67 protein-coding genes, 2 pseudogenes and 1 riboswitch (1 of these 70 running past the window's edge) are annotated in these 53,263 nt (G+C 70.6%); of the genes and pseudogenes, 48 read left to right on the top strand and 21 right to left on the bottom strand.

From position 1 onward, the window contains the following. Positions 1-175: 175 nt before the first annotated feature. From QNO09_RS12710 to QNO09_RS12780, 15 genes and pseudogenes are all read left to right on the top strand, one after another. Positions 176-778: a hypothetical protein gene (locus QNO09_RS12710; RefSeq protein ID WP_283970237.1), complete on the top strand. Its 603-nt coding sequence runs from the start codon at positions 176-178 to the stop codon at positions 776-778. 293 nt (positions 779-1,071) lie between these two features. Beyond that, positions 1,072-1,491 (top strand): 30S ribosomal protein S16, encoded by a 420-nt coding sequence (gene rpsP / locus QNO09_RS12715; RefSeq protein ID WP_010044494.1) that lies wholly within the window; start codon positions 1,072-1,074, stop codon positions 1,489-1,491. A 2-nt stretch (positions 1,492-1,493) separates the two neighbouring features. After that, positions 1,494-1,733 carry an RNA-binding protein gene (locus QNO09_RS12720; protein ID WP_003973401.1) on the top strand — a complete coding sequence of 80 codons (240 nt, stop codon included), beginning with the start codon at positions 1,494-1,496 and terminating at the stop codon, positions 1,731-1,733. Positions 1,734-1,814: 81 nt separating this feature from the next. Next, positions 1,815-2,357, top strand: a complete 543-nt coding sequence (rimM, locus tag QNO09_RS12725) for a ribosome maturation factor RimM (RefSeq protein WP_283970238.1) — start codon at positions 1,815-1,817, stop codon at positions 2,355-2,357. Beyond that, a complete protein-coding gene (gene trmD, locus QNO09_RS12730) occupies positions 2,358-3,191 on the top strand; it encodes a tRNA (guanosine(37)-N1)-methyltransferase TrmD (protein ID WP_283970239.1) in 834 nt (277 codons plus the stop codon). Positions 3,192-3,327: 136 nt separating this feature from the next. Beyond that, a complete protein-coding gene (rplS, locus tag QNO09_RS12735; RefSeq protein ID WP_003993262.1) occupies positions 3,328-3,678 on the top strand; it encodes a 50S ribosomal protein L19 in 351 nt (116 codons plus the stop codon). A 45-nt stretch (positions 3,679-3,723) separates the two neighbouring features. Beyond that, the gene (gene lepB / locus QNO09_RS12740) at positions 3,724-4,449 is read left to right on the top strand and encodes a signal peptidase I (RefSeq protein WP_283970240.1); all 726 of its coding nucleotides are present in this window, start codon (positions 3,724-3,726) and stop codon (positions 4,447-4,449) included. After that, positions 4,442-5,533: a signal peptidase I gene (lepB, locus tag QNO09_RS12745; RefSeq protein ID WP_283970241.1), complete on the top strand. Its 1,092-nt coding sequence runs from the start codon at positions 4,442-4,444 to the stop codon at positions 5,531-5,533. The genes lepB (QNO09_RS12740) and lepB (QNO09_RS12745) overlap by 8 nt, the downstream gene beginning before the upstream one ends. Beyond that, entirely contained in the window at positions 5,421-6,383 is a 963-nt protein-coding gene (gene lepB / locus QNO09_RS12750; RefSeq protein ID WP_283970242.1) for a signal peptidase I, read from the top strand. Before lepB (QNO09_RS12745) ends, lepB (QNO09_RS12750) begins: the two co-directional genes overlap by 113 nt. 51 nt (positions 6,384-6,434) lie before the next feature. Further along, positions 6,435-7,214, top strand: coding sequence for a signal peptidase I (gene lepB, locus QNO09_RS12755; protein WP_283970243.1), 780 nt, complete (start codon positions 6,435-6,437; stop codon positions 7,212-7,214). Further along, positions 7,204-7,728, top strand: a complete 525-nt coding sequence (locus QNO09_RS12760) for an NUDIX hydrolase (protein ID WP_283970244.1) — start codon at positions 7,204-7,206, stop codon at positions 7,726-7,728. Before lepB (QNO09_RS12755) ends, QNO09_RS12760 begins: the two co-directional genes overlap by 11 nt. A 57-nt stretch (positions 7,729-7,785) precedes the next feature. Continuing rightward, on the top strand, positions 7,786-8,094 hold the full coding sequence (locus tag QNO09_RS12765; protein ID WP_003993268.1) for a DUF2469 domain-containing protein: 309 nt from the start codon (positions 7,786-7,788) through the stop codon (positions 8,092-8,094). Positions 8,095-8,193: 99 nt separating this feature from the next. Next, complete coding sequence (locus tag QNO09_RS12770) at positions 8,194-8,595, top strand: YraN family protein (protein WP_283970245.1); 402 nt, start codon at positions 8,194-8,196, stop codon at positions 8,593-8,595. Next, positions 8,596-8,856, top strand: a pseudogene (locus QNO09_RS12775) (magnesium chelatase domain-containing protein); the annotation flags it as partial. Positions 8,857-8,887: 31 nt separating this feature from the next. After that, positions 8,888-10,384 carry a recombinase family protein gene (locus QNO09_RS12780; protein ID WP_283970246.1) on the top strand — a complete coding sequence of 499 codons (1,497 nt, stop codon included), beginning with the start codon at positions 8,888-8,890 and terminating at the stop codon, positions 10,382-10,384. 61 nt (positions 10,385-10,445) lie between these two features. Here QNO09_RS12780 and QNO09_RS12785 read toward each other — a convergent pair whose 3' ends face one another. After that, entirely contained in the window at positions 10,446-11,624 is a 1,179-nt protein-coding gene (locus QNO09_RS12785; RefSeq protein WP_283970247.1) for a site-specific integrase, read from the bottom strand. Positions 11,625-11,736: 112 nt separating this feature from the next. Between QNO09_RS12785 and QNO09_RS12790 the strand changes: the two genes are divergently transcribed. Further along, positions 11,737-12,024: a helix-turn-helix transcriptional regulator gene (locus QNO09_RS12790; RefSeq protein ID WP_283970248.1), complete on the top strand. Its 288-nt coding sequence runs from the start codon at positions 11,737-11,739 to the stop codon at positions 12,022-12,024. A 43-nt stretch (positions 12,025-12,067) separates the two neighbouring features. On the opposite strand, the gene QNO09_RS12795 is transcribed toward QNO09_RS12790, so the two are convergent. Continuing rightward, entirely contained in the window at positions 12,068-12,724 is a 657-nt protein-coding gene (locus QNO09_RS12795; RefSeq protein WP_283970249.1) for a hypothetical protein, read from the bottom strand. A 108-nt stretch (positions 12,725-12,832) separates the two neighbouring features. Between QNO09_RS12795 and QNO09_RS12800 the strand changes: the two genes are divergently transcribed. The 13 genes from QNO09_RS12800 to QNO09_RS12855 all read left to right on the top strand — a co-directional run bounded on the left by QNO09_RS12800 (position 12,833) and on the right by QNO09_RS12855 (position 23,516). After that, the gene (locus tag QNO09_RS12800; protein WP_283970250.1) at positions 12,833-13,060 is read left to right on the top strand and encodes a helix-turn-helix domain-containing protein; all 228 of its coding nucleotides are present in this window, start codon (positions 12,833-12,835) and stop codon (positions 13,058-13,060) included. Further along, the gene (locus QNO09_RS12805; protein WP_283970251.1) at positions 13,060-13,236 is read left to right on the top strand and encodes a hypothetical protein; all 177 of its coding nucleotides are present in this window, start codon (positions 13,060-13,062) and stop codon (positions 13,234-13,236) included. Before QNO09_RS12800 ends, QNO09_RS12805 begins: the two co-directional genes overlap by 1 nt. Positions 13,237-13,360: 124 nt before the next feature. After that, on the top strand, positions 13,361-13,882 hold the full coding sequence (locus QNO09_RS12810) for a hypothetical protein (protein WP_283970252.1): 522 nt from the start codon (positions 13,361-13,363) through the stop codon (positions 13,880-13,882). A gap of 266 nt (positions 13,883-14,148) precedes the next feature. Beyond that, entirely contained in the window at positions 14,149-14,499 is a 351-nt protein-coding gene (locus tag QNO09_RS12815) for a hypothetical protein (protein ID WP_283970253.1), read from the top strand. Next, positions 14,496-17,177: a hypothetical protein gene (locus QNO09_RS12820; RefSeq protein ID WP_283970254.1), complete on the top strand. Its 2,682-nt coding sequence runs from the start codon at positions 14,496-14,498 to the stop codon at positions 17,175-17,177. Before QNO09_RS12815 ends, QNO09_RS12820 begins: the two co-directional genes overlap by 4 nt. A gap of 230 nt (positions 17,178-17,407) precedes the next feature. Further along, positions 17,408-17,653, top strand: coding sequence for a hypothetical protein (locus tag QNO09_RS12825; RefSeq protein WP_283970255.1), 246 nt, complete (start codon positions 17,408-17,410; stop codon positions 17,651-17,653). Further along, entirely contained in the window at positions 17,646-17,927 is a 282-nt protein-coding gene (locus tag QNO09_RS12830; protein ID WP_283970256.1) for a hypothetical protein, read from the top strand. The genes QNO09_RS12825 and QNO09_RS12830 overlap by 8 nt, the downstream gene beginning before the upstream one ends. A gap of 376 nt (positions 17,928-18,303) precedes the next feature. After that, complete coding sequence (locus QNO09_RS12835) at positions 18,304-18,486, top strand: hypothetical protein (RefSeq protein WP_283970257.1); 183 nt, start codon at positions 18,304-18,306, stop codon at positions 18,484-18,486. A 62-nt stretch (positions 18,487-18,548) separates the two neighbouring features. Beyond that, a complete protein-coding gene (locus tag QNO09_RS39925; protein ID WP_502962290.1) occupies positions 18,549-18,785 on the top strand; it encodes a WhiB family transcriptional regulator in 237 nt (78 codons plus the stop codon). 120 nt (positions 18,786-18,905) lie between these two features. Next, complete coding sequence (locus QNO09_RS12840; RefSeq protein ID WP_283970258.1) at positions 18,906-19,625, top strand: coiled-coil domain-containing protein; 720 nt, start codon at positions 18,906-18,908, stop codon at positions 19,623-19,625. A 143-nt stretch (positions 19,626-19,768) separates the two neighbouring features. Beyond that, positions 19,769-19,990 (top strand): helix-turn-helix domain-containing protein, encoded by a 222-nt coding sequence (locus QNO09_RS12845; RefSeq protein ID WP_283970259.1) that lies wholly within the window; start codon positions 19,769-19,771, stop codon positions 19,988-19,990. Continuing rightward, positions 19,987-20,340 (top strand): hypothetical protein, encoded by a 354-nt coding sequence (locus tag QNO09_RS12850; protein WP_283970260.1) that lies wholly within the window; start codon positions 19,987-19,989, stop codon positions 20,338-20,340. The genes QNO09_RS12845 and QNO09_RS12850 overlap by 4 nt, the downstream gene beginning before the upstream one ends. After that, the gene (locus QNO09_RS12855) at positions 20,337-23,516 is read left to right on the top strand and encodes a hypothetical protein (RefSeq protein ID WP_283970261.1); all 3,180 of its coding nucleotides are present in this window, start codon (positions 20,337-20,339) and stop codon (positions 23,514-23,516) included. Before QNO09_RS12850 ends, QNO09_RS12855 begins: the two co-directional genes overlap by 4 nt. A 54-nt stretch (positions 23,517-23,570) precedes the next feature. On the opposite strand, the gene QNO09_RS12860 is transcribed toward QNO09_RS12855, so the two are convergent. The 3 genes from QNO09_RS12860 to QNO09_RS12870 all read right to left on the bottom strand — a co-directional run bounded on the left by QNO09_RS12860 (position 23,571) and on the right by QNO09_RS12870 (position 24,993). Continuing rightward, positions 23,571-23,876, bottom strand: coding sequence for a hypothetical protein (locus tag QNO09_RS12860; RefSeq protein ID WP_283970262.1), 306 nt, complete (start codon positions 23,874-23,876; stop codon positions 23,571-23,573). A gap of 182 nt (positions 23,877-24,058) precedes the next feature. Next, on the bottom strand, positions 24,059-24,475 hold the full coding sequence (locus QNO09_RS12865; RefSeq protein ID WP_283970263.1) for a hypothetical protein: 417 nt from the start codon (positions 24,473-24,475) through the stop codon (positions 24,059-24,061). Then, positions 24,472-24,993 carry a DUF6415 family natural product biosynthesis protein gene (locus tag QNO09_RS12870; protein WP_283970264.1) on the bottom strand — a complete coding sequence of 174 codons (522 nt, stop codon included), beginning with the start codon at positions 24,991-24,993 and terminating at the stop codon, positions 24,472-24,474. The genes QNO09_RS12865 and QNO09_RS12870 overlap by 4 nt, the downstream gene beginning before the upstream one ends. Before the next feature lie 298 nt (positions 24,994-25,291). On the opposite strand from QNO09_RS12870, the gene QNO09_RS12875 reads away from it, so the two are divergent. Then, positions 25,292-26,563 (top strand): NsdA family TPR-like regulatory protein, encoded by a 1,272-nt coding sequence (locus QNO09_RS12875; protein ID WP_283970265.1) that lies wholly within the window; start codon positions 25,292-25,294, stop codon positions 26,561-26,563. Between the two features lies 1 nt (position 26,564). Here the strand turns inward: QNO09_RS12875 and cutA are convergent, their stop codons facing one another. Next, a complete protein-coding gene (cutA, locus tag QNO09_RS12880; protein ID WP_283970266.1) occupies positions 26,565-26,891 on the bottom strand; it encodes a divalent-cation tolerance protein CutA in 327 nt (108 codons plus the stop codon). 58 nt (positions 26,892-26,949) lie between these two features. Further along, on the bottom strand, positions 26,950-27,516 hold the full coding sequence (locus tag QNO09_RS12885) for a DUF4352 domain-containing protein (protein WP_283970267.1): 567 nt from the start codon (positions 27,514-27,516) through the stop codon (positions 26,950-26,952). 309 nt (positions 27,517-27,825) lie between these two features. Here QNO09_RS12885 and QNO09_RS12890 point away from each other — a divergent pair, with 309 nt between their 5' ends. Next, the gene (locus tag QNO09_RS12890) at positions 27,826-28,230 is read left to right on the top strand and encodes an excalibur calcium-binding domain-containing protein (protein WP_283970268.1); all 405 of its coding nucleotides are present in this window, start codon (positions 27,826-27,828) and stop codon (positions 28,228-28,230) included. Between the two features lie 130 nt (positions 28,231-28,360). On the opposite strand, the gene QNO09_RS12895 is transcribed toward QNO09_RS12890, so the two are convergent. The 11 genes from QNO09_RS12895 to QNO09_RS12945 form a co-directional block, all read right to left on the bottom strand. Continuing rightward, positions 28,361-28,768: a hypothetical protein gene (locus QNO09_RS12895; RefSeq protein ID WP_283970269.1), complete on the bottom strand. Its 408-nt coding sequence runs from the start codon at positions 28,766-28,768 to the stop codon at positions 28,361-28,363. Positions 28,769-29,199: 431 nt separating this feature from the next. After that, a complete protein-coding gene (locus QNO09_RS12900; RefSeq protein WP_283970270.1) occupies positions 29,200-31,323 on the bottom strand; it encodes a zonular occludens toxin domain-containing protein in 2,124 nt (707 codons plus the stop codon). A gap of 86 nt (positions 31,324-31,409) precedes the next feature. Next, positions 31,410-31,589 (bottom strand): DUF6257 family protein, encoded by a 180-nt coding sequence (locus QNO09_RS12905; protein WP_283970271.1) that lies wholly within the window; start codon positions 31,587-31,589, stop codon positions 31,410-31,412. Continuing rightward, positions 31,586-31,771 carry a hypothetical protein gene (locus QNO09_RS12910; protein WP_283970272.1) on the bottom strand — a complete coding sequence of 62 codons (186 nt, stop codon included), beginning with the start codon at positions 31,769-31,771 and terminating at the stop codon, positions 31,586-31,588. The genes QNO09_RS12905 and QNO09_RS12910 overlap by 4 nt, the downstream gene beginning before the upstream one ends. An 88-nt stretch (positions 31,772-31,859) precedes the next feature. Further along, positions 31,860-32,180 (bottom strand): hypothetical protein, encoded by a 321-nt coding sequence (locus QNO09_RS12915; RefSeq protein ID WP_283970273.1) that lies wholly within the window; start codon positions 32,178-32,180, stop codon positions 31,860-31,862. Continuing rightward, positions 32,177-32,350 (bottom strand): hypothetical protein, encoded by a 174-nt coding sequence (locus QNO09_RS12920; protein WP_283970274.1) that lies wholly within the window; start codon positions 32,348-32,350, stop codon positions 32,177-32,179. Before QNO09_RS12920 ends, QNO09_RS12915 begins: the two co-directional genes overlap by 4 nt. Further along, positions 32,347-33,639, bottom strand: coding sequence for a hypothetical protein (locus QNO09_RS12925; RefSeq protein WP_283970275.1), 1,293 nt, complete (start codon positions 33,637-33,639; stop codon positions 32,347-32,349). Before QNO09_RS12925 ends, QNO09_RS12920 begins: the two co-directional genes overlap by 4 nt. Further along, positions 33,636-33,833, bottom strand: coding sequence for a hypothetical protein (locus tag QNO09_RS12930; RefSeq protein WP_283970276.1), 198 nt, complete (start codon positions 33,831-33,833; stop codon positions 33,636-33,638). Before QNO09_RS12930 ends, QNO09_RS12925 begins: the two co-directional genes overlap by 4 nt. Then, complete coding sequence (locus QNO09_RS12935) at positions 33,830-34,201, bottom strand: DUF6907 domain-containing protein (RefSeq protein WP_283970277.1); 372 nt, start codon at positions 34,199-34,201, stop codon at positions 33,830-33,832. The genes QNO09_RS12930 and QNO09_RS12935 overlap by 4 nt, the downstream gene beginning before the upstream one ends. After that, positions 34,198-34,749 carry a hypothetical protein gene (locus QNO09_RS12940; protein ID WP_283970278.1) on the bottom strand — a complete coding sequence of 184 codons (552 nt, stop codon included), beginning with the start codon at positions 34,747-34,749 and terminating at the stop codon, positions 34,198-34,200. Before QNO09_RS12940 ends, QNO09_RS12935 begins: the two co-directional genes overlap by 4 nt. Continuing rightward, entirely contained in the window at positions 34,746-35,141 is a 396-nt protein-coding gene (locus QNO09_RS12945; RefSeq protein ID WP_283970279.1) for a hypothetical protein, read from the bottom strand. The genes QNO09_RS12940 and QNO09_RS12945 overlap by 4 nt, the downstream gene beginning before the upstream one ends. Positions 35,142-35,236: 95 nt before the next feature. On the opposite strand from QNO09_RS12945, the pseudogene QNO09_RS12950 reads away from it, so the two are divergent. The 4 genes and pseudogenes from QNO09_RS12950 to QNO09_RS12965 form a co-directional block, all read left to right on the top strand. Further along, positions 35,237-36,628, top strand: a pseudogene (locus QNO09_RS12950) (YifB family Mg chelatase-like AAA ATPase); the annotation flags it as partial. Then, positions 36,625-37,785, top strand: a complete 1,161-nt coding sequence (dprA, locus tag QNO09_RS12955; RefSeq protein WP_283970280.1) for a DNA-processing protein DprA — start codon at positions 36,625-36,627, stop codon at positions 37,783-37,785. The pseudogene QNO09_RS12950 and the gene dprA, both read left to right, overlap by 4 nt. A 271-nt stretch (positions 37,786-38,056) precedes the next feature. Next, on the top strand, positions 38,057-38,899 hold the full coding sequence (whiG, locus tag QNO09_RS12960) for an RNA polymerase sigma factor WhiG (protein WP_283970281.1): 843 nt from the start codon (positions 38,057-38,059) through the stop codon (positions 38,897-38,899). A gap of 92 nt (positions 38,900-38,991) precedes the next feature. Then, positions 38,992-39,549 carry a TetR/AcrR family transcriptional regulator gene (locus QNO09_RS12965; RefSeq protein WP_283970362.1) on the top strand — a complete coding sequence of 186 codons (558 nt, stop codon included), beginning with the start codon at positions 38,992-38,994 and terminating at the stop codon, positions 39,547-39,549. Positions 39,550-39,826: 277 nt separating this feature from the next. Here the strand turns inward: QNO09_RS12965 and QNO09_RS12970 are convergent, their stop codons facing one another. Continuing rightward, positions 39,827-40,396: a murein hydrolase activator EnvC family protein gene (locus QNO09_RS12970; protein WP_283970282.1), complete on the bottom strand. Its 570-nt coding sequence runs from the start codon at positions 40,394-40,396 to the stop codon at positions 39,827-39,829. A 273-nt stretch (positions 40,397-40,669) separates the two neighbouring features. Here QNO09_RS12970 and rpsB point away from each other — a divergent pair, with 273 nt between their 5' ends. The 13 genes from rpsB (at position 40,670) to QNO09_RS39705 (ending at position 52,114) form a co-directional block, all read left to right on the top strand. Then, positions 40,670-41,650, top strand: coding sequence for a 30S ribosomal protein S2 (rpsB, locus tag QNO09_RS12975; protein WP_283970283.1), 981 nt, complete (start codon positions 40,670-40,672; stop codon positions 41,648-41,650). A 180-nt stretch (positions 41,651-41,830) separates the two neighbouring features. Further along, positions 41,831-42,667, top strand: coding sequence for a translation elongation factor Ts (gene tsf / locus QNO09_RS12980; protein WP_283970284.1), 837 nt, complete (start codon positions 41,831-41,833; stop codon positions 42,665-42,667). A gap of 184 nt (positions 42,668-42,851) precedes the next feature. Continuing rightward, a complete protein-coding gene (pyrH, locus tag QNO09_RS12985) occupies positions 42,852-43,610 on the top strand; it encodes a UMP kinase (RefSeq protein ID WP_062929311.1) in 759 nt (252 codons plus the stop codon). A gap of 167 nt (positions 43,611-43,777) precedes the next feature. Continuing rightward, positions 43,778-44,335 (top strand): ribosome recycling factor, encoded by a 558-nt coding sequence (gene frr / locus QNO09_RS12990; protein ID WP_031120910.1) that lies wholly within the window; start codon positions 43,778-43,780, stop codon positions 44,333-44,335. After that, positions 44,335-45,462, top strand: a complete 1,128-nt coding sequence (locus tag QNO09_RS12995; RefSeq protein WP_283970285.1) for a phosphatidate cytidylyltransferase — start codon at positions 44,335-44,337, stop codon at positions 45,460-45,462. Before frr ends, QNO09_RS12995 begins: the two co-directional genes overlap by 1 nt. A gap of 115 nt (positions 45,463-45,577) precedes the next feature. After that, a complete protein-coding gene (locus tag QNO09_RS13000) occupies positions 45,578-46,027 on the top strand; it encodes an SRPBCC family protein (RefSeq protein ID WP_283970286.1) in 450 nt (149 codons plus the stop codon). A gap of 180 nt (positions 46,028-46,207) precedes the next feature. After that, the gene (gene rlmN / locus QNO09_RS13005; RefSeq protein ID WP_283970287.1) at positions 46,208-47,314 is read left to right on the top strand and encodes a dual-specificity RNA methyltransferase RlmN; all 1,107 of its coding nucleotides are present in this window, start codon (positions 46,208-46,210) and stop codon (positions 47,312-47,314) included. Positions 47,315-47,353: 39 nt separating this feature from the next. After that, positions 47,354-47,460, top strand: a riboswitch (TPP riboswitch). A 76-nt stretch (positions 47,461-47,536) separates the two neighbouring features. Continuing rightward, a complete protein-coding gene (locus QNO09_RS13010) occupies positions 47,537-48,622 on the top strand; it encodes a thiamine ABC transporter substrate-binding protein (protein ID WP_283970288.1) in 1,086 nt (361 codons plus the stop codon). After that, entirely contained in the window at positions 48,598-50,262 is a 1,665-nt protein-coding gene (locus QNO09_RS13015; RefSeq protein WP_283970289.1) for an ABC transporter permease, read from the top strand. The genes QNO09_RS13010 and QNO09_RS13015 overlap by 25 nt, the downstream gene beginning before the upstream one ends. Next, the gene (locus tag QNO09_RS13020) at positions 50,262-51,278 is read left to right on the top strand and encodes an ABC transporter ATP-binding protein (RefSeq protein ID WP_283970290.1); all 1,017 of its coding nucleotides are present in this window, start codon (positions 50,262-50,264) and stop codon (positions 51,276-51,278) included. Before QNO09_RS13015 ends, QNO09_RS13020 begins: the two co-directional genes overlap by 1 nt. Positions 51,279-51,303: 25 nt before the next feature. Then, positions 51,304-51,441 carry a hypothetical protein gene (locus QNO09_RS39695; protein ID WP_349636966.1) on the top strand — a complete coding sequence of 46 codons (138 nt, stop codon included), beginning with the start codon at positions 51,304-51,306 and terminating at the stop codon, positions 51,439-51,441. A gap of 139 nt (positions 51,442-51,580) precedes the next feature. Continuing rightward, on the top strand, positions 51,581-51,808 hold the full coding sequence (locus QNO09_RS39700; protein WP_349636967.1) for a hypothetical protein: 228 nt from the start codon (positions 51,581-51,583) through the stop codon (positions 51,806-51,808). Between the two features lie 138 nt (positions 51,809-51,946). After that, positions 51,947-52,114, top strand: a complete 168-nt coding sequence (locus tag QNO09_RS39705; protein WP_349636968.1) for a hypothetical protein — start codon at positions 51,947-51,949, stop codon at positions 52,112-52,114. A gap of 62 nt (positions 52,115-52,176) precedes the next feature. Here QNO09_RS39705 and QNO09_RS13030 read toward each other — a convergent pair whose 3' ends face one another. Together QNO09_RS13030 and QNO09_RS13035 are read right to left on the bottom strand one after the other, a co-directional pair. Further along, positions 52,177-52,878, bottom strand: coding sequence for an LAETG motif-containing sortase-dependent surface protein (locus QNO09_RS13030; RefSeq protein ID WP_283970363.1), 702 nt, complete (start codon positions 52,876-52,878; stop codon positions 52,177-52,179). A gap of 155 nt (positions 52,879-53,033) precedes the next feature. Beyond that, positions 53,034-53,263, bottom strand: partial view of an LOG family protein gene (locus QNO09_RS13035; protein WP_283970291.1) — the final stretch only. Its footprint extends 892 nt past the window's final position; the window shows 230 of its 1,122 coding nt (coding positions 893-1,122); the start codon falls outside the window, past its right edge; its stop codon occupies positions 53,034-53,036.

The following is a 53,263-nucleotide window of genomic DNA, read 5'->3' on the forward strand; positions in this document are numbered from 1 at the left end:
CGCGCCGGCGCGTACGCGGAACTACGCACCACCTTGTGGTGAGCTGTGAGGCTTATCCACAGATCAGCGCACCCGCCCTCGTCGGGACGCATCAGAGGCAACTGACGGGTACGTGCAAATTATTTGGGATGGCCCGGAATCGGAACACTGGGGCACCCCGGCTCGTTGTCATTACGTGAGCACGACACAGACACCACCTGTACTCGCCGCAGAGCTGGCACAGGCGTGGGCCGACATTCAGCGGTACCACCCCGAGCTGCCCGACCTTGCCGCGCCAGAGTCCCTGATCGGGGAGTCGTCGTCCGCGTGCGGTCACGAGCTCTCCTTCGAGCGACTGCTCCATGAGGCAGTCCATGGCATCGCCGCCGCGCGCGGCGTCCGCGACACCTCCCGTGCCGGCCGCTACCACAACCGCAGATTCCTCGCGATCGCCGAGGAGCTGGGCCTGGACCACCCCGAGGAACCGCATCCCAGCAGCGGTTTCTCCCTGGTCACGCTCACCCCCGAGGCGAAGCGCCGCTACCGCCCGACCATGGAACGCCTCCAGCGCGCCCTGAAGGCCCACACCGCCGCGACCTCCTCCGACACCTCCCGCACCTTCCGGGGCCCGGCCGCCCGCCACGGCTCCTCCGGCGGCGGCGTCCGGGTCAAGGCGGTCTGCGACTGCGGCCGCAACGTCCGGGTCGTACCGTCCGTCCTCGCCCAGGCCCCCATCGTCTGTGGCGGCTGCGGCAAGCCGTTCCGGATCCCGGACGTCGTGGGAGCGGTAGCGAGCTGACGCCCTCCGCCGGCATCTCGTGGGTGCCGGTCAGTGGCGCAGGGCTCGGGCCGTGACGCGCACCCGACGGGCTTCACCTCCACGCCGGGTGCGCTTTCGGCATGCCCGCGCAGCGGGTGATGCCCCCGGCCCGGAGGGGCCCCAGGGTGTGGCACAATGGCTAGCTGTACTCGACAGCCGCACAGGAACCCTCTCGCCTCCGGCTGACGCGTCCATCGGGCACTCGGGTACCGCAACCCCACGCGGCTTTCTCGCCGTGCCCAACCACGTCAAAACCAGGAGAACCCACTCCCGTGGCAGTCAAGATCAAGCTGAAGCGTCTGGGCAAGATCCGTTCGCCTCACTACCGCATCGTCGTCGCCGACTCCCGTACCCGCCGTGACGGCCGGGCCATCGAGGAGATCGGCAAGTACCACCCGACGTACAACCCGTCGGTGATCGAGGTCGACGCCGAGCGCGTGGCGTACTGGCTCGGTGTCGGCGCTCAGCCGACCGAGCCCGTGATGGCCATCCTCAAGAAGACCGGCGACTGGCAGAAGTTCAAGGGCGAGCCCGCCCCGGCTCCGCTGCTGACGCAGCCCGAGAAGGCCGCGCGTCCGTCGTTCGAGGCCATCGGTGGCGACGACGAGGGCAAGGGTGAGGCGATCACCCAGAAGAAGAAGGCTGAGAAGAAGGACGAGGCCGCCGCTGAGTCCGCTTCGACCGAGGCCTGAGCATGCTCGAGGAGGCTCTCGAGCACCTCGTGAAGGGCATCGTCGACAACCCTGACGATGTGCAGGTCGCCTCGCGCAACCTGCGCCGCGGTCGCGTGCTCGAGGTCCGGGTCCACCCGGACGACCTCGGCAAGGTGATCGGCCGCAACGGCCGCACCGCACGCGCCCTGCGCACCGTCGTGGGCGCCATCGGCGGTCGCGGAGTCCGCGTCGACCTCGTCGACGTGGACCACGTCCGCTGACGCTTATCGCAACCGGCTCGGGCCGGGGAGGGCCTGAGGGCCGTCCCCGGCCCGTCGCTGTATGACAGGAGACTTGGACACGTGCAGCTGGTAGTCGCACGGATCGGCCGTGCCCATGGCATCAAGGGTGAGGTCACCGTCGAGGTACGGACCGACGAGCCTGAGCTGAGGCTCGCCCCCGGTGCCGTGCTCGCCACCGATCCCGCCACCACGGGACCGCTCACCATCGAGACGGGCCGCGTCCACAGCGGCCGCCTCCTGCTGCGCTTCGAAGGCGTCAGCGACCGCAGCGGCGCGGAGGCCCTGCGCAACACCCTCCTGATCGCCGAGGTCGATCCGGAGGAACGTCCCGAGGACGAGGACGAGTACTACGACCACCAGCTCATCGACCTCGACGTGGTCACCGCGGACGGCACCGAGGTCGGCCGGATCACGGAGATCTCCCACCTGCCCTCGCAGGACCTGTTCATCGTGGAGCGCCCCGACGGCAGCGAGGTGCTGATCCCCTTCGTCGAGGAGATCGTCACCGAGATCGACCTGGAGGAGCAGAGGGCCGTCATCACCCCGCCGCCCGGTCTGATCGACGACCGCGCCGAGATCGCCTCCAGCCGGGAAGAGCCGTAAATGCGCCTCGACGTCGTCACGATCTTCCCCGAGTACCTGGAACCGCTGAACGTCTCCCTCGTCGGCAAGGCGCGTGCGCGGGGACAGCTCGGCGTGCACGTCCACGACCTGCGCTCCTGGACCTACGACCGCCACAACACCGTCGACGACACCCCGTACGGCGGCGGTCCCGGCATGGTCATGAAGACCGAGCCGTGGGGGGACGCGCTGGACTCCGTCCTGGCCGACGGCTACGAGACGGGCTCCCGGGCGCCCGCCCTCATCGTGCCCACACCCAGCGGCAGCCCCTTCACCCAGGAACTCGCCGTCCAGCTCTCCGAGCGCCCGTGGCTGATCTTCACGCCGGGCCGCTACGAGGGCATCGACCGCCGCGTCATCGACGAGTACGCGACCCGGATGCCGGTCTACGAGGTGTCCATCGGCGATTACGTCCTGGCCGGTGGCGAGGCGGCCGTCCTCGTCGTCACCGAGGCCGTGGCGCGGCTGCTGCCCGGCGTCCTGGGCAACGCCGAGTCCCACCGGGACGACTCCTTCGCGCCCGGCGCGATGGCCAACCTCCTGGAGGGGCCCGTCTACACCAAGCCCCCCGAGTGGCGCGGCCGGGACATCCCCGACGTGCTGCTCAGCGGCCACCACGGCAGGATCGCCCGCTGGCGCCGCGACGAGGCGCTCAAGCGCACCACGGCCCACCGGCCCGACCTCATCGAGCGCTGCGACCCCAAGGCCTTCGACAAGAAGGACCGCGAGATGCTCTCCATCCTGGGGTGGGCGCCGGACCCTGCGGGGGAGCCGTACGGCCGATTTTGGCGCAGGACCGAGGGCGTGGAAGAATAGCCAGCTGTTGTGCGTCCGTCCGGCGTGCGCCCCTGCCACAGGGGGAGACGACGTCCGCCCCGACCCGCGCGACCCACCTTCCGCAAGACCTAGTTTCCGTTGATGACCTGTGGCATCAGCGAGGAAAGCAGACGAAATGTCTCACCTGCTCGACACCGTCGACTCCGCGTCGCTGCGCAGCGACGTCCCCGCCTTCCGCCCGGGCGACACGGTCAACGTGCACGTCCGGGTCATCGAGGGCAACCGCTCCCGTGTGCAGCAGTTCAAGGGCGTCGTGATCCGCCGCCAGGGCTCCGGCGTGCGCGAGACCTTCACGGTCCGCAAGGTCTCCTTCTCCGTCGGCGTCGAGCGCACCTTCCCGGTGCACACCCCGATCGTGGAGAAGATCGAGCTCGTCACCAAGGGTGACGTCCGCCGCGCCAAGCTGTACTACCTGCGCGAGCTGCGCGGCAAGGCCGCGAAGATCAAGGAGAAGCGCGAGAGCTGAGCGCTCTCCGGGGTTCGCGTCGGGGCCGGATAGCATCTGGCTCCGATGGACACCGAAGCACAGCCGACGGAGCGCGACCGCTCCTCCCGCCCTTCCGGTTCCGAGGCGACGACCTCGCAAGCCGCAGGGCCGGAGGACCGGTCGCGTTTCACGTTGGTGGCGCGGGTCAGCTCCTGGGTCCCGGGCGGCCGGCTCACTCTCACCCTGCTGCTCTGCCTGCTGTTCTCGCTGCTGCTCAGCACGTTCGTGGTGCGCCCGTTCCAGATCCCCAGCGGATCCATGGAGCAGGGTTTGAGGATCGGGGACCGGGTTCTCGTAAATAGGTTGGCGTACCGTTTCGAAGCTGCGCCGCAGCGGGGAGACATCGTCGTGTTCGACGGGACCGGGTACTTCGGGCACGCGGACTACATCAAACGCGTTGTCGGCGTGGGGGGAGACCACGTGGTCTGCTGCGACAGCGAGGGGAGGATCCAGGTGAACGGCCGGCCGGTCGACGAGTCGGGCTTCCTGTATCCCGGCGACAGCCCGTCCGCGGTGCCCTTCGACGTCGTCGTGCCCGACGGCACCCTGTTCGTCCTCGGCGACCACCGCGGCGAATCCAGCGACTCCCGCGACCACCTCGGCTCCCCCGGCGGCGGCATGATCCCCGTCGGCGAGGTGATCGGACGCGCCGACTGGATCGTCTGGCCCTTCGGCCACGCCGGCCGGCTGCACCGCCCCGACGCCTACACGCGCGTGCCCGCGGCCGCGAGGGCGGGCGCCCATGGGTAACCGAGGCAAACCGCGCGGCGTCCCCGCGAGCCCTGCGGAGAACCTGCTGCCCACCGGCGCTCGACGCACCGCCCCGTCCGGCAGCGGTCGTACGCGGGCCGAACGCCGCAAGCTCCAGCGCAAGGTCAAGCGGCGGCGCCGACGCGGTGCCGTCAAGGAGATACCGCTCCTCGTGGGCGTCGCCCTCCTGATTGCGCTCGTGCTGAAGACGTTCCTCGTCCAGGCCTTCGTCATCCCGTCCGGCTCCATGGAGCAGACGATCCAGATCGGCGACCGCGTCCTGGTCGACAAGCTCACCCCGTGGTTCGGCTCGAAGCCGCAGCGCGGGGACGTCGTCGTGTTCAAGGACCCGGGAGGCTGGCTCCAGGACGAGCAGCCGATCACGCAGAAGACCGACCCCATCGTCGTCAAGCAGGTCAAGGAAGGGCTCACCTTCATCGGCCTGCTGCCTTCCGAGAACGAGAAGGACCTCATCAAGCGGGTCGTCGGCGTCGGCGGCGACCGGGTCAAGTGCTGTGACACGCAGGGGCGCGTGACCGTCAACGGCATCCCGCTGATCGAGGACTACCTGTATCCCGGCGCCGCCCCGTCCGACACGCCGTTCGACATCACCGTCCCTCAGGGGCGGTTGTGGGTCATGGGCGACCACCGGAACAACTCCGCGGACTCCCGCGCCCACCAGGACACCGACTACGGGGGCACGGTCTCCGAGGACGAGGTCGTGGGCCGCGCCATGGTGATCGCCTGGCCCTTCGGCCACTGGAACATGCTGGAGGAACCCAAGACGTACGCCTCCGTGTCCGACTCGGCCACCGGGTCGACCGCTGCCCCCGAACCGTCGCATAGGGTTGCCCCCTACGATGCGAACGGAACGATCCAGCTCCCGACCCCTGCGGAACTCCCGCTCGTTATGGGAGTGGTGGGCCTGCGCCGTCTAGGGGGCAGGCAGCGGCACAGAGTGAGGAGTTGGCGTGGGGGATGTGGCGGTTGGCGCACGGTCCGGACACGACGGCGAGGAGCATCGCGGACGCCCCGCGCAATCCGCCGTCCCGGCCGCGGACAGCGCCGTGACCTCCGGGAATGACTCCGGGGCAGCCGAGGACGACAGGGTGACGGACGAGCACACGACAGCCGGGGACCAGGAGCCGGGCGGCACGGCCCGGACACCGAAGAAGCCGCGCTCCTTTTGGAAGGAGCTGCCCATCCTGATCGGTATCGCGCTGGTCCTGGCGCTGCTGATCAAGACCTTCCTGGTGCAGGCCTTCTCCATCCCCTCCGACTCGATGCAGAACACCCTCCAGCAGGGTGACCGGGTCCTGGTCGACAAGCTCACCCCCTGGTTCGGGTCCGAGCCCGAGCGCGGCGAGGTCGTCGTCTTCCACGACCCGGACAAGTGGCTGGCGGGCGAGCCGACCGCGGACCCGAACGCCCTGCAGACCTTCCTCAGCTGGATCGGCCTCATGCCGTCCGCCGAGGAGAAGGACCTCATCAAGCGCGTCATCGGCGTCGGCGGCGACACGATCCAGTGCGAGGGCACCGGCCCGCTCACGGTCAACGGCAAGGCGCTGGACGAGCGGTCGTACGTCTACGCCGGCAACACGCCGTGCAGCCAGGACGACCAGGGCGGCCAGTTCAAGGTGAAGGTCCCCGAGGGCTTCATCTGGGTCATGGGCGACCACCGGCAGAACTCGCGGGACTCCCGCTACAACCAGGCCGACAAGAACCACGGCATGGTCCCGGTGAAGGACGTCGTCGGGCGCGCCGTCGTCATCGCCTGGCCGATCAACCGCTGGGACACCCTGACGGTCCCGGACACCTTCGACCAGGCCGGTCTCAACGCCCGGCCGGCCGTCGGCGGCCTTCCGGTCGCGCCGCAGGGAATCGCGCTCCTCGGTGTGGTGCCGGTCGTGCTCTGGCGTCGCCGGAAGCTGTGATCCCGGCCATGGGCTGACCCCGGCCGGTACCCCCGGGTAGGGTGCGGACCCATGGGTGGCGAGAGCAGGACGCACACGGCCCCGCGCAGCGGTGGCCCGAGCACGGGCCCGGTGGGCAGCCGGACCGGACAGCGATTGTCCGGGCTGGCCGTCGCGCTGGGCCTGGTGCTGTTCCTCGGCGGTTTCGCCTGGGGAGCGGTGGTCTACCGGCCGTACACGGTCCCCACCAGTTCCATGACCCCGACGATCGACGCGGGTGACCGGATCCTGGCGCAGCGCGTCGACGGAGCCGAGGTCCACCGCGGTGACGTCGTCGTCTTCAAGGACGCGACCTGGGCCAACGCGCCGATGGTCAAGCGCGTGGTCGCCGTCGGCGGGGACACGGTCTCCTGCTGCCAGGACGGCAAGCTGAAGGTCAACGGCAAGGAGATCGACGAGACGTACCTGCCCGACGGCACCCCGGCCGAGATGAGCAACTTCCCGGCCGTGACCGTCCCCAAGGGCCGTCTCTTCCTGCTCGGCGACGAGCGCGGCAACTCCGTGGACTCCACCGCCCACCTGACCGACGCCGCCAGCGGCACGGTGGCGCGCTCCGCCGTGGACGCCCGCGTCGACGCCGTCGTGTGGCCGATGGAGGGCATGCTGGAGCGCCCCACCGGCTTCGAGCCGCTCGGTGCCCTCTCCTCGCCCGGCCCACTGCGGACGATCACTCTCCTCGTGATCGCGGGAGCGGTGCTCGTCCTGGGCGGAGGCGCCTACGGGCCCATCGCCAAGCGCTCCGCGGCCGCCCGGGCCCGACGGGCGCGCTCGGAGCCCGCGGGTGTCCGCTGAGGCCGTGCAGCCGGGCCAGGACACCTACCGGGGCGGACTGCGCAGGGTCGCCCGGGTCGTGCTGCTCGACCCGCGGGACCGCATCCTCCTGCTGCACGGACACGAGCCCGACGATCCTGCCGACGACTGGTGGTTCACGCCCGGCGGGGGAGTGGAGGGCGACGAGAGCCGTGAACAGGCCGCCCTGCGGGAACTCGCCGAGGAGACGGGCATCACCGAGGTGGAGCTCGGGCCGGTGCTGTGGCGGCGGAGGTGCTCCTTCCCGTTCGCGGGCCGCCGCTGGGACCAGGACGAGTGGTACTACCTGGCTCGCACGGACCGCACGACGGTCGCCGCCGCCGGGCTGACCGAGCTGGAACGGCGCAGTGTCGCCGGAGCGCGCTGGTGGACGTGTCCGGAACTGAGCCGGGCACATGAGACGGTGTATCCGACCAGACTCGCCGGGCTGCTGCGCACGCTGCTCGACGAAGGTCCCCCGGCCAGGCCTGTGATCCTTGACCCGGAAATCGTCTAGGGGCTCACGGGACTGGCGCACAATGGGGGGGATCGCACGGCTGAAGGGGAACATGCCATGAGCGCCGAGGACCTCGAGAAGTACGAGACCGAGATGGAGCTGAAGCTCTACCGGGAGTACCGCGATGTCGTCGGTCTGTTCAAATACGTGATCGAGACCGAGCGGCGCTTCTACCTCACCAACGACTATGAGATGCAGGTGCACTCGGTCCAGGGTGAAGTGTTTTTCGAGGTCTCCATGGCGGACGCTTGGGTGTGGGACATGTACCGGCCGGCGCGGTTCGTGAAGCAGGTCCGGGTCCTCACGTTCAAGGATGTGAACATTGAGGAGCTGAACAAGAGCGATCTGGAGCTGCCGAGCGGGTGAGCCCACCCGTCGTCGCGGCCTCCGGTCACCCGGGTGGGTGGTGAGGTTGTCCACAGCCGCTGAGCTGTCCACCAAGATCCACTTCGTGGTGGCGGGTGCGTGATCGTTGGCGCCGGAGGTGGTGCCGACATGAACGCACATCTGGCCCGCAGCGCCATGGGCAGGTACGGGGAGAGCCTGGCCGCACGGCAGCTGGCCGCGGCCGGTCTGACGGTCCTGGAGCGCAACTGGCGCTCCGGCCGCGCCGGAGAGATCGACATCGTGGCCAGGGACGGGGACGTCCTGGTCGTCTGCGAGGTGAAGACCCGCAGGGAGAGCCCCTTCGAGCATCCGATGGCGGCCGTGACCCCGCAGAAGGCGGAGCGGCTGCGGGATTTGGCGGAGCGGTGGATCCAGACACACGGGGGCGCCCCGCCCGGCGGGGTCCGCATCGACGTGGTCGGAGTGCTGCTGCCCGCCCGCGGCGCCGCCGTGGTCGAACACGTGCGGGGGGTGGCCTGAATGGCATTCGCCCGTACGTGTTCGGTCACCCTGGTGGGCGTGGAGGGCGTGGTCGTCGAGGTCCAGGCCGACCTCGAACCCGGCGTCGCGGCGTTCACGCTGGTGGGGCTGCCCGACAAGAGCCTCACGGAGAGCCGGGACCGGGTGCGCGCCGCGGTCGTCAACTCGGGCGCGGCCTGGCCCCAGAAGAAGCTCACCGTTGGCCTGAGTCCGGCCTCGGTGCCGAAGTCCGGCAGCGGCTTCGACCTGTCAAGGGTGGCGCTTGAACGCTTTTAACCCGTACCCTCAGGCCATGACCAACCCTCCCCGCGCCGGCCGACGCATGGTCGTCTATGCCCGGATCAGCGACGACCGAGAAGGCAGACAGAACGGCGTCGACCGACAGGAGCGGCAATGCCGTGCTCTCGCCGACAAGAACGGTGACGAGATCGTCGCCGTCTTCACAGACGACGACCGGTCCGCCTACAGCGGCAAGCCGCGCCCGGACTACCTCAAGATGCTTGCCTTCCTCCGGGCCGGTCACGCAGAGGGCGCCTACGCCCTGGCCCCGACGCGCTTCTACCGGCGGCTCGACGACGGCCTTGAGTTCTTCAAGCTGATCGCCGAGAAGGGCCTGGAGGTCGAGACCGTCAAGGCCGGCCGCTACAACCTGGCCACCGCAGACGGGCGCCGCGACGCCCTCCGTGCAGCTGTCGACGCACAGCACGAGGCCGAGCAGATCGGCGAGCGCGTCCGGGATGCGAAGGCCGACAACCTCGCGCGTGGCGAGTACCGCGGCGGCCCCCGCCCCTTCGGCTACGAATCGGACGGCGTCACGATCCGCGAGGACGAGGCGCGCCACGTCCGGGCAGCAACCGACGCCATCATCGCCGGGGACAGCCTGCGCTCTGTGTGCCGGGGTCTGGCGGCAGAGGGCGTGAGGACGGTGGCGCGCCGGTACAAGCAGCCGGACGGCACCCGCGGCGAACCCGAGTCCCGAGACTGGACACCCACCGAACTGCGAAAGATGTTGCTCAGGCCACGGAACGCAGGTCTGATCGAGCACAAGGGCGAGATCGTCGGCAAGGCCTCGTGGGAACCGCTGGTGCCGGAGGAGAAGTGGCGGGCGTGCAAGGCCGTGCTGGAGCGGGCAGAGCGCCGTACGACCCCGGGCAACGGCCGCGTGTGGCTCGGCACGGGCCTCTACCGCTGCGGGTTCGACGAGTGCACGGAAACGGTGCGCTGCTCGACGTCGGGCAAGGGGACCCGGGGCGTGCACGTGCCGGCGTATCGCTGCCGCACGGGCAAGCACGTCACCCGGGTGGCTGCCCCGCTGGACGAGCACGTGACCAACCTCGTGTTGGTACGGCTGTCCCGGCCTGACGCTGCTGCTGTCCTGGTGCCGCCTGCCCGATCGGCCGAGAGGCATGAGGATCTCGCGGCCACTGCGAACGCGCTGCGGGGCAAGCTTGAGTCCCTGGCCGCTGACTACGCGGAGGACCTCATCACGCGGCAGCAGATGCTCGACGGGACCGCGCTGACCAGACAGCGGCTGGAGCAGGTCGAGGCGCGGATGACGGCGCAGGCTCAGCAGTCGGTGCTCGCAGGTCTGCCACTCGGTACGCCGAAGGTGGTCGAGGAGTGGCCGGACTACCACCTGGACAAGCAGCGGGCGATCGTAGACGCGCTGATGACGGTCACCCTGCTGCCCGCGCGCCGCGGGCGGCCGGCGGGATTCCAGCCGGGGGTGACGAAGTCGTACTTCAACCCGGACGCGGTGCGCATCGAGTGGAAGCGCCCGACTGACTGACCAGAGGGAGAGGGCCCGGCCGGGGGAGTCCCTGGCCGGGCCCTCTGCTGTCGCCGTCCGCTCAGGTGTCGGCCTGCTCGCGGGCCTTGGCCCGGGCGGCGTGCAGCGGGTTGTTCGCCTTGCCCTGGGCGGGCTCGACGTAGTGCTTCCTCACCGTCTGGGAGCCGGGCTTCCACCGCCCTTGCGCGGTCGGGTCCCCGCCCGCATCGGCGATCTCCTGCGCCGGGCCACGCCGGGCGCCGTGCGCGGTCGCCGGGCGGCCGTCGGGACCTTTCACCCCGGCGAGGTCGGCCCGGGTCTTGAAAACGTCGCCGATGGCGTCGGGGCTGAGGAAGTCACCCCGCGGCCCGGAGCGGGGACGGATGGTGCCGCCTCGGGTGATGTGCCGGAACAGCGGCCCGGACGTGATGCCCTGCCGGCGCAGCTCCTCCAGCCACGCCCGTACCCGGCGCACGGGGCACACAGCCGGATCGTCGGGGTCGGCTGGCACGAACGTGGACTCGCCCTTGGCGGCCTGGTCGGTCTTGGAGAACGCCACCAGCACCGTGACGCCGTCGTCCTCAACTACCAGCTGCTCGATCAGGAGGTTCGCGAGCTCGCTGCGCCGGGCGAGCATCCCCCAGCCGAGCGTCAGCAGGGCGGCATCCCGCAGGGCCCTGGGCTGCTCGCGGTCGTCCTGGGCGGTGCAGGTGCCGACCATGGCGGCGAGGGCGGGCGTACGGATCGGCGGGGCCTTGCGGGGAGTGCGGCGCCGGGCCCACTCCCGGGAGTGCTTGCGGAGGATCTGGCGGGCCTCCTTCGTGCCGGGCTGCTGGCCGTCGGGGTGGGCGGAGCGGATCGCCGACATGTGGACCTGGACGGACGTGGGCGCCATGTCCCGCTGCACCAGGTGCCCGACGTACTCGACGAACGTCGCCGTGGTGCACGGCATGGCCACGCGGCCGTTCTCCTCGCACCAGGTGCGGAACTGGCCGAGGGCGGAGCCGTAGGTGCGGGAGGTGTTGGCGGGCGGTGCCTCGTCGATGAGGTCGGCCGTCTCGCGCGAGATCCGGAAGTCGGCCTCGGTGTACTTCGGGAGGTCGGCGGTCGTCGGGACCGGTGCGCCGGGGCGCAGCAGGGTGTGCCGGTCCACGAGGGTGCGGGGTGCCGGCGTCTCGGCGACGGCGGGAAGCGCGTGGCCCTCGTCGTCGTCCACGAGTTCGGCGTCGACCACCTCAACGGCGGTGCCGGTATCGATCACTGACCCTCCCTCAAACTAGCCTTGTATAAGGGAAATTATACGGGGCTACCTCTGGTAACGGGGTGGCCCTAGGTCCATGCCCGAGTTGACTCGCCCTCATATCGTCGACTGTATGCACACGGTGATTCGGCAGCGGCGCACACCTCCGGCGGGACTCGGCGAGGCGCTGCGCCAGGCGCGCGAGGAAGCCGGACTCTCACAGGGCGCAGTGGCCGCGACGGTCGGTGTCCGGCCGGACTACATCTCGAAGTTGGAGCGCGGCGAGCGCTGCCCCTCGGTGAAGGTGGCCGAGCTGCTCGCCGCAGTGCTGAAGCTGGGGGCTGCGGGTGCGGCGCTACTGTCGGCCGCCGCTGTCGACGACGCCGGCCGCTCCCACCCGTGGCGTGCCTGTCGGGGCTGAGGAACGAAATCCCCTCCCGAGCGGGAGGAGATGAGGTGCGCCGCTACTCGCTGGCGACGGCGACGACGGAAATGTCTGGGGCGAGTTGAGCGTCCAGCCCCTCCTTCTTCGCGTGGTGTAGCCACGTGTTCACGGTGGCTGGCGACACGCCGCGCTGCTCGGCGACGACGGTGGCGGGTGCCTTCTCGCCCCTTGCCGCGGCAGCGTTGTACTCAAGTTGCACCTCCGCCAACTTGGTGAGGCGCTTCCAGCGTCGGAGCGCGCCGGGGCCGTGGTCGGGGTCGACGTCGGGGTGCCGTGAGCGAACCATCTTCTCGGCGCGCGCTGGAATCTCCTCTACGGCCGGCGGTGGCTCGAACACGCCAGCGCTCAGATCCAAGGGTGCGCCCTCTGGAGTCCGCTGTCCGAAGGTGAGCATCATCCGCGCGACGCGTTCGAGCTTCGTGAGCGGCAGGTCTCGGATGAGTGTGGCGCCCACCGGCTTCCACTCCTCGACAGGTGTGTCCGGGGCCTGCTGTACATGGATGGCGTACGGGCCCTCGATCTTCCGGCCCTCATGGATGACGTACTGGAAGCGCACGATGACGTGCGGATCACTGGCTGGCACGAGGGATACGTACACCTGGCTGACGTCGTCCGGAGCCCCCTCGATGGGCTCAGGGTCCGTGATCCAAACGGGGTGCTGTGGCGGGGTGGTCATGCCGTACATCGTGCCCGCCCGGCCTGCGGATTGCAACGCAAAGGATTGGCTCTCGAAATGTGAGTGCACACCTTGCGAAACGCGACGGGATGCCTTTAGATAGTGGGCATGGACCCCGAAGACCTTCGGCGGATCAGCGAGGTTCGCGCGCTTGTCGCCAATGGCAAGGCTCGTGAACAGCGCGAAAACCGCCGTCTCACGCTCCGCGAGATCGCCGATGCCATCGGCACCAGCCCCTCGACGGTCTACCGCTGGGAGCAGGGCACCTCGTCGCCGCGCGGTGCGGCTGCCCTTCGACTGGCCGAAGTCCTTGAGATCACGGCAGGAGCTGCCTGATGGATGCCGAGAAGCTCGCGGCAGAGGCCGCAGCCCGCGGCGACAAAGCCGGTGAGACGTACTGGCTTCACGTGCTGAAGCTCGTGAACGAGGCGCCTCCCCTCGGCCCCGAGACCGTCGCCCGGCTTCAGGTCCTCATCTGGACCGACCCCGAGCCGCACAGCACGGCCGCATGAGAGCGGCCCGGCCGTCGGTGTCATCACCACCAGCGACCGGGCCTGAACGTCCCACCAACGACGAAGCCCCCGGCTCACCTCCTACAGCGACCGAGGGCTCGTCATCTCAGAGAAGGAGAAGACGTTGTCTCACCAGCTTAAGACCATCCCTGCCCTGGACACCACGCCGACCGGCCGGGCGCTCCCGTTCCTCGTCGAGGAGCCGTGCGAGCACGTCGAGGACCCGGAGCAGGCCGCCCGCGTCGAGGTGGCCGTCGACCGGATCATGGGCGCTCTCATCGAGCACGGCCGCAAGTACACGGCGGAGACCCTGCACCAGGTCCTCGCCCGCGAGGCCGCCGAGCGGGACGCCGGACGGCCGGGCCGCCCCTGCGACGTCTACGACTGGTGCGACGAGGTCGACACCCACGACGACCACTCCGGCCCGGAGTTCATGGTGCGGTCCTTCGACCAGTACGGCGAGCCCCTCGTGTTCGCGTGCGTCACCGACGTCGGCGACGAGCCGCCTGCCGTGTCCTTCATGGGCGACGACCTCAACCCGGAGCAGGCGCGCATCACGGCCGCCCGTCTGCGGGAGCTGGCCGACGCGATGGACGGCATGGCCGACACCGTCGAGGCCATCGAGCCGAGCAGCGCCCAGGCGTGACCAGTCCTCTCGGCCTCGTTGACTCCGCCCGGCTCGTGGCCGGGCGGGGCCCGGGGCCCTGAACCTCCCCGCGGTCCGCCACCACCGCGCCCACGTCCCCCCTCTTCCGCAGGCCGCTCGCCTAACGGCCAACCAGCGAAACGGACCAACCCATGACCAACACCTCTGGCCCCTTGGGGAACGGGCCCCAGGCATGTGGCAGCACGAACGCGACCATCACTCGGCTGCACCCACGGCCGACGCAGCCTCGCGTACGAATCGCGGGCGTGGTCGTCGTCGACCTCTCCAGGCAGGTTGAGCGCGACACGCTCATGTCGTTCCAGCCGACCATCTTCGTCCCCCCGGCCGGATACGCACCGGGTACGAACATCGAGGTCCACATCGGGCGGGCCGAGCGCGTGTACGAGGGAGACGCGAACCTGCGGGCGATCGTCGCCGCAGCCCACCCCGACACCACGATCGTCGTCAAGGGCCACGAGCCGGACGGAGTGGCGGAAGCGCAGCGGGTCCTCAGTCGCCTCGTAGGTGTGGTCCCGGGGCCCGAGCGCCTCGGCTGCGAGCGCGGCGCCTGCGAACTCCTTTACGGTCCCGCCGACATCGAAGGACCCCGTCGGTGACAAACACGAACCAGCAGCCGCTCACCGCATCGCCCGAGGTGGTGCGCGAATACCTGACGCACCTGTTCGGCGACTGCCCCGGGCTCCTCAGCGTGTGCTCGGACGTCGACGGGTGGGTCGGCCGGCGCTTCGCCACGGACCCGGACGGCATCGCGGCGGCGGTCCAGTACGCCGTGACGCTGGACGGCCGTAGGGCGAAGGGTGTCTACGTACAGAGCACCACGCTGCGCGAGCACCCCAGCAAGGGGCGGGGCGGCGAGGACCTGACCCTCGGCCTGACCCACCTGTGGGCAGATGGCGACTTCGGCACCGTTGGCCACAAGCCTGGCCCCGACGACCTGCCCGCACCTCCCGACGCGGACGCCGTCGCCAAGGTCGTAGCGGAGTCCGGATTGCCGCAGCCGTCCGGCTGGGTTCACACCGGGGGCGGATGCAACCCCATTTGGCTGCTCGCCGAGAACTACCTGATCCGCGACGAGGAAGACCGGACACGGGTCAAGACGGTCACCACCGGGGTGCAGGCGATCCTCGCCGCGGAAGCCTTCCGGCACGGCTGGTCCTGGGATGTCGAGGTGGGCAACCTCGACCGCCTGATGAAGATCCCCGGAACGGTGAACCGCAAGGAGGGCATGGAGCGCCCGACTGGCCACATGCCGGGCACCGGCGAGGTGTTCGACTTCGGGACTCTGGCAGCGCGCATCGAGGAACTCGTACCCGCGGCCCGCGAGCTGCTGGCTCAGGCTGCCCGGGAGAAGCAGGAACGTAAGGCGCAGCGGACCGGCGTGGCAGTGCCTCCGCCGCGACGGGAGCGCCCGGCCGGCCTGCGGAGCGGGGACGGTCCTCTCGATGTCCTCGCGGACATGCTGGAGTTCCGGGATGTGCTGGAGCCTGCGGGGTTCACGTACGTCGGGCAGGGCGGGGACGGGCGGCAGAGATGGCGGCGGCCGACCGTGGCCGGGGACGCGCCGAGCAGCGCGTACAGCCTGCTCTGCGACGACCACGTAGCCGTGAACTGGTCCGAGCGCGCCGACCTCCCGGTTGGGGCGCAGCCTGCCGGACGAAAGCTGACCATCGGCACGCTGTATGCCCACGTGAACTACGCCGGGGACGCGGCCGAAGCTGCGCGCGACATCATGCGGGCGGCCAGCGGACGGGGCGCAAGAGGCGCGGCCCGGCACCTCGCCCCCGGAGTACTGGCCGAAGTCCAGCGCCGATGCCTGGCAGACGCCACGCGCGACCGAGACGAGCACGAAATCCTTCAAGCCCTCGCCGACGAAGACCCGTGGGACGGCCCGCAGGACGAACCGCCCACCGAGCCGGAAGGCGTACCCGAGGTACGAGGCCTCATCCCAGAAGCCTTCTGGTCGGCGCGGCCCGAGCTACGCCACATCCGCCAGGCCGGGCACTCCCGCAGCCGGTCCGGCGACGTCGCCCTGCTCTCCGTGCTCACCCGCCTGTCAGCCCTGGTCTCGCACCGCATCCGCGCGGACACGGGGGTTGCCGACCTCGCCTCACTCAACCTGTTCGGCGGGATCATCGGCCCGTCCGGCATCGGCAAGTCATCCGGGGTCGGCGTCGCCAGCCGCCTCCTACCCGCACCCGCCAGCCTGGACATCCGCGACGGCCTTCCCATCGGCTCCGGCGAGGGCCTGGCCGAGGTCTTCATGGGTGTCGTCGAGGAGGAGACCGGCGAGGTACGCAAGGGGCGAGGCGGAACCGAGACGCCCGTGACTGTGCAGGTTCGCAAGCAGGTCCGGCACCACGCGTTCTTCTACGTCGACGAGGGCGCCTCCCTCACCCGCCTCACGAAGGAGCGGTCAGGGTCGACGCTCGGCGAGACGCTGCGCAGCGCGGCCGTGGGGCAGACGCTCGGGCAGACCAACGCCAGCAAGGACACCAGCCGGTACATCCCCGGCGGCTCGTACAGCCTGGGCCTGCTGGTCGGCTTCCAGCCGGAGACCGTAGCCCCGCTCTTCGAGGAGGTCGCCGAGGGCACGCCGCAGCGGTTCGTGTGGGTGCAGGTGATCGACCCGGCGATCCCGGACGAACAGCCTGAATGGCCAGGGGAACTGACCGCGTGGCAGACCGCGGGTTGCGTCGCACCCGGCGACGAAGCGAGCGGGCCCGTGCTGGTCACCTTCGACCCGGCCATCAAAGCGGAGATGCGGGCGGCTGACCTGGCCAAAGCGCGAGGGCAAGTGAGCCCGGTCCTGGCGAACCCGTTCGACTCCCAGGCGCCCGTGATGAAGGTGAAGCTCGCGTCGCTGCTGGCGATCCTCGCCGGCCGTCGGCACGTGAACTCCGAGGACTGGCGGCTTGCCCACCTGCTGTGGACGGCCTCGTGCGAGACCCGCGACGCGGTCATCGAGTACGCCGAGGTGAAGAGGCGCGCGGAGCAGGAGCAGCGCACCAAGGCCCGCATCGAGGAGGAAGTGCGGCTGGAGGGCGCCAAGCAGGCGGCGGAGGAGAAGCGAGCCGACCGGGCCGTCGAGCGTCTCGCCCTCCGGCTGGCGACGCTCACTCGTGAGAAGGGCCCTCAGACCCGCAAGCAAGTACGTGGCCGTGTAGCCGGTCGGGACAAGCGCTACCTGTCTGATGCGTTCGCCTACGCGGTTCTGCGCGAGTGGGTCGTCGAGGAGGACGGCGGGTTCCGCCCTGGTCCTGTCCCTCCGTCATGAGGGGGGACACGAGGGGGGGACAAGGGGACGGGGGGACGCCGTTTGTCCCCCCTCCCTCCCTCTCCCGAGCATCAAAGTGGTTCCGTAGCGGAACTATTGCTCACGCAAGTAACCGTTTGACCAGCGCAAACAGAAGATCAAGATCAATAACTTCTCGACTCGCGTACCGCGCGAGACAGGGGGGGACAAACAGCGTCCCCCCTGTCCCCCCCCAGAGACAGGAGAAGTACATGTCGGACCTCATCCCCGCCGCACCCGGCTGGTACCTCAAGGCAGACGCAGATCTGACCCCCGTCGTCGCCTGGCAGCCCGGCACGCAGTACACATCCGACGGCGTGGCCCCCGCGGTCCTGCTGCCCTACATCGCGAACGGGCCCGGCCTGGCCCCCAGCCTCGTGCCTGCTGAGTCCTTCGAACGAGTCGAGTGGGAGGTCGTCTACCTCCCCAACTACGACCCGGGCAGCCCCGATGAGTAGCCACGTCGAGGAGCAGGTACGGGCCCGGATCGCCGCCGTGCGAGCCAAGGCCGAGGCGGACCGGCGGCGCCGGCAGGAGTTGGCCGAGGCCCGGCAGCACGGACTCGCCGCCCGGCACGCACAGAAGCTCCAGCGGCAGGACGGCCGTGGCGCCGACGAGGACGACCAGGACGGCGAGCAGCAGGACAGCGACACCGTCGACGGGCCCACAGAGTTCCGGCCGTCGACCGGCGGCGGGTCAGCAACCGCAGAGAGGACAACCCCATGTCCCTGAACGTGATCTCGATCGGTCTCCACAGTGTGGCCGCCGTCCTGTGGACGGTGGGCGCGGTGAAGGGCTGGCGATGCTCGCCGACGGCTCGGGCGCGTGCGGCGCGGCGGGCCAGGCGGGCGGCCCGAGCGTGACTGTGTGGGTTTGAAAACTGGACTGGGTTGGCTCCGGTGTGGGTGTTGGCGGGTGTGGCGACAACAAGGAGGTGGACGGTGAACGGATGGACCTTTGCGGCGGTGGCCGTGGTGTGTCTGACGGTGGGTTTCGTCGCGGTCGTGTGGGCGGCTGTGAGGGCCGGTCAGGTGTCGGGGCGGGGTCGTGGTGGCTCTGGGCTGTCTGCGGCTGCGGAGCGGGCGCGTAGAGAGCGTGAGGGCCGACTGTGAGGGCGCGGGTCCGGAAGGCGGGCGGTGCCCTGTTGCGGGCGCGGTCGGAAGTGCTGGACGCGACCGGGCTCGGGCTGCTGGCCACGGCGGCATTCACCTGGTCGACGACCGCGGGGTTCGTCGCGGCCGGTGTCGCGGTCCTCGGCCTGAACTGGCGCCTCAACGAGGGTGCCGAGTGAGCGGCGGCCGCAACCTCGCGGGTGCCCGGCCGGCGTTGGCGCTCGGGATCCCCGAGTTCGTGATGGATGCCCGGGAGCCGGTGCCGTGCCGTGTGGATCCGGACGCGTGGTTTGCGGAGGGGCTGCGGCAGTCGGACGCCGAGGCGTTGTGCGACGGGTGCAGCTACCTCGACGTCTGTGAGGCGTTCGCTCTGGAGCGGCCGGAGCTGTTCGGGGTGTGGGGTGGGACGACGCGGCGGGAGCGTGAGCGGCGGCGTCGTGTTGGCTCGGTAGTGGGGGTAGGGGCAGTGGCCTCGTAGCGGGGAGGCCTCGAGGTGTGTAGCGGTCGCTACGCGGCTCGAGGGGTGGGGGTCTGAGTTCGACCCGGGCGGCAGTGTGCCGTGCCGGTTACCGGTAGAACAGGTCAAGGAGTAACGGTCATGGTGAAGATCACTGAGGAGCAGGTTCGGCGGGCTGAGGTGAACGCGGCCGAGAAGGAGCAGGTGCGTGACGGGGCTGCGGCGGAGTTGGCGGCCAATCCGTACAGCGAGTTGTGTGCGCAGCGGTTGACGCAGGAGGCGCGGCTTGCGGCGCAGTTCCGGGCGAACGCGACGGAGTTGCGGGCGGCGTATGTGGCGCAGGTGGAGGAGGAGAAGCGGCGGAAGTCGCGGCCGGAGTTGGAGAAGGCTGCGGCGGGGGAGATCAAGGCGGCGGGGGTCGAGTTGGCGGAGAGGCGGCGGGCGGTTGTCGAGGCGGTGGAGCGGGCGCAGGAGGTGCTGGTGGGTGTGTTGGCGGCGGGGGTCGAGTACAACGCGGCGGTTCAGTCTCACGCGGATGTGTTGGCTGCGGCTGGGCTCGACGTTCGTGGGGGCGAGTCGGGTGGTGTTCGTACGGTGCTGGGTCGGTGTGTGGTGAAGGTGCAGGGCCGGGAGTACGACGAGGTGTCCCCTGCTGGCTTGGGCGGGTGGCTGGTGCATCGGGTGGTCGAGTCCCGGTTGGGGAGGTTCAACGACCTGGTGGTGCTTTTGCAGTGGGTGGCTCGGGCGGTGGAGCAGGATTCGCCGGCTGTGGTGGCGGAGGTGTCGGCGCCGGGGCGGGTGGAGCAGCCGAGGGCGCCGCGGGCGCTGAACGCTTTTCAGGCGTTGCTCGGTTCGAAGTGAAGCCGGCTTCGTAGGGCGTGGCGCCCGGTGTCCCTTCGGGGGTGCCGGGCGCTTTCGCGTTTGTGTGAATACACCAATGCAGCGCCCGTGTTTCTGCATGTCGACTTGCATGCCTCCTTACGATTCTTGTAGGAGGTCCACAAATGGTCATACGAGAACTTGCCGAACTGCCCCCGCGGAAGCGGGCCACGGTGCTGCTGGCGATGGGGGTGCCGACGGAGGAGATAGGTCCCGAGGTCGGGGTGTCGGGCAGGACGGTGCGGCGGTGGCGTCAACGCCCGGAGGTGCGGGCGGACATCCGCAGGGTGCGTCTGCGGCTTCTGGACGGCGCTGTGACGTCCGTCCGGACGGGTGGCGGGGAATGAGCCGCCACAAACCGCGCAGGGCCCGCAGGAGGCAGCGGGAGCGGGACGCCGGGGTGTTCCTGAAGTTCGACAACGCGGGCGACGCCAGGGTTCGTCTGGAGGGCATCACGCGGCGGGAGTACGAGCGGGTGCAGACGCTCGCGCGGGCCGGTGACATCCACGACCCGTTGATCATGAAGTTCATTCGGGCGTTCGCCCGGCAGGTCGGGCACGACATCGACGCTCACCCCGAGGGGTGGACGGACGCGGCCACGATCGAGTTCCTGCGGTGGCTGGAGTTCGTGCCCGAGGGCGAGTGGACTGCGCTCGACGACGTCGAGTTCGCGAGCCTGGCGGGGGGCGGCTCGTGAGCAACGACGTCCAGATCACCGTCTCCGTTCGGGATCTCACCGGGCCGGGCTTCAACTCGGTGAACCGGAACATCAACCAGTTGCAGCGCAGTGCGAACGGCAGTCTCGGCACGCTGCGGGGCCTGAGCGTCCAGCTCGGCGGCGTGTCCTCTGCTGCTGCGGACGCCGGCTCGTCGTTGGGCGGCGGCATGGGCATGCGGGGGAAGGCGATCGGCTTGGCCGCCGCGCTGGGCACGTCGCTGCTGCCCACGATCGGGGCGCTCGCGCCGATGCTCACGGGTCTCGCTGCGGTGGCGGGTGGCGGCGCACTGGCGATGGATGACCTGAAGAAGAAGGCGAAGGAGCTCAAGAAGCCGTTCGAGGAGTGGCAGAAGGTCGCGGAGAAGGCGGTTGCTCCGCACACGGAGAAGGCCGTCAAGTCCCTGAAGGGGGCGATGAAGGACCTCACCCCGGTGATCGAGACCGGGGCGGACACCTTCGGCCGGATCACGGAGAAGGCCGCCAAGTTCGCCGACTCCCCGGCGTTCAAGGGCGCGCTGGCGAAGAACGCGCAGATGGGCTCGCAGTGGGTGGAGGAGTTCGCCGGATCGATCGGGACGTTCACGCAGGCGTTCCTCGACTTCGGCGCCAAGTCCCAGCCGGCGCTCGACGCGTGGGACAGCCTGTTGGGCGGGTTCCTCGACACTGGCCTGCCGAAGATGTTCGACGGGCTGGAGCAGGGCATCAGCGGCTCCAGCGAGCTGCTCGGCGGCCTGGCGTCGTTCATCAATGACGGGCTGCTCCCGACCCTGGGGAAGGTGGCAGGCTCCTTCGCTGAGGCGTTCGGCCCGCTGATTGGGGAGATGCTCGAAGCCACGGGCATGGCGCTGAAGGGCCTGGGTAGCGGCTTCGAGGTCGCGATGGAGATGTTCGAGCCGTTCGCAGGGCTCTTCGCCGACGCCATCCGCGCTACCAACGACATCATGAGCGTCGGGATCGAGGTCGCCGGAAATCTGGCCAAGTCCCTCGGCGGCGCCCTGCTGTCGAGCCTGCTGGAAGTCGCCGGGGTCGATACATCGCAACTGGGCAACGGCTTCCGCGGCCTCTCGGACTGGGTGGATCAGAACGAGGGGCGCATCCGGTCCGCGTTCTACGGCGTAGCCGACGGCATCACCATGATGGTTCAGACGGGCCTGTCGCTGCTCCCCACTCTCTGGGGTGGCTTCCGCATCATGACGGAGGGCGTCATCACGGCGCTGGACGGCCTCGTCTCGAGCGCGGCGGCGATGTTCGGCGAGGTGCCTGGCATGGGCTGGCTCAAGGACGTGAACAAGGGGTTCGACGACTGGGCGGAGGGCTTCCGCGGCGGGCTCGACGACGTCGGCAGTGGTATCTCCGACTTCGTCGACACGTCGCAGCCCAAGCTGGACCGTCTGCATCTGAAGTTCAACGTGGACGAGGCGGAGGGGAACCTCGCCAGCATCAAGGAGAAGCTGGAAGATCCGTCGCTGACGAAGGAGCGCCGGGCGAAGCTGTCCGCTGACAAGAAGGCGGCTGAGGAGGCCCTGCGGACGGCGCGCGGCGACCTCGCTGAGTTCGACAGGAAGAAGGCCGAGGCGAGCATTACCGCGAACGCCCGCGACTTCTTCGGTACGGCGCGGAAGGTCAACAGCGCGAAGTTCCCGAAGAAGAGCGTGCCGGTGGGCGCCAACCGGAGCTTCTTCGACGCGGCCGTTGGCGCGATCAACGGCAGCGTCGTCGGCAGCGCGTACATCAACGTCTACCAGCGCAGGGTGGAGTCGCAGAACCAGCCGAGGTTCAGCGCGAACGGCAACATCTTCCGCAGCTTCGCCGACGGCGGCGTGGAGGACCACACAGCGCAGATCGCCCCTGCTGGTGCCTGGCGGGTCTGGGCCGAGCCGGAGACGGGCGGCGAGGCGTACATCCCGCTCAGCCCGTCGAAGCGGCCACGGTCCCGGCAGATCGCCGAGGAGACGGTCGGCATTCTCGGCGGCTCCGTCAGGTGGTTCGCGCGAGGCGGTGTCACGAAGGCGGAAGCTGCGGCCCGGCGGGATGCTCGCGGGGATCTGACGGTCTCCCGGTTCGGGCAGTTCGCCGGGCACAAGCGCTCGGAGTTCCGGTCCGAGTTGGGCAACCCCGACAGCATGCGGTCGCTGATCGACAACCTGAACCAGTGGGCCACCAAGATCCGCGCGGCCACCCACGGCGGCACCGAGCGGTCACTGCTGCGGGCCCTGGACTCCACCGGCAAGAAGCTCCTCTCCTACGAGAAGCAACTCACGTCGGTGACCAAGAGCCTGGAAGGCGCGAGGGACAAGCTCAACGGCCTGAAGCAGGCCGCATCCCAGCTCGCCGACTCCGTGAAGTCGGGCATCCTCAACGGCGCGAACATCACGAAGGCGGCCGGAGCCGAGTCGGGCCGGGTCACGATCAACACGATCTTGTCGCAGATGCAGGGCAGCGCGTCGAACGCGAAGGAGTTCGACCGGGCGTTGAAGGAGCTGAAGAAGCGCGGCCTGTCGGGTGGCCTGTTGCAGCAGGTCGCTGAGGCCGGTATCGACGGCGGCGGCCTGGAGACGGCTCAGGCGCTGTTGGGGGCGTCGTCGGGGCAGTTGAAGTCGCTGAACAGTCTTCAGGGCCAGATCAACAGTGCGGCGACGTCGGCGGGCAAGGTGACGGCGGACGCGGTGTACAAGACGGCGATCACCATGCAGGACAAGCTCGTCGACAAGCTGGCCCGGCAGCAGTCGAAGCTCACCAGCGCGATGGACAAGCTTGCCGCGGCGATGGAGAAGATGGTCGAACGCGGGTTCGGTATGAAAGCCGCTGGCGGGATTGTGGGCGCGGCGTCGGGTGGGGCGCGGGGTTCGTGGACGATGGTCGGCGAGCACGAGCCCGAGCTTGTGCGCCTGCCGTTCGGGTCGCGCGTGTACTCCGGGCCGGACACCCGACGCATGCAGCAGCAGGCGTGGACGTCCATGCTCAACACCCCACAGCGCGGCAGCGGCGCCCGCTACGCGCCCACGCCGGCCGGTGGGCACGCCGGGGGCGGCCGACCGATGGTCATCAAGCTTCAGCTCGGCAACAGCGACTTCGGTGAGGTCATCATCGATCCCCTTCGTAAGGCGGTCAGTACGCGCGGTGGGCTGCGGGCCACGTTCGGAGGGCTGGACTGAAGGCAGGCCAACGTGGGTGAGGGGTGGGCACCAGTGCCCACCCCTCACGCGTGTCTACGACCCGGCGCTCGCCTCGTCGACGGAGGCCTGAAGGGCGTCGTCGTACTCCTGCAGCACGCGCAAGACGTCGCTTTGCTCTTGTCTGCTGAGGCCGGCACATTCGTCGACCTGGTCCATCATCGGCGTCTCCGGGTCGAGGCTCGGGTACGCCTCGACGACGCCGGCGAGGCACGCGGCGTTCGCGTTGGCGGGCTCCGTGACCGTGACGGTGGGCGCGGGTGCGGCGTCGTCGGCGCCGGGCTGGCAGGCCGTGAGTGCGGCGGCGAGCAGGCCCACCGCGACAGCGGTTCGGATGCGCATGGTTCCCCCCTGGGAGTGCAGTTGCGCGAGCATCCTGCCGCACCCACAGGCCGCCCGTACTGCGTATCGCGGAAGGGGTGGACCCGCCCGCCCTCTCGCCACAAGGACGGGGGTGCAGAGGGCGGACGGGCGTCTGTGGGGTGGCCCGCCGTCGGTGACGGGGACGGCGGCGGGGCTCAGCGTTACAGGCGCCGACCGATGGCGAGATCCTCGTTCCCCGCCAGGCGCAGGATCGCCCGCAGGATGATCGGCAGGCGCCGCTCGTCGAGGTCCTGCACGGCGGCGAGGGTGGTGATGCCCATGCCGACCAGCGAGAGGACCAGGCCGAGGAACGTGCGCTGCCCTTCGTCCAGGCCCAGGCTGTACTGGAGGCCGGAGAGACCCGCGAGTTGCGCCGAGCGTCCCTTGCGGCTGTCGACGATCAGGGCCCGCTGCACGGCCGGCAGGGACAGGATGGTCCGTTCCTCGATCAGAGCTTGGACGGCTGCCCGGTGGCGCCGGATCTTCGTGTTGCGCAGGAGCTCTGTGCTGAGCTGCTGGTACTCCGCCTCAATGTCGGCGGCCTCACGGGCGGCGGTATCGGTCTCGTTGGTGGTCATGCCGATGCCTCCGCGTGTCGGCGGTCGGCGCGAGCCAGACGCAGAGCTTCCCGGTACTCGTCGTTGAGCCGATCGTGGGTCTCGCAGGGGAGGCCGAGACGCGCGCCCTGGTCGTCCCTGGCCTGGCAGGTCGGGCACGTCAGGCAGTGGTCCGCCAGGCGCACGAACGCGGTCTGCGAGGGCGTCTCGGCCACGCCCGCGCTGACGATCTCGTAGTGCTCGCACAGGGCGACCAGGACCCGGGCGAGCCTGCGGGCGTACATGACGCTCCCGGCCAGCCGGGCGAAGCTCAGCTCGGGGGCGCGGAGCTTGCCGCGTGCCTCCCCGACGCAGGTCAAGGCGCTGTGGCGGGTTGGGCTGTTCTCCGGCAGCCACCCGGCCGCCTGCTCGACCTCGGGCATCAGCAACTGGAGGTGACCGCGCAGCGTGGAGATGAGCGTGTCCAGCTCCTTGCCGACCGGTGGGAGAGCGTCCGGCCCGGCGTCCGGACCCAACACCCGGTGCGCGGTCTCGCGCATTGGCGCAAGGTCTGGCGGGTCTTGATGTCGCTCTACGGTGCCACTCGTTGGGGCGGTAGCTTGCACGGTGTCGGCGCTCCTCAGCAGCGTTGGCCACGCCCCGGGGCCCTGCCAGGCCGCCGGGGTCTGAACGCCTCAACCTGCCAGCCCGGTTTCGCTGCTCGCTTCCCGCCCGGGGGTATCCCCATGATGGGTAGGCTGCTCTTCCTGCAGCGAGACACACGGTGTGACGGGGCCTCCGATGACGGGTTACGAACCGCCAACTGCACTCCCGCGCGAACTGCTTCAGCGGGCGGACATGAGGGCCGCCCTCGCGGCTCACGACTTCGGGACGGTGTTCCGTCTCGCGCGTTCCGAGGCCCGGATCAGCTACTCGAAGATCGCTGCCGAGTGCGATATGAAGCCGGACCGTGTCGGACTCCTGGCGCGTGGGCAGGGGAGCGTGACCACCTACGAGAAGATCGCGCGGATCGCGGACGCCTTACGGATCCCCGGCCGCATGGTAGGCCTGGCCACCCGACCGTGGGAGGCGCCGGCCTCACCGCGCCGTACACCTCCGGCACACGGTCACGGCCCCGACCAGGACGGAGACGGAGTGCGGCGCAGGAAGTTCTTCAAGGCCTCAGCCGGGGCCGGGCTCGCCGTTGGCCTGCCGGAGCTGACGCGCCCGAGGGTGGGCAGCCGGATCGGAAGCGACTACCCCGAGAAGCTGCGGGCGCGGACAGCGCGGCTGCGTCGCCTCGATGACGTCCTCGGCGGCGGCGACACGTACAAGGTCTACCTCGGCGAGTACGAGTCGACGAAGGCGCTCCTGCGCGACGCCACGTACACCGAGCCCACCGGCCGGGCCCTGCTGTCCGTGCTCGCCGAGCAGGCGCAGCAGGCAGGTTGGGCGGCGTTCGACGGCGGCCGACACCGGGACGCGAGCGGACTGTACGAGGTCAGCCACCGGGCTGCGGTCGACGCGGGAGACACCGAGCTGGCGGGCAACGCGCTCGCCTTCCTCGCCTACCAGACCATCAACGGCGACCGGCAGGCCGGCATCGGCATCGCCTCCCGCGCCGTGGGCGAGGCGGGCCCCGATGCTGCTCCCGGGGTTCGTGCGCTGCTGCACGAGCGGCTCGCGTGGGCGCACGCCGTGGCAGGCAACGACGAGGAGACTGAGCGGGCCCTGGAAGCCGCTCAGGCGGCGCTCGCCGAGGTCGACAGCCACCGGCAGCCGGATTGGGTGGCGTGGGTCGACCAGACCGAGCTGGAGATCATGACGGGCCGGTGCTGGACGGAACTGCGTCGGCCTCTCCGGGCGGTGCCCGTTCTCGAGGCCGCGCTTGCCCGGTACGACGACGACCACGCCCGGGACAAGAGCCTCTACCTGTCGTGGCTCGCCGACTCCTACCTGACGGCCGGGGAGGTCGAGCAGGCGGCTGCGGTCACGGGCCGCGCGCTCGACCTTGCTTCCGGTGTGGCGTCCGTGCGGCCGCGGCAGCGGCTCTCACCTGTCCTGCAGCGGCTTGCCGAGCACGAGGCGTTGCCCGGGGTCGTCGAGGTGTTGGACAGGGCGCGCGGCTGAGCTACTCGGCTGGTGTGGTGTTCGCGGCGAGCCACCGCAGGCAGGCCTCCGACCCGGCGACGATCGGCACGGCCGCGATCTCCGGGTTCTGCCACGGGTGGTGCTTGAGCAGGTGCGCCTCCAGTTCGGCGTACCTGCTCTGCCGGGTCTTCAGGAGTAGCTGCCACTCCTCGCCGGTGCCGAACTCGCCGTCGTGCCAGAACGCGGAGGTCACGGGGCCGGTGATCTGCGCGCCCGCGGCGAGCCTGCCCTGGACGACCGATCGGGCCAGCTCGACCGCCTGTTCACGGGTCTCCGTCGCTGTGGATACCTGCACGAAGTCAGTCATGCGCCGGAGCCTACCCACGGACAGCGAGCCAGCCACCAGCCTGACGTACGGCGGGCCGCTACGCCTTCGGTACGGTCCACTCGACCGGCTCGTCCAACGCGTCCGGGCTGTACAGCACCCGCTCCGGGCGCCCCTTTTTCGGCGCCTGGAACAACACGTTGCCGCGCACGCAGTCGCCGACCTTGACCTTGGCCTCCACCGGATACAGAGGTTGCGGCAGCTCGTTCCCGGTCATGTGAGTGGCCTCGACCCGGGCGCCGTCCGCGTAGGCGAGCGACCACACGAACGGGGTCACTGTGATGCTCTCCGGGCCCTTGTTGCAGACCTTCACCTCAAGGGCAGCCCACTTCTGGTCGGCGTTCAGCAGGCTCACCACGTCGGGGATGCCCTCGTCCTTGTAGATGCGCGTGGCGGCGCTGAGCTTGCCTTCAGCATCGATGTCGGCAGTGTCGCCCAACTTGAGCGTCTCCCGGCTGGGCGACGGGGACGGGCTCGGTGTCGGGCTGGCCGACTGGGTCTCGGAGGCTTTCGCGACGGTCGGCTTCGAGTCGTCGCCGTTTGAGGAGCAGCTCACTGTGCCGGCGAGGAGCAGGCAGGCGGCGAGTGCGGTAATGGTGTGGCGCATGGTCCCCCCAAGGTGCCTTGTATCAAGAGAGCATCATGCGTCCCGCGAAGGTCACGCGTGGGGCATGTGGCCGTCTTGTGACCGTTGTGGTAGGTCCCGACCCCGTACCTGTAACCGCATGAGGTATGCGGTTGGCTGGGTTTGACCTGCACGTTTGCGGGCTGATGGCACTGGCTTGGCACGTCTCTGGATGCGTCTTGCGGGTCGGGGTGGTGCACTCGGTACAGGGGGTTGTCGGCTGGAGGCGCTATGGCTGGCAGCGAGAGAGGCCGTGGCCCGGTCTGGCGCGTGCGGCGACGGTGGGCGCGCATGGGACTGCTGGCCAGAATCGCCGCGGTGATCGTCGGGGTTCTGATTGCGTTCGTGGCACTGGGGGCCGGGCTCGAAGCGTGCTCCCCCTCGGACGATGGGCCGCGCCAGCCGGTACCAACGACGACCACCCCGGGCACGTCCACACCACCCCCTGAGGATGCAGAGACGCCACCGGCCCCGGACACCGAGGTGCCAGAGCCGCCCGCTGAAACGGTCACGGAGACCGTGACGGACACGGAAGGCACGACGGCGGACCCAGAGACGAGCTCGCCAGCCTCGGACGTGTACTACGACAACTGCGACGAGGCACGAGCCGCCGGCGCCGCTCCCCTCTTTGTCGGCGAACCCGGGTACGGGCCGCACCTGGACCGTGACGGCGACGGGGTCGCGTGCGAACCCTGATCCAGCGCGGGAACGGCTCCTAGAGATGCGCCGCCCACCCCCTCTATGGCCACTACTGCGCAGGTCGGCGGCCACGTTCACCCCCTGGCATGCCGCGGCTCGTTGTGCGGGCCGGGCCGGAGTGGCGTGGTCAGGTCTTGGGGCAGAGCGTCTTGCGCAGCCCGATGTTGAGGTGCGCACCGTCGTCGTCGGTGAGCGTGATCCCGTTGTAGGAGAACCGCTCAGCGGCGAGGTGGTCCGGGTTCTTGGCGCCGCCGTTGAGTCCCGAGCACTGGTTGCGTGCGGCGTCGATGGCCTTGTCCTCGTCGGCGGTGAGCTTGGCGTTGACGTCGTGGATGGCGGCGAGGAGGGCGTCACGCTTGGCGCCGGTGGGCTCGGCGGGGATGCCGGCGGCCTTCTCAGCGGCACTGTTGTCGGTGCTGGGCTGGCTGCTGCTCTCGGTGGTCTTGGGCTCGCTGTCGTTGTTGTCGCTGCTGCAGCCGACGAGCGTGATGGCGAGCGCGGCCGTGGCTACGACGATGGTCGTGCGGATGCGCATGATCCCCCCTGGTAGTGCTGGTGCGTCACGGGTGTGACGTGTGGGGGTTGGCGATGGTTGTGCTGTGACACGACGAAGCCCCGGCTGCCGCTCACAGTCGGGGCTTCGTCGTGTGTCTGTGGTGCCGGTTGAGGGCACAGTTGTACACCCGGATCGTGATACGCGGCTGACCTGCGGTCAAGCGGCGTTGCGGGTGGGGCGGTCGGCGAGGAGGGCAGCGACGTCGCGGGCGGTGTAGTAGCCGGGCGGTGCTGCCAGTTCGTCCATGACCCCATGATGCGGCAGGGAGGGAGAAGGCGCGGGGGAGGCTGAACCCCCGTTTGCGGGGTCCTGGAGGGATCTCGCAAGGTGCCTCCCTCGCCTCCCTGACTGGCCATTTCCGCAGGTCATATACAGGGAGGCGGGCAGGGAGGCCGGTGGGGAGAACTCCCTTACTCTTCGTCGCCTCCCTCGTCTTCGTCGTCCTCGTCCCGGGCCGCGATGGCCTCCAAGACGCGGTCCAAGCTGACGTGCTGACGGCCGCCGGTCTTGTACTCGCCGTGCCCGACGTCGTCGAGGACGCGCCGCAGATCCCGGAACGTCCAGGCCTCGTACTCGGCCGGGTTGTTGTCGGCGAGGCCGCGCAGGACGTCCTGGGTGAGCATCTTCGGCTCGTGGCCGAGGACGGCCGCGATGTCGGCGAGGTGGTCGACCGGGGCGAACGCAGGTGCGTCGTCGGCCGGCTTGCCCTCGTACAGGCCCATGGCCCGCTCGACGACCGGCGTCACCTCGTCGATGCCCTTCTCCGGGTCCCGGGCGACGTAGTGGGAGCGGATCACCTCGAACGGCTTGGTGCTGAACCCGACGCTCACCGCCGTGCCGACGTCCTCGCCGGGGATCAGGGTGGTCGCGGTGATGCCGGCCTTGTGCTTGCCCGAGCCGAGCAGCCCATCGTTGGCGACGTGGTCGCCGACCGCGAACGCCAGGCGGTGGGAGGTGTTGCGGGTGACGTCGCGCGGCAGGCTGTCCGCAGTCGGGGACACGGTGGTCCAGATCAGAGTGATGCCGACCTTGCGGGCCTTCTTCATCACCTTGATGGCCAGCTCAGCGGCCTCCTTGCCGTACTCCTTGTGCATGAACAGCTCGTGGCACTCGTCGAACACGACGACCTTCGGCCGCATCCGCGGGTCCCTCTGCGCGAGTTCACGCGTCAGCTTGGTGGCCTCGCCGCCGAGCTCCTCCAGCAGCTTGCCCCGCTCGGACACCTCGTCGCGCAGGTTCCGCAGGGCGACCAGGGCGGCCTTCAGGTCGTCGTCCTCGTCGCCCTTGACCAGCACCCGCAGCCGCGGCTTGAGCGGGTCGTAGTCAACGTTGTAGGCCATGACGTAGGCCTCGACGACCACGAGCGGGTCGAGGATGGCGCCGAGCAGCAGCGTGATGACGATGGACGTCTTACCCGAGCCCATGATGCCGCCGACCATGTAGTTCGCGGCCATCAGCTTGCCGATGATGGGTTCGCCGCGCTGGGACACGGCGATGGGCACGCCCTTGAAGTAGTCGACTGTGCCCTCAGTGAGCAGCGGCCACGGCGGCACCACGCCGGACAGGGAGCCCTGGTCGGCTACCCACAGGTCGAGCACGCCGGGCTGCCTGGGGGGTTCGGTCGGCCACGTCTCGACGGGCTTGCGCATCAGGTTGTGCGCGAGGACGTTCTTCTTCCCGTTGATCATCTCGACGGTCACGCCGAGGGGGAGCTGCAACTGCGTGTGCCAGCCGTTCCCGGACCGGGTCGTGGGCTGCACCCAACGGGGCTGCCAACCGTCCTTGATGGCCTTGTTCAGCGGGGCGATACCCAGGTTGCCGAGGGCCCGCATGATGGCGTTCTCGTCGGGGACGACGTCCCGCTGCTCCGGGTCGCCAGGCAGGGCCCAGGCGGGGGCCGCCTGCCGGTGCCGGCCGACCGCCCACACTCCGGCGAGGGCGAGCCACGGCAGGGCGGCCAGCAGCGGATCCCAGATGACACCGGCGATGAACGCGGCCCATCCGACCAGCTCGATCAGGGTCCGGGTGGGGGTGAGTACGTCGGAGACGTCCTGGTTGGCCCAGGCGAGCATGATGCCGAGCATCAGCAGGATGCCCGCACCGCCGAGCGCGCCCATGGCGATGGCCTTGGGGGCGTTGATGGCCAGTTGCAGCAGCTCCATACGGCGCCGGTGGCGGGACTGGCGGAAGATGTAGGCGCGCTGCTCCCAGTCGCGGGCCACGTCCTCCTGCCCGGCCGCCTCCGCGGCGCGCATCATCCGCTCGTGTCGGGCGGTCGTGCGGGAGTCCCAGGCGCGGCGGGCGAGGATGCGGGTACCGCCGACGATGTAGGAGCCGTGCCGGACGACGACCCGGTATCCGTCGTTGCCGCGGACCTCGACGACGATCCGGCGCAGGGAGTCGATCCGTACCCGACGCCGCGGCTTCCCGGCCTGCTCGACGACGGGAGCCGGCGCCTGCTCAGGTGCGAACTTCAGTAGGGACACGGTGGGGTTGACGTGCCCGTTTACCCGCTCGGGCGCTGTCTCGGTCATGCTGGCCTTTCCTTCTCTCTGCGGAGGGACGGGAGGCCCGGGGCGGCCGGTGTCCTGGCCGGGAGACGGCCGCCCCGGGTGTGTAGCTATGGCTTCTGCTTGCGGTTTCGGGCCTGGTTCTCGATCCGCTCGACCTTGCGCTTCAGGTCGCTGATGTCGACGCCTTCGCCGGCCAGGCCGCGCTTGCCCATGCGGGCGACCAGGGCGGTGATGCGGGCCTGCTCGCCGATGGTGAAGTCGCTGAAGAACGACAGGTCGTCACTCATCGACGGCCGCGGATCATTCCGAAGAGGCCGACGACCTGGTCGGTGACGTCGGTGACCCGCCCCGACTCCAGCTCGGCCGCCCGGTCCTCCAGGCGCTTCGCGGCATCGTCCTTGCCGCGGTTCCGCAGCCCCTTTGCGACCTCACGGTTCTGGGCGGCCTGCTTCTTCATACGGTCAGACATGGGGTTCCTCTCGGTTGCGGGCCGGGCTGTCCGGCCCCACCGCTCCGACAGACAGACGGGGTGTCGGTCTGTCGGACGGAAGGGCAGGTCAGCGACCCTTGCGCTGCATGTCGCGCCACATGTCCCGCAGGACGAGGACGACGATCGCGGCGACGCCGCCGAGGACGGCCAGCGCGAGCGACGCGAACGCGATGCCGACACCGCCGACGCACACCGCGCAAGCGATCCCGAGCCACTCACCCGCGCTGCGACGCTGCTTGTGGTGCTGACAGACCTCCTGCCGGGAGGTCTGTTGCTGGGCGGCTGCGGTCTTGGCCAGCTCGACGGCCGCGAGCGCGATCTGGACCGCAGCCGTGTCCACCGCAGCCTCTCGGGCAGCCTGCTCGGCCTTCTCCAGGGCGTCACTCACCGCGTCCACCTCCCCGGTACGGGCAGGTACGGGCGGATCACGGCACCGAGGACGAACGCGACGAGCAGGGGCTTCGCCGCCAGCCCGGCGACGGCGGACGTGGTCAGGTCGAGGGCCTGCGGGACGGCGAGCAGCACACCGAGCAGGGCACCGAGGAGAAGCCACTTCATGACCGCTCACCGCCGACGACGTCGCGGCGCAGGTCGGCCGCTTCTCGACGCGACAGGCCGAGTTCGTCCTGAAGCGTCTTGATGGTCACCGGCCGGTTCGTCGACCTGACCGCCTCCCGGTTGAGGCTGCGGGCCTTCTTGCGCAGTTCAGCGGGGGTGAGGGTGATGACCTCGGTGACCACCTGCCGACCGGCATCGGCGGGCACTGCGGTGGTCATCTTGGGGGTCGCGTCACGCGGGCCGATGTGGTCCCACAGCCACGGGCTCGGTGCCGTCTGGGACAGGGGCGGCATGACCACCGGGGCAGGGTCGGGGGGCAGGCTTTCAGGACTGAAAGCCTGGTCATCCTCGACCGGCTCGGGCCGGGCCACGATCGGCAGCAACCGCACCCCTGCGGGCACCACGTCCGGACGCGGGGCGGGCGGGAGCGCTGGCCGCTCCTCGGGCACCCGCTCCACCGTGATCTCCTCGCCCGTCTCCCACGGCGACGCAAGATCGATCGTGGCCAGAGAGGCGGCGTGGCGGCGGGCGGCGAGCAGCTCCAACAGCTTCGTGCGCTGCTCCTCGGACGCGCCGGCCTGAGCCTTGCCCACGGCCACGGACAGACGGCGGGCCACCCGGGCACGACCGCGGTCCTTCGGGCCCATGTCGGCGAGCTTCGCGGCCAGGCCCACGGCCTTGACGGTCCAGCGGTCGCGGGTGATCTGCTCGGCGGTGCGGTCGCGGGTCGCGAGCCCGAGGCGGGACAGCAGCCGCTCACGCAGCTCCCGGGCGAGCAGGGCGGGCAGGCTCCCCGAGCCGGTGCCCGGCTTGGTGTGGCGTAGCTCGATACCCATGGCGAGGTGCCACAGCAGGGCGGCCAGGACCGGGCCGACGACGGCGCGGACGGTGCCACCGACGATGCCGGACTCGGCGTAGGCCGGGATGACCTGCACCCCGGTGATGACCCACACCAGCATCCCGGGCGTGCCGGGCGCTCCCTGGGTGCGGAGGTTCTGGCGGGCCATCAGAGCGCAGGCGAACAGGGCGAGCTCGGCGGCGGCGAACATCGCGCCGCGCTCCGTGGTCGACACCATGTCGAGGCTGTGCTCCGCGAACCGCCACGACGTGTCCGCGCTGTACGCGGTGCAGGCGAGGGCGGCGAGCGACGCGACGAGGACGGCGGCCGGGGTTCGGCGTGCGGCCCGGCGGCCGGCCACGACGAGCGCGACGACAGCGGCCACGACCAGGACGGCCACGAGGACCGCGGGCAGGGGGTGAGCTTGCGCCCACATCAGTACGGGGTTCATTCGCCCACCTCCGGGGCGGCGGCGCGCACCACACGGTGCGCGGCCAGGCAGACGCCCTCGCGGTCGCGGCGCTCGTTCGCTTCGAGCAGCGCGGCCATCAGGGCGGGGACAGGGGGGAGGGGCCGGGCGGACCGGGCCGCCGCGCGCAGGGCGGCGACCTCGGTCGGACGGCGCACGAGGGCGGTGCCGCTCACTGGTCACCTCGGGCGAGGAGTTCGGCGAGCTCACGGCCGAGGGCACGCAGCTGGTCGGCGGACTCGACGAGGGCGTCGGCGAGCCGCTCGACCTGCTCCGGGCTGTACGAGCCGGTGACGTCCTGCTGCTCGATGTAGAGCTGCACGGCGCGGGTGGCGCGCTCGGCGTAGGGGTTCTGGGCGAGCATGGCGCGGAGCAGGTCGATGCCGTTCGCGCCGATGGTGTGCTCGGGGCCGTAGTGGACGAGGTCGACCTTGAACTCGGCGTGGCCGCTATGGCGGCCAGCACACCAACCGGGCTCCTCGATCTCCAGGGACTTCACGACGAGGACCGGCACGGTCACGGTGCGGGGGAGGTGCTGAGTCACCGGCGCTCACCCCTCGCGCGGTTCTCGGCGTGGCTGAGCTGCCCGGGGCGGGTACGCGGGCCGTCGACCCAGGCGAACGGGCGGGTGCTGTCGGCGGCCTTGAAGACTCGGGTGGCCGCGCCGTCGGGGGCGTCGGGCAGGGCGTAGACGCGGCCACCGGTGAGGGAGGCGAGGAGCCGGGCGCCGTGGTGCTCGCAGCCCTTGGCGCCGCCGTTGTGCGCGTCGAGGACGGTGACGACCGGGGGCCCGTCGCACGGGGTGGGGTCCTCGGGGTGCGCGGCCGGGCAGCGCTGGTCGCCGCCAGGGGTACCGACTACTCGGTACCCCTTCTCGTCGTCCGGCTCGACGCCGAGGGCGCGCAGCAGGATCCGCACCGTCTCGGTGAGGGCGCCGTGGGCCCGGTTGAGGGCGAACAGGTCGCGGTGGTCGACGTCCTTGTGCTCGGCGAGGAGCATCTGCGCGACGCGGGCAGCCACCGCGAGGTCACTGGGGAGGGCCGGGGGCGGGGCGCCCACCGTGGTGGTGGGCGCCTGCTCGTTCTGCGTCACCGGGCACCGCCGGCGAGGGTGGCGATGCGGGCGACGGCGGCGACGTACTCGGGCTTCCTCGGGCGGTAGGCGCGGATCAGGATGCGGACCTGGCCGAGGGTGTAGCGGGAGACGCCGTGGGTGCGGTGGGCGCGGCCACCGGCGACGGTGCGGCGGGTGCGGGCGGTCGCGGCGGGGGTGACGCCGAGGCGCTTGGCGACGGTGCGCAGTCCGTTGGCGCAGCCGGCGGCGGTGGTGCGGTCGACCCCGGCGGCGATCGCCACGGTGGCGAGGCTGCGGGGGCGGCGCCGGCACGAGGCGGTCAGGCGGGTGGCGGCGGAGCGGCGGCGCAGCTCGGCGCGCAGGGTGCGGCGGGTGGTGCGACGCTCGCGGCGGATGGCAGCATGAGCCATAGCGGGTCTCCTGGTTGAGTCAGGTGGATTCCGTCAGGCCCTCGGTCGGTGTTGGTAGCACCGCCGGGGGCCGCTTGCGTTAAGAGAGTCTCAGTTCAGGCATTGCCCTGGCCGTAGCGGCGGCGGTCCTCGGCGCGGCGGAGCGAATCGACCCCCGGGTCCTCGCCGACATCGTGATGATCGGCGAGCTCGGGCTGGACGGGCGGGTGCGACCGGTGCGGGGAGTGCTGCCGGCGGTGCTGGCGGCGGCCGACGCGGGGTACGAGCAGGTGGTGGTGCCGGAGTGTGCCGCCGCCGAGGCCTGCCTCGTGCCCGGGGTGTCGGTGCTGGGCGTGCGCAGTCTGCGGCAGCTGATCGCCGTCCTGGCAGACGAACCCCTGCCCGACGAGGAGCAGGACGAGCTGGGCCGCCCGGACCCGCTCCTCTCCGGCCTGCGGCTACCGGGCACGGGCGCGGCCACGGGCATGCACAGCCTGGGTGCGGCCCAGCACGACCACGGTCACGACCTGGCGGACGTCGTCGGGCAGACATCGGCACGCACGGCGGTGGAGGTGGCCGCGGCGGGCGGACACCACCTCTTCCTCGAAGGGCCGCCCGGCGCCGGCAAGACGATGCTGGCGGAGCGGCTGCCGGCCATCCTGCCCCCACTCGGCCGGCAGGAGTCGCTGGAGGTCACCGCGGTCCACTCGGTGGCCGGCCTGCTGCCTTCCGGCAAGCCGTTGATCGACGTCGCCCCCTACTGCGCCCCCCACCACTCGGCCACGATGCAGGCACTCGTCGGCGGCGGCCCGGGCACCGCCCGGCCCGGGGCGGTGTCGCTGTCTCACCGCGGCGTGCTGTTCCTGGACGAGACGCCGGAATTCAGCAGCCATGCCCTGGACGCCCTGCGACAACCGCTGGAGGCGGGCCATGTCGTGATCGCGCGCAGTGCGGGAGTCGTGCGCTTCCCGGCGAAGTTCCTGATGGTCCTCGCCGCCAACCCCTGCCCGTGCGGCCGGTTCTCGCAGCGGGACGACCTGTGCGAGTGTCCGCCCTCGGCGATCCGCCGCTACCAGGCCAGGCTGTCCGGCCCGCTGCTCGACCGGGTCGATCTGCGCGTCGAGGTGGACCGCGTCACCCGCACCGAGCTGACCGCCTCCGGTGCCAGGGGCGAGTCGACCGCGACGGTCGCCCACCGGGTGCGGGCGGCCCGGCAACGGGCTGCCGAGCGCCTTGCCGACACCCCTTGGCGCACGAACAGCGAGGTGCCCGGCCGTGAGCTGCGCAGCCGCTGGTACGCGGTGCCCGGCGCGATGGACGAGGCCGAGCGGAGCCTGGAGCGTGGTGTCCTCACGGCCCGCGGACTCGACCGCGTCCTGCGCGTGGCCTGGACCGTCGCCGACCTCGTCGGCCATGACCGGCCCGACGCGACGGACGTCGCCCTCGCGCTCCAGCTGCGCACCGGAGTGCCGCGAGGCGTCCCCATGGCCATCGGGGCGCTGACGTGAACGCCGCGGAGGAACCGTACGGCGAACTGCTCGACCGTGTCCTGCTCACCCGGGTCATCGAGCCCGGTGACGAGGTCGGCGGGCGGTGGGTGCGGGAGTTCGGGGTCGGGGGAGTGGTGCGGCGGCTGAAGGAGCGCGGGGCCGCGCCGCCGGGGGTGAGCGCCAAGCGGTGGGCCGGGCTGGTGGCCAGGGCCGAGGCCGCCCGGCCGCACCAAGACCTGGAGGCGGCCCGGTCCGCCGGGGTGCGGTTCGTCTCTCCCGGAGGAGCGGAGTGGCCGGGACAGCTCGACGATCTCGGGGATGCCCGGCCCCTGGGGCTCTGGGTGCGCGGCCGGCCCAGTCTGCGCATGTGGGCGCTGAAGTCCGTCGCCGTGGTCGGTGCCCGGGCCTGCACCGGGTACGGGGCCCATATGGCCGCGACCCTCGCCGCCGGCCTTGCCGAGCAGGGCTGGGTGGTGGTGTCCGGCGGCGCCTACGGAGTCGACGGCGCCGCCCACCGCGGAGCGCTCGGGGCCGGTGGCGCCACCGTCGCCGTCCTCGCCTGCGGCGTCGACCGGCCCTACCCCCGCGGTCACACCCAGTTGATCAACAGAATCGCCGAACAGGGACTGGTCATCGGCGAGTTGCCGCCCGGCGACCACCCGACGCCGAACCGGTTCATTCTGCGGAACAGAGTGATCGCGGCGCTCACCCGCGGCACCGTGGTCGTCGAGGCCGCCCACCGCAGCGGCTCCCTGGTCACCGCGCGGGCGGCGCAGCGCCTCGGCCGGCACACGATGGGCGTCCCGGGCCCGGCCACCAGCGGACTCTCCGCCGGAGTGCACGATCTGCTGCGCGGGGAAGCCGTCCTGGTCACCGATGTCGCGGAGGTCGTCGAACTGGTCGGCGACATCGGAGAGCTGGCGCCCGACCGGCGCGGCCCGGTCCTGCCCCGCGACCTGCTGGAACCGGCCACCCGGCAGGTACTCGCCGCACTTCCGGGGCACGGGACGGCCCGGCCGGACGAGATCGCCCGCGCCGCCCAGACTGCACAGGACGACGCGATCGCGAGACTGTACGAACTCCGAGCACTCGGTTACGTCGAACGACACGGCGACGGCTGGAAGTTGACACGCCAGGCGGTGATGTCGGTCCGCGACCGTCACGGACCGTGTTGACCATCTGCGTTCGGCCGTCCGGGGGAACCCCGAGAACCCTTGGAAATGCGCCGAGTTGGGCTTCTCCGGTGATCACACCGAGCGACCGTGGCGCCTCGGGAGGACGTTCCCCGGAACGTATCTGCGCCCGCCTCCGCCTCCGCCCTCGCGCACCGCGACACCGCAGTCACGCTACGCTCACGAGGATCCCGACACGGACAGGCAACTCGACATCAGACAGACAGCTCACCCCAGCAGCACCACTCCGCAGCAGAACGGCACAAGGCGACGAATGCCCCAGCACACCTCCGGGTCCGACCGGGCGGCGATCCCCCCAGCCGCCCGTGACGGTGGCAGCGTGCGGCCGCCCGCTCCCTCGACGCTCGACGAGCTGTGGCGGTCGTACAAGGCGACGGGGGACGAGCGGCTGCGGGAGCAACTGATCCTGCACTACTCGCCCCTCGTGAAGTACGTCGCGGGACGGGTCAGCGTGGGCCTGCCGTCCAACGTCGAGCAGGCGGACTTCGTCTCGTCCGGGGTGTTCGGACTGATCGACGCGATCGAGAAGTTCGACATCGAGCGGGAGATCAAGTTTGAGACGTACGCGATCACCCGCATCCGCGGCGCGATGATCGACGAACTGCGGGCGCTGGACTGGATCCCCCGCTCGGTGCGGCAGAAGGCGCGCAATGTGGAGCGGGCGTACGCCACGCTGGAGGCGCGGCTGCGGCGGACGCCGACCGAGGGCGAGGTGGCCTCCGAGATGGGCATCGCCGTCGAGGAACTCCACGCCGTCTTCAGTCAGTTGTCGCTGGCCAACGTGGTGGCCCTGGAAGAGCTGCTGCATGGCGGCGGTGAGGGCGGCGACGGGCTCAGCGTGATGGACACCCTGGAGGACACCGCCGCCGACAACCCCGTGGAGGTCGCCGAGGACCGGGAGCTGCGCAGGTTCCTGGCACGGGCCATCAACACCCTGCCCGACCGGGAGAAGACCGTGGTCACGCTCTACTACTACGAGGGCCTCACCCTGGCCGAGATCGGGAACGTCCTGGGCGTGACCGAGAGCCGGGTCAGCCAGATCCACACCAAATCGGTGCTGCAGCTCAGAGCGAAACTGGCGAGCTTCGGCCGCTGACCTGGTCGATGCCGTCGGGTCGGCATCAACCACTCCCGTCCGGCGGGACGCGTCCGTAGAGTGTTGACGTGCCAAGGATTCGAGCGGCCTCCGTGGCCGAGCACCGGTCGATGCAGCGAGCCGCCCTGCTGGACGCGGCTCGTTCCTTGTTGTCCGAGGGCGGTACGGAGGCGCTGACCTTCCCGGCCCTCGCCGAGCGGACGGGCCTCGCGCGCTCGTCCGTCTACGAGTACTTCCGGTCTCGGGCGGCCGTGGTCGAGGAGCTGTGCGAGGTCGACTTCCCGGTCTGGGCGGCGGACGTGTCGGCGGCGATGGAGCGGGCCGGGACGCCCGAGGCCAAGGTCGAGGCGTATGTGCGCCGGCAGCTGGACCTCGTCGGGGACCGGCGGCACCGGGCCGTGGTCGCGATCTCCGCGAGTGAGCTCGACGCGGGGGCGCGGGAGAAGATCCGGGCGGCGCACGGCGGGCTGGTAGCGATGATCGTCGAGGCGCTGGCCGAGCTGGGACACGCGCAGCCCCGGTTGGCGGCGATGCTGCTGCAGGGCGTCGTGGACGCGGCCGTGCGGAGGATCGAGCTCGGGGCCGCGGAGGAGCCGGCCGCCATCACCGACGCGGCTGTTTCCATGGCTCTGCGGGGCGTGCGGGGCTGACGGCGTCGGACCGGGGCTGGACCTGAGGCCGGGGTTGGGCTGGGGGGCCGGGCGTTCTGCGCGCCGCCCCGTTTCGGCTTCCCGTCCTTCGCCTTTCCCGGCCCGGCGGAGCCGGTTGCCGCCGCGCCGACCCGGGCGGCAACCGGGGAAACCAGGCGGCACTCGTGCGAACACCCGTGCGGCACCGTGCGGCACCCGCCGTGCAGCCAACCGGGCGGCACCCGTGCACCAAACCAGGCGACACCCGTGCGGCAACCGGCGGCAGGCGGGCCCGCGGTTATGCGAGCGGCAGCAGCCTCGACGGGCCCCGGTGCAGGAGCCACGGCGGCAGGAGCGACAGCGGGTTCAGGTAGCTCTCGCCGCGGCGCAGGCCCCAGTGCACGCAGGGGGCCGTGCAGTGCGAGCCGCCCGGGTCCACCGTGCCGATCACCTCACCCGGTGCCACCTCCTCGCCCTCCTCGACCGAGGCCGTCACCGGTTCGTAGGTCGTGCGCAGGGGTGGGTCACCCGTCCCCGTGAGGTCCACCGAGACGACGCCCTTGCCCGCCACCCGGCCCGCGAAGGAGACCCGGCCCGCGGTCACCGCCCGAACCGGTGTTCCAGCAGTCGCCGCCAGGTCCACGCCCCGATGGCCGGGCCCGTAGACCGTCGCCGGGGGTTCCCAGCCCCGCAGGACGCTCGGGCGCAGGCCGACGGGCCAGGCGCGGCCGATCGCCGGCGCGGTGGCGTCCGCGGGGGGAGCATCCGCCGCGAACAGTGGTGGCGGTGGCGCCAGCAGGGCCGTCGCCGTGACGATCAGCAGCAGGATCAGGCGCGTACAGGCACGCGCACATCGGTTCGCTCGCATGCGGAAAGCGTCCCGGAGTGCCGACGTCACCGCTCGCCGCTGTGGACCGCCGCCCGGTTGTGGACAACGGCGTCACCCGGCACCTCGTGGGTCCCGTACACTTCTGGTGGCGACCCGAGCCATCGGGTCGACTTCGCACGCCCCGACACGAAGCCCGGCAAAGGGCCCGTGTCAGCGCCCCTCGGTCCCTCGTGGAACGGCGCGCAGTGGGCGTCAGGCGCGGAAGCCGTCCGGCATCCGCGGCACAACCGAGAAATTCAAGGAGATACGGCCATGGCCGTCGTCACGATGCGGGAGCTGCTGGAGAGCGGCGTCCACTTCGGTCACCAGACCCGTCGTTGGAACCCGAAGATGAAGCGCTTCATCTTCACGGAGCGCAACGGCATCTACATCATCGACCTGCTCCAGTCGCTGTCGTACATCGACCGCGCCTACGAGTTCGTCAAGGAGACCGTCGCCCACGGCGGCACGGTCATGTTCGTCGGCACGAAGAAGCAGGCGCAGGAGGCCATCGCCGAGCAGGCCACCCGCGTCGGCATGCCCTACGTCAACCAGCGCTGGCTGGGCGGCATGCTCACCAACTTCTCGACCGTCTACAAGCGTCTGCAGCGCCTCAAGGAGCTCGAGCAGATCGACTTCGAGGACGTCGCCGCGTCCGGTCTGACCAAGAAGGAGCTTCTCGTGCTCTCGCGCGAGAAGGCCAAGCTGGAGAAGACCCTCGGCGGTATCCGCGAGATGCAGAAGGTGCCCAGCGCCGTCTGGATCGTGGACACCAAGAAGGAGCACATCGCCGTTGGTGAGGCCCGGAAGCTGAACATCCCGGTCGTCGCGATCCTCGACACCAACTGCGACCCCGACGAGGTCGACTACAAGATCCCGGGCAACGACGACGCGATCCGCTCCGTCACCCTGCTCACCCGTGTGATCGCGGACGCGGTCGCCGAGGGCCTCATCTCCCGCTCCGGTGTCGCCACCGAGGGCAAGGGCGAGAAGGCCGCGGGCGAGCCGCTGGCCGAGTGGGAGCGCGACCTGCTCGAGGGCGAGAAGAAGGCCGACGAGGCTGCCCCCGCCGCCGAGGCCGCTCCGGCCGCCGAGGCCGAGAGCGCCCCCGCCGCCGAGGCCGAGAGCGCCCCCGCCGCCGAGGCCGAGAGCGCCCCCGCCGCCGAGGCTGAGGCCGCCCCCGCCGCCGAGGCCGAGGCCGCTCCGGCCGCTGAGGCCGAGGCCGAGAAGCCGGCCGAGGCCGAGCAGGCCTGACCCGTCAGTCCGAGTTGACGGCGGGAGCGGTACCGCATCCACCAGCGCCTCGGCGCGGTGAAGTCCGCTCCCGCCGTTAACCCGTAGGTCAGCGGAAGGAGCGCGCCTTCCGGCTCCATGGGCGCATCCGCATCCGCAGATCTTTCGATCTTCCAGACTTCGAGAGAGATTCACAGACTCATGGCGAACTACACCGCCGCCGACGTCAAGAAGCTCCGTGAGCTCACGGGCGCCGGCATGATGGACTGCAAGAAGGCGCTGGACGAGGCCGAGGGCAACGTCGAGAAGGCCGTCGAGGCGCTCCGCATCAAGGGCCAGAAGGGCGTCGCCAAGCGCGAGGGCCGCTCCGCCGAGAACGGTGCCGTCGTCTCGATCATCGCCGACGACAACTCCTCCGGTGTCCTGGTCGAGCTGAAGTGCGAGACGGACTTCGTCGCCAAGGGTGACAAGTTCCAGGCCGCGGCCAAGACCATCGCCGAGCACGTCGCCAAGACCTCCCCGGCCGACCTCGAGGCCCTGCTCGCCTCCGAGATCGAGGCCGGCAAGACCGTCCAGGCGTTCGTGGACGAGGCCAACGCCAACCTGGGCGAGAAGATCGTCCTGGACCGCTTCGCGCAGTACGCCGACGGCTTCGTGACGGCGTACATGCACCGCACGATGCCCGACCTGCCCCCGCAGATCGGTGTCCTCGTCGAGCTGGACAAGCCGAACGCGGAGATCGCCAAGGGCGTCGCCCAGCACATCGCCGCCTTCGCGCCGAAGTACCTCTCCAAGGAGGACGTGCCGGCCGAGGTCGTCGAGTCCGAGCGCCGCGTCGCCGAGGAGACCACCCGCGCCGAGGGCAAGCCCGAGGCCGCTCTGCCGAAGATCGTCGAGGGTCGCCTCAACGGCTTCTTCAAGGACGCCACGCTGCTCGGCCAGCCGTACGCGCTCGACAACAAGAAGTCCGTCCAGAAGGTCCTGGACGAGGCCGGTGTCACCCTGAAGCGCTTCACGCGCATCAAGGTCGGCATCTGAGTCCGTACCGCGCTCGACGCCCGGCCCCGATAGGGTCGACAGCAGTCGTCCGCGTACGCCGTCACATGAGTGGCGGACGACATCAGATCTGACGAGGAGGCCATTGCCGTATGGGATGCGAAACACGCCCCACCGGCAATGGCCTTCTTGGTATGTGCAACACGTGAAAGAGGCGGGATCCCCCATGACCACCAAGGCCCAGAAGAGCGACGACGGCAAAGTACGCGGCCGGTTTCTGCTGAAGCTGTCCGGAGAGGCCTTCTCCGGCGGCGGCGGCCTTGGCGTCGACCCCGACGTGGTGCACAAGATCGCCCGCGAGATCGCGGCCGTCGTGCGTGACGGTGCGCAGATCGCGGCCGTCATCGGCGGCGGCAACTTCTTCCGCGGTGCCGAACTCCAGCAGCGCGGCATGGACCGGGCCCGCTCCGACTACATGGGCATGCTCGGCACGGTCATGAACTGCCTCGCCCTCCAGGACTTCCTGGAGAAGGAGGGCGTGGACTGCAGGGTGCAGACCGCCATCACCATGGGGCAGGTCGCGGAGCCGTACATCCCGCTGCGCGCCGTGCGGCACCTGGAGAAGGGCCGCGTGGTCATCTTCGGGGCCGGGATGGGCATGCCGTACTTCTCCACCGACACCACCGCCGCGCAGCGCGCCCTGGAGATCGACGCCGAGGCACTGCTGATGGGCAAGAACGGCGTGGACGGGGTCTACGACTCCGACCCCAAGACCAACCCGGACGCGGTGAAGTTCGATCACCTCGGCTACGGCGAGGTGATCACACGCGATCTGAAGGTCGCCGACGCCACGGCCGTGACGCTGTGCCGCGACAACAAGCTCCCGATCGTGGTCTTCGAGCTGCTGGCGGAGGGCAACATCGCACGCGCCGTCAAGGGTGAGAAGATCGGCACGCTGGTGGGGGACCCCGGCAGCCGGGACTGAGGTTCCCGAGAACAACCCCGTCCGGGGGACGGACGGGACGGAGCCGGGCCGGGGGATGGACAATGTCCTGCCGGTCGGGAACCGTGCAGGAAGAAGACGCGACGCAGCCGGCCGCCGCCCCACATGGAACCGCAGCCGGGCCTACTCAAGACACGCAGGAGCAAGTGGTGATCGAAGAGACCCTCCTCGAGGCCGAGGAGAAGATGGAGAAGGCCGTCGTGGTCGCCAAGGAGGACTTCGCCGCGATCCGCACCGGCCGTGCGCACCCGGCGATGTTCAACAAGATCGTGGCCGACTACTACGGCGCGCCGACCCCGATCAACCAGCTGGCCTCGTTCTCGGTGCCCGAGCCGCGCATGGCCGTGGTGACCCCGTTCGACAAGAGCGCGCTGCGCAACATCGAGCAGGCGATCCGCGACTCCGACCTGGGCGTCAACCCGAGCAACGACGGCAACATCATCCGGGTGGTGTTCCCCGAGCTGACCGAGGAGCGCCGCCGCGAGTACATCAAGGTGGCCAAGAGCAAGGGTGAGGACGCCAAGGTCTCCATCCGCTCCGTGCGCCGCAAGGCCAAGGACGCCATCGACAAGCTGATCAAGGACGGCGAGGTCGGCGAGGACGAGGGCCGCCGTGCCGAGAAGGAGCTCGACGACACCACCGCGAAGTACGTCGCGCAGGTGGACGAGCTCCTGAAGCACAAGGAAGCGGAGCTGCTCGAGGTCTGATGAACGACTCTTCCTGGGGGGCGCCGCCACAGGCCGGCTACTGGGGGCCCACCGACCACGGGCATGGTCAGGGGCACGTCCAGGGCTCAGGCCACGGGCACGTCCAGGGGGCCGCCCCGACAGGTCCCGCATACGATGCGTATGAAGCGCCTCAGACTCGCCCCATGCCCATCGTGCCCGACGTGACCGCATTCGGCGGAAACCAGGATGACGACCGGGGGGCTGCTCGGCTGAGCGGCCCCCCGGTCCGAAACGACACGAATCCGGAGCCCATGCCCGACGCCCCGCACCCGGCGCCCAAGCCGCCGAAGAAGAGCGCGGGTCGCGACCTGAGTGCCGCGATAGGGGTCGGCGTCGGGCTCGGTGCGGTGATCGTCGCGTCGCTGTTCGTCGTCAAGGCCGTCTTCGTCGGCGTCGTAGCGGTGGCCGTCGTGGTGGGCCTGTGGGAGCTCACCACGCGGCTGGAGGAGCGCAAGGGCATCCGGGCACCCCTCGTGCCGCTCGCGCTCGGTGGTGCCGCGATGGTCGTCGCCGGGTACGTCCGGGGTGCCGAGGGCGCGTGGGTGGCGATGGCGCTCACGGCGCTGGCCGTCCTCGTCTGGCGCATGACGGAACCGCCCGAGGGCTACCTGAGGGATGTCACCGCGGGCGTCTTCGCGGCGTTCTACGTGCCGTTCCTGGCGACGTTCGTGGCGATGATGCTGACCGCGGACGACGGCCCCGAGCGGGTGCTCACCTTCCTGCTGCTCACGGTCGTCAGCGACACCGGGGCCTACGCCGTCGGCTGGCGGTTCGGCCGGCACAAGCTCGCCCCGCGCATCAGCCCCGGCAAGACCCGCGAGGGCCTGCTCGGCGCGGTCTCCTTCGCCATGGTCGCGGGGGCGCTGTGCACGCAGTTCCTCATCGACGACGGCGCCTGGTGGCAGGGTCTGGTGCTGGGCCTCGCGGTCGCGGTCACCGCCACGCTCGGCGACCTCGGCGAGTCCATGATCAAGCGGGACCTCGGCATCAAGGACATGGGCACGCTGCTGCCGGGTCACGGCGGCATCATGGACCGGCTCGACTCGCTGCTGCCCACGGCTCCGGTGGTGTGGCTGCTGCTCGTGCTGTTCGTCGGGTCCGGCTGAGGCGATCTCTGTCGGCGAGCCCCTGCCCTGCCGGGCGGGGGCTCGCCGCCGTCTCGGGAAGACGCCCGGGGGGCGAAGTGGGACGATTCAGATGTACCTCCCAAAGGAGGCCGTCATGGCCATCATCCGAGAGAGCATCGACGTCGACCGCCGCCCCGAGGAGGTCTACCAGTACCTCATGGACACTTCGCGCCTGCCGGAGTGGCAGCTGAGCGCCGTGTCCGCGGAGCGCCTCGACGAGGGGCCCGTCGGTATCGGCAGCAAGGTCCGTGTGACCCGGCACGTCGGCCGCCGCGTCATGCCGATGACCATGGAGGTCACCGCGTACGACCCGCCTCACAGCTGGGGCATGCGCGGCGTCGACGGCCCCGTCCGTGCCCAGGTGCACGGCGAGGTCGAACCCTACGACGAGGGGCGCCGCTCGCACGTCACGATCGACATCGACCTGGAGGGCCACGGCATGGGCAAGGTCCTGGTCCCCCTCGTCGTACGCCCCCAGGTCCGCAAGGAACTCCCGCGCAACGAGCAGCTCCTCAAGGACCGGCTGGAGCACACGGGCGGGTAGGCCGTCGCCGTCCCCCTCCCGGTGGCGCAGCCTTCCCCACACGGGTCGGCCTCCCCTGCCGCAACTTCATCCCTGGGCCGTCCGAAGCCGGCCGAAGCTGTCCGGCAGCACCCACGGGTGACCGCCCCCACCCTGATCCGGCCCGGGACCCCAGAGTTGATCTGCGACACTGGGAGGGTTATGCCTGCACCCGGAGAACTCACTTTCGTCGCCCCGCGCGGAGCCAAGAAGCCGCCGCGGCATCTCGCCGACCTCACTCCTGCCGAGCGCAAGGAGGCCGTTGCTGCTGTCGGGGAGAAGCCGTTTCGTGCCAAGCAGCTCTCGCAGCACTACTTCGCGCGGTACGCGCATGATCCGGAGCAGTGGACCGACATTCCGGCCGGTGCGCGGGGGAAGCTGCGGGAAGCGCTGCTGCCCGAGCTGATGACCGTCGTGCGGCATCTGTCGACCGATGAGGGCACGACCCGCAAGACGCTGTGGCGGCTGTTCGACGGGACGCTCGTCGAGTCCGTGCTGATGCGCTACCCGGACCGCGTGACCATGTGCATCAGCTCCCAGGCCGGATGCGGGATGAACTGCCCGTTCTGTGCGACCGGGCAGGCGGGGCTCGACCGGAATCTGTCCACCGCCGAGATCGTGCACCAGATCGTGGACGGCATGCGGGCGCTCAGGGACGGTGAGGTGCCGGGTGGGCCCGCGCGGCTCAGCAACATCGTCTTCATGGGCATGGGTGAGCCGCTCGCCAACTACAACCGGGTCGCCGGCGCCATCCGGCGGCTCACCGACCCCGAGCCCGACGGGGTGGGCCTCTCGCAGCGCGGCATCACCGTCTCGACGGTCGGGCTCCTCCCGGCCATCCACCGCTTCTCCGACGAGGGCTTCAAGTGCCGCCTGGCCATCTCGCTGCACGCCCCCGACGACGAGCTGCGCGACACCCTCGTGCCCGTGAACACGCGCTGGAAGGTCCGCGAGGTGCTGGACGCCGGCTTCGAGTACAGCGCCAAGTCCGGCCGCCGGCTGTCCATCGAGTACGCGCTGATCCGGGACATCAACGACCAGGCGTGGCGTGGTGACCGGCTCGGCCGGATGCTCAAGGGCAGGCCGGTGCACGTCAACCTGATCCCGCTGAACCCGACGCCCGGGTCGAAGTGGACGGCTTCCCGGCCCGAGGACGAGAAGGCGTTCGTCGAGGCCATCGCCGCCCATGGTGTGCCGGTGACGATCCGGGACACCCGTGGTCAGGAGATCGACGGGGCGTGTGGTCAGCTCGCGGCCACCGAACGGTAGTCTGACCGTCGTAGGCACACCCTCATATTCGACATCTGCATATTCCGACAGGGGAGCGCCACAGCGCTGAGAGTGCGGCACACGGCCGCAGACCCTCCGAACCTGGCCCAGGTCATTCTGGGTAGGGAGATCGGTCACCACTCGAGCTGTTGCGCCCTGCCCGGGACCTCACAAGTCCCGGGCAGGGCCGCGTCTTCTCCTGGTCACTCCAGGAGGAATCCAGTGAGCATCAACACAAAGCGGCTGACGGCGGCGGTCGTCGGGCTCGGCCTGGCCGGCACACTCGCCGCGTGCGGATCGTCCGACGGCGGACAGGGGTCCGGTGACTCCAAGACCGTGACGCTCGTCAGCCATGACTCGTGGGCCGCGTCCAAGGACGTCATCACGGCCTTCGAGAAGCAGTCCGGCTACAAGGTCGACGTCCTGAAGGACGGCGACGCCGGGCAGGCCGTCAACAAGGCCATCCTGACCAAGGACAACCCGCAGGGCGACGTCTTCTTCGGCGTCGACAACACCCTGCTGTCCCGCGCCCTCGACAACGGCCTCTTCCAGCCCTACGAGCCCAAGGGCTCGGACCGGATCAAGGCCGAGTACCGCGTCGACCAGGAGCAGCACCGGGTCACGCCCATCGACACCGGCGACATCTGCGTCAACTACGACAAGAAGTACTTCGCCGACCACGACCTGCAGCCGCCGCGCGACTTCGACGACCTGGTCAAGCCGCAGTACAAGAACCTGCTCGTCACCGAGAACGCCTCCGCCTCCTCGCCCGGCCTCGGCTTCCTGCTCGGCACCGCCGCCAAGTACGGCGACGACGGCTGGGAGGGGTACTGGAAGAAGCTCAAGGCCAACGGTGTGAAGGTCGTCGACGGCTGGGAGCAGGCCTACAACGAGGAGTTCTCCGGCTCGGCCGGCGGCAAGAAGGCCAAGGGCGACCGGCCGCTCGTGGTGTCCTACGCCTCCTCGCCGCCCGCCGAGGTCGTCTTCGCCGATCCGAAGCCGAGCACGGCGCCGACCGGGGTCGCCGAGGGCACCTGCTTCCGGCAGGTCGAGTACGCGGGGCTGCTCAGCAACGCCGAGAACCCCAAGGGCGGCAAGGCGCTCCTGGACTTTCTGATCAGCGAGCGGTTCCAGCAGGACATGCCGATGAACATGTTCGTGTACCCGGTGCGCGAGGGCGTCCAGGTGCCGCCGGAGTTCGTGACCTACGGGCCGCAGGCGAAGGACCCCGAGACCATGGACCCGGCGAAGATCGCCGACCACCGCGACCAGTGGGTCAAGTCGTGGACCTCACTCGTCCTGAAGTAGCCGTTCGGCGGCGGGGCGCGGCGGCGCGGTTCGGTCTGCTGGCCGTGCCCGTCGCGTTCTTCGCGGTCTTCTTCGCCTACCCCGTCGCCGCGATCGTCGCGCGTGGCCTCAAAGCCGACGGGACCTGGCACCTCGGGCGGATCGGGGACGTGCTGGCGCAGTCGGGCGTCCGGCACGTCCTGTGGTTCACCACCTGGCAGGCGGTGGTCTCCACCGTGCTCACGCTGCTCGTCGCGCTCCCCGGCGCGTACGTCTTCGCGCGCTTCGACTTCCCCGGCAAGCAGGCCCTGAGGGCGGTCGTCACCGTCCCGTTCGTCCTGCCGACGGTCGTCGTCGGTACGGCGTTCCTGGCGCTGGTCGGGCGGGGCGGTCCGCTCGACGAGCTGTGGGGCGTACGTCTGGACACCACGGTGTGGGCGATCCTGCTCGCGCACGTCTTCTTCAACTACGCGGTCGTCGTCCGCACCGTCGGAGGGCTCTGGGCGCAGCTCGACCCCCGGCAGGAGGAGGCCGCCCGGATGCTCGGGGCGTCCCCGCTGAAGGCCTGGCGGCAGGTCACCCTGCCCGCGCTCGGCCCCGCCGTGGCCGCCGCCGCCCTCATGGTCTTCCTGTTCACCTTCACCTCCTTCGGCGTCGTGCAGATCCTCGGCGGGCCCACCTTCTCCACCCTGGAGGTGGAGATCTACCGGCAGACGTCCGAGATCTTCGACCTGTCCACCGCGGCCGTACTGACCATGATCCAGTTCGTGGCGGTGGGCGCGATCCTCGCGGTGCACGCCTGGACCGTGCGACGGCGGGAGACCGCGCTGCGGCTGGTGGACGCGTCCGTGACCGCGCGCCGGCCCCGTGGCGCGGGGCAGTGGGCGATGCTCGGCGGGGTGCTCGTCACCGTCGCCTTGCTGCTCGTGCTCCCGCTGGCCGTGCTGGTGCAGCGGTCTCTGGGTGCGCCGGGCCTCGGCTACTACCGGGCGCTGACCCGCGAGGACGGGGGAGTGTTCCTGGTCCCGCCGATCGAGGCGATCGGCAACAGCCTGTCGTACGCCGTCGCCGCCACGCTCATCGCCGTGGCGATCGGCGGTCTCGCCGCGGTCGCGCTCACCCGCCGGGACGCCGGGCGGTTCGTGCGCGGCTTCGACGCGCTGCTGATGCTGCCGCTCGGGGTGTCCGCGGTGACCGTCGGCTTCGGGTTCCTGATCTCCCTCGACGAGCCGCCGCTGGACCTCAGGTCGTCCTGGATCCTGGTGCCGCTCGCGCAGGCGCTGGTCGGGGTGCCGTTCGTGGTGCGAACCATGCTGCCCGTGCTGCGGGCGGTGGACGTGCGGCTGCGGGAGGCGGCCTCGGTGCTCGGGGCCTCACCCTGGCGGGTGTGGCGGGAGGTGGACCTGCCGATGGTGCGGCGGGCGCTGCTGATCGCGGCCGGGTTCGCCTTCGCCGTGTCGCTCGGGGAGTTCGGCGCCACGGTGTTCATCGCACGGCCCGACCGGCCGACGCTGCCGGTGGCCGTGGCCCGGCTGCTCGGGCGGCCCGGGGATCTCAACTACGGCCAGGCGATGGCCCTCTCGACGATTCTGATGGTGGTGTGCGCCGTGGCCCTGCTGGTGCTGGAGAAGCTCCGCACGGACCGGACGGGGGAGTTCTGATGCTGGCTCTGCGGGGGGCGACGGTTCGCTTCGGAGGCCGTGCCGTGCTGGACGCCGTCGATCTGGAGGTCGCCGAGCACGAGGTCGTGTGTGTGCTCGGGCCCAGCGGCAGCGGCAAGTCGACCCTGCTGCGGGCGGTGGCCGGGCTGCAACCCCTCGACTCCGGGCGGGTGGTGCTCGACGGGCGCGACCAGGCGGGCGTGCCGGCGCACCGGCGGGGGGTCGGGCTGATGTTCCAGGACCACCAGCTGTTCCCGCAGCGGGACGTGGGCGGCAACGTGGCCTTCGGCCTGCGGATGCACGGCGAGCCGAGGCGGCGGCAGGCCGAGCGGGTGCGGGAGTTGCTGGACCTCGTGGGACTGCCGGGTGCGGGCTGCCGAGCCGTCGCCGCACTGTCCGGCGGGGAGCAGCAGCGGGTGGCGCTGGCCCGGGCCCTGGCGCCGAACCCCCGGCTGCTGATGCTGGACGAGCCGCTGGGGCAGCTCGACCGGTCGCTGAGGGAGCGGCTGGTCGTCGAACTGAGGGAACTGTTCGGCCGGTTGGGCACCACCGTGCTCGCGGTGACGCACGACCAGGGGGAGGCCTTCGCGCTGGCCGACCGGGTCGTGGTGATGCGGGACGGGCGGATCGCCCAGTCCGGGACGCCCCTCGATGTGTGGCAACGGCCCGCCGACGCGTTCGTCGCCCGTTTCCTCGGCTTCGAGAACGTGGTCGAGGCGACGGTCGGGGCGGAGGCCGCGGACACGCCGTGGGGCAAGGTGCCGGTGCCCGAGGGTGCCCCGCACGGGACGCGTACGCTGCTCGTACGCCCGGCCGGAGTACGCCTGGTGCCCGCTGACACGGGCCTGCGCTGCACGGTGACCGCCCGCACCTTCAGGGGCACCCACGTCGCCGTCCACCTCCAGCCGGAGGACGCCCCGCGCCTGGAGGCGGCGTGCGCGCTGCGGGCCGCACCGGAGGTCGGGGACGCGGTCGGAGTGGAGTTCGACCCGGCCGACATCGTGGTGCTCGGCTGATCGCTTCCGGCTCGGGGCGCCGGGCATGACGCCGCTCGCGCACGACCGCTGTCGCGACGAGATCGCCCACCGGGTCGGCCTGTCGAGGTCCGGCGTGATCCCGGGCACCGATCTGTCCGGCACCATGCCCACCTGCCCCGCCTGCCCCGGCTGCCCCGGCTGACCGCTGGAGGACCTGGTCCGGCATACGGGCGGGGCCCTGCGCCGGGTGGAGTCCATCGTGCGGACCCGGGTCCAGGGGGAGGTGCCCGAGGAGCGGGTGCCGCGTCTCGCGGGAGCCGCGGCCCGGGGCGACGCCGGGGGTGCCGGACGCGTGGCCGCCGGAGAGCGGCGAGCAGGTCGTCGCGGCGCTGCCCGAGGCCGGACCGGTCACCGAGGTGTGGGCCGCCCGGGCGGGGATCCGCAGCTTCGGGGGTCTGAACCCGCCGGGTGAGGCACAAGATCACCGCGCGGACGCCACGCTCGCCGCGGGGCTGCCCCGAGAGGTCGCGCCCGAGGTGGTCGCCGACGCGGTCCACGGGTGGCCGTAGAGCGTCCGGCACGTGCGGCGGACCGCGCCGGACGACGACGTGAGGGACCTGCGCGGCCCGGACCGCGGCATCCAGCCGCCCGCCACCGACACGGGCCCGGAGTGAACGCCGAGTGGCTCATCGAGCTCACCGAGGACGGTGTCTCCTGGCGCAGGGGGACCGAGAACCACGGTCGCCCTGCGCGGACCGCTCACCTCCGTGCTGCTGGGGTTCCACTGCCGACTCCCGCCATACGTCGAGGAGTTTCGGGTGCTCGGCGACCGGGAGCTGCCGGAGTTCCGGCTGGAGCGGGCGACGTTCGGATGAGACGTGACGTGGCCCGCCCCCCCCGGGTCGGGGGACGGGCCACGTCACGGTGTGCGCGGGCGTCAGCTGTCGCTGTTCGTCCCGCGACGGCGCATGCCGAAGAACACCGCACCGCCACCGACGACGACCAGGGCCGCCGCGATGCCGGCGATGACGCCGGTGTTGGAGTCGGCACCGGTCTCGGCGAGGTTGGAGTCACCGGCCGGGGCGGGCACGTTGCCCGCCGGTGAGGTGCTCTGGCTCTCCGACGGCTTCGGAGCCGGGGTCTCGGTCTCCTCGGCCGGCTTCGACGGGGCGGCCGACGGGGTCGGCGTCACCGGGGGAGTCGAGGCCGGGGGAGTCGAAGCCGGGGGCTTCTCCTCCTCCTTCTTCTTGCAGGCGGTGGCCGGAGTGACGAGGTTCGGTTTGATGTCCTCGTCGACGTAGCGCGCGGCCTTGACGTGGATGCGGTACTCGGCGTTCGGCTTCCAGTCGTCGGCGAAGGTGATGGTGGTGCCCTCGCGCGAGCCCCTCACCACCTGCTCGCCGATCTTCTTCACGTCGGCACCGTTGTTCTCCAGGTACACGGTGACCGTGGCCGGGATGCCGGCGGGGTCCACGTCGGTGACGGTGATGACGCCCTTGTCGCCGTCGCACTTGGCCTCGGCGGAGAACTCGCTGATGTCGCAGGCGAGCGCGTTGCCGGCGGTGCCGAGCGCGAGCGCGGCCGAGGCGGAGACGACACCGAGGACGCGCACGGCACGTGCGCGGCGGGATACGGACAGAACTGCCACGTTTGTCCTTTACAGGATTGCTCAAGCGGGGGGTTGAGGCAGTGTTGACTGAACATCAGCACTACCGGGAGGCTCACAGGTCTATAAGCGCTGCATAAGTAGTGTCAACGCATAGGCGGCTTGCCGGCACTTGCTTTGCCTTCTTATTAACCGCCGAGACGTTTCAGCGCCCCCGGCGCCTCCTCGATCCGCTCCACCAGCGCGATGCGCGCCTCCATCGAACGCTCCCGGGCCAGCGACCGGAGCAGCGGCCACGCGGGCAGCTTCTCCGTCCAGTGCGTGCGGTTCACCAGCACCATCGGCGTCGGCTCGCCGCGCGACTCGTAGTAATTGGGCGTCGCGTTGTCGAAGATCTCCTGCACGGTCCCGGCGGCGC

Origin of the sequence: Streptomyces sp. 378 (assembly GCF_030124145.1) — a bacterium.
Classification (GTDB): domain Bacteria; phylum Actinomycetota; class Actinomycetes; order Streptomycetales; family Streptomycetaceae; genus Streptomyces.

Bases quoted from the DNA above. Each gene is read 5' to 3' on its own strand.
- QNO09_RS12780 (WP_283970246.1), top strand. From the start codon at position 8,888: ATGACCAACCCTCCCCGCGCCGGCCGACGCATGGTCGTCTATGCCCGG.
- QNO09_RS12765 (WP_003993268.1), top strand. From the start codon at position 7,786: ATGAGCGCCGAGGACCTCGAGAAGTACGAGACCGAGATGGAGCTGAAG.
- rlmN (WP_283970287.1), top strand. From the start codon at position 46,208: ATGCCTGCACCCGGAGAACTCACTTTCGTCGCCCCGCGCGGAGCCAAG.
- QNO09_RS12805 (WP_283970251.1), top strand. From the start codon at position 13,060: ATGGATGCCGAGAAGCTCGCGGCAGAGGCCGCAGCCCGCGGCGACAAA.
- QNO09_RS12795 (WP_283970249.1), bottom strand. From the start codon at position 12,724: ATGACCACCCCGCCACAGCACCCCGTTTGGATCACGGACCCTGAGCCC.
- QNO09_RS12865 (WP_283970263.1), bottom strand. From the start codon at position 24,475: ATGACCACCAACGAGACCGATACCGCCGCCCGTGAGGCCGCCGACATT.
- trmD (WP_283970239.1), top strand. From the start codon at position 2,358: ATGCGCCTCGACGTCGTCACGATCTTCCCCGAGTACCTGGAACCGCTG.
- cutA (WP_283970266.1), bottom strand. From the start codon at position 26,891: ATGACTGACTTCGTGCAGGTATCCACAGCGACGGAGACCCGTGAACAG.
- QNO09_RS12910 (WP_283970272.1), bottom strand. From the start codon at position 31,771: ATGTCTGACCGTATGAAGAAGCAGGCCGCCCAGAACCGTGAGGTCGCA.
- QNO09_RS12875 (WP_283970265.1), top strand. From the start codon at position 25,292: ATGAGGGCCGCCCTCGCGGCTCACGACTTCGGGACGGTGTTCCGTCTC.
- QNO09_RS12850 (WP_283970260.1), top strand. From the start codon at position 19,987: ATGAGCCGCCACAAACCGCGCAGGGCCCGCAGGAGGCAGCGGGAGCGG.
- QNO09_RS13000 (WP_283970286.1), top strand. From the start codon at position 45,578: ATGGCCATCATCCGAGAGAGCATCGACGTCGACCGCCGCCCCGAGGAG.
- QNO09_RS12885 (WP_283970267.1), bottom strand. From the start codon at position 27,516: ATGCGCCACACCATTACCGCACTCGCCGCCTGCCTGCTCCTCGCCGGC.
- pyrH (WP_062929311.1), top strand. From the start codon at position 42,852: ATGACCACCAAGGCCCAGAAGAGCGACGACGGCAAAGTACGCGGCCGG.
- QNO09_RS13020 (WP_283970290.1), top strand. From the start codon at position 50,262: ATGCTGGCTCTGCGGGGGGCGACGGTTCGCTTCGGAGGCCGTGCCGTG.
- QNO09_RS12790 (WP_283970248.1), top strand. From the start codon at position 11,737: ATGCACACGGTGATTCGGCAGCGGCGCACACCTCCGGCGGGACTCGGC.
- QNO09_RS39925 (WP_502962290.1), top strand. From the start codon at position 18,549: ATGGATGCCCGGGAGCCGGTGCCGTGCCGTGTGGATCCGGACGCGTGG.
- QNO09_RS12845 (WP_283970259.1), top strand. From the start codon at position 19,769: ATGGTCATACGAGAACTTGCCGAACTGCCCCCGCGGAAGCGGGCCACG.
- QNO09_RS12900 (WP_283970270.1), bottom strand. From the start codon at position 31,323: ATGACCGAGACAGCGCCCGAGCGGGTAAACGGGCACGTCAACCCCACC.
- QNO09_RS12995 (WP_283970285.1), top strand. From the start codon at position 44,335: ATGAACGACTCTTCCTGGGGGGCGCCGCCACAGGCCGGCTACTGGGGG.
- rpsB (WP_283970283.1), top strand. From the start codon at position 40,670: ATGGCCGTCGTCACGATGCGGGAGCTGCTGGAGAGCGGCGTCCACTTC.
- QNO09_RS12825 (WP_283970255.1), top strand. From the start codon at position 17,408: ATGTCGGACCTCATCCCCGCCGCACCCGGCTGGTACCTCAAGGCAGAC.
- QNO09_RS12925 (WP_283970275.1), bottom strand. From the start codon at position 33,639: ATGAACCCCGTACTGATGTGGGCGCAAGCTCACCCCCTGCCCGCGGTC.
- QNO09_RS39695 (WP_349636966.1), top strand. From the start codon at position 51,304: ATGACGCCGCTCGCGCACGACCGCTGTCGCGACGAGATCGCCCACCGG.
- lepB (WP_283970241.1), top strand. From the start codon at position 4,442: ATGGGTAACCGAGGCAAACCGCGCGGCGTCCCCGCGAGCCCTGCGGAG.
- QNO09_RS12920 (WP_283970274.1), bottom strand. From the start codon at position 32,350: ATGAAGTGGCTTCTCCTCGGTGCCCTGCTCGGTGTGCTGCTCGCCGTC.
- tsf (WP_283970284.1), top strand. From the start codon at position 41,831: ATGGCGAACTACACCGCCGCCGACGTCAAGAAGCTCCGTGAGCTCACG.
- lepB (WP_283970243.1), top strand. From the start codon at position 6,435: ATGGGTGGCGAGAGCAGGACGCACACGGCCCCGCGCAGCGGTGGCCCG.
- QNO09_RS12800 (WP_283970250.1), top strand. From the start codon at position 12,833: ATGGACCCCGAAGACCTTCGGCGGATCAGCGAGGTTCGCGCGCTTGTC.
- QNO09_RS12830 (WP_283970256.1), top strand. From the start codon at position 17,646: ATGAGTAGCCACGTCGAGGAGCAGGTACGGGCCCGGATCGCCGCCGTG.
- QNO09_RS12905 (WP_283970271.1), bottom strand. From the start codon at position 31,589: ATGAGTGACGACCTGTCGTTCTTCAGCGACTTCACCATCGGCGAGCAG.
- rplS (WP_003993262.1), top strand. From the start codon at position 3,328: ATGTCTCACCTGCTCGACACCGTCGACTCCGCGTCGCTGCGCAGCGAC.
- QNO09_RS12860 (WP_283970262.1), bottom strand. From the start codon at position 23,876: ATGCGCATCCGAACCGCTGTCGCGGTGGGCCTGCTCGCCGCCGCACTC.
- QNO09_RS12870 (WP_283970264.1), bottom strand. From the start codon at position 24,993: ATGCGCGAGACCGCGCACCGGGTGTTGGGTCCGGACGCCGGGCCGGAC.
- QNO09_RS12840 (WP_283970258.1), top strand. From the start codon at position 18,906: ATGGTGAAGATCACTGAGGAGCAGGTTCGGCGGGCTGAGGTGAACGCG.
- QNO09_RS12895 (WP_283970269.1), bottom strand. From the start codon at position 28,768: ATGCGCATCCGCACGACCATCGTCGTAGCCACGGCCGCGCTCGCCATC.
- QNO09_RS12720 (WP_003973401.1), top strand. From the start codon at position 1,494: ATGCTCGAGGAGGCTCTCGAGCACCTCGTGAAGGGCATCGTCGACAAC.
- whiG (WP_283970281.1), top strand. From the start codon at position 38,057: ATGCCCCAGCACACCTCCGGGTCCGACCGGGCGGCGATCCCCCCAGCC.
- QNO09_RS12970 (WP_283970282.1), bottom strand. From the start codon at position 40,396: ATGCGAGCGAACCGATGTGCGCGTGCCTGTACGCGCCTGATCCTGCTG.
- lepB (WP_283970240.1), top strand. From the start codon at position 3,724: ATGGACACCGAAGCACAGCCGACGGAGCGCGACCGCTCCTCCCGCCCT.
- QNO09_RS12945 (WP_283970279.1), bottom strand. From the start codon at position 35,141: ATGGCTCATGCTGCCATCCGCCGCGAGCGTCGCACCACCCGCCGCACC.
- QNO09_RS12890 (WP_283970268.1), top strand. From the start codon at position 27,826: ATGGGACTGCTGGCCAGAATCGCCGCGGTGATCGTCGGGGTTCTGATT.